This is a genomic window from Novosphingobium sp. Fuku2-ISO-50, assembly GCF_001519055.1.
Lineage (GTDB): Bacteria > Pseudomonadota > Alphaproteobacteria > Sphingomonadales > Sphingomonadaceae > Novosphingobium.
Window position 1 is genome coordinate 57,672 of sequence record NZ_KQ954299.1, and the last position, 43,246, is coordinate 100,917.

The 43,246-nt window shown below is 61.1% G+C and carries 40 protein-coding genes and 3 pseudogenes; 16 read left to right on the forward strand and 27 right to left on the reverse strand.

Translation table 11 applies throughout. The annotated features are described in order from the left end of the window. The first annotated feature begins 135 nt into the window (after positions 1-135). Genes AQZ50_RS16310 through AQZ50_RS16320 form a run of 3 tightly spaced genes read left to right on the forward strand, consistent with a single transcriptional unit; the run spans position 136 to position 3,953 of the window. Positions 136-729: an RNA polymerase sigma factor gene (locus AQZ50_RS16310; RefSeq protein WP_067747899.1), complete on the forward strand. Its 594-nt coding sequence runs from the start codon at positions 136-138 to the stop codon at positions 727-729. After that, the gene (locus tag AQZ50_RS16315) at positions 722-1,705 is read left to right on the forward strand and encodes a FecR family protein (RefSeq protein ID WP_067747832.1); all 984 of its coding nucleotides are present in this window, start codon (positions 722-724) and stop codon (positions 1,703-1,705) included. Before AQZ50_RS16310 ends, AQZ50_RS16315 begins: the two co-directional genes overlap by 8 nt. Next, positions 1,650-3,953, forward strand: a complete 2,304-nt coding sequence (locus tag AQZ50_RS16320; protein ID WP_197412532.1) for a TonB-dependent receptor — start codon at positions 1,650-1,652, stop codon at positions 3,951-3,953. Before AQZ50_RS16315 ends, AQZ50_RS16320 begins: the two co-directional genes overlap by 56 nt. A 3-nt stretch (positions 3,954-3,956) precedes the next feature. On the opposite strand, the gene AQZ50_RS16325 is transcribed toward AQZ50_RS16320, so the two are convergent. The 9 genes and pseudogenes from AQZ50_RS16325 to arsC form a co-directional block, all read right to left on the reverse strand. Beyond that, positions 3,957-6,020, reverse strand: a complete 2,064-nt coding sequence (locus AQZ50_RS16325; protein ID WP_067747836.1) for a protein-disulfide reductase DsbD family protein — start codon at positions 6,018-6,020, stop codon at positions 3,957-3,959. Continuing rightward, entirely contained in the window at positions 6,005-6,859 is an 855-nt protein-coding gene (locus AQZ50_RS16330) for an FAD:protein FMN transferase (RefSeq protein WP_067747837.1), read from the reverse strand. Before AQZ50_RS16330 ends, AQZ50_RS16325 begins: the two co-directional genes overlap by 16 nt. 67 nt (positions 6,860-6,926) lie before the next feature. Next, positions 6,927-8,345, reverse strand: coding sequence for a DUF3570 domain-containing protein (locus tag AQZ50_RS16335; RefSeq protein ID WP_067747839.1), 1,419 nt, complete (start codon positions 8,343-8,345; stop codon positions 6,927-6,929). Further along, positions 8,336-8,551, reverse strand: a complete 216-nt coding sequence (locus AQZ50_RS16340) for a DUF4266 domain-containing protein (RefSeq protein WP_067747840.1) — start codon at positions 8,549-8,551, stop codon at positions 8,336-8,338. Before AQZ50_RS16340 ends, AQZ50_RS16335 begins: the two co-directional genes overlap by 10 nt. Positions 8,552-8,581: 30 nt before the next feature. Next, the gene (locus tag AQZ50_RS16345; protein ID WP_067747843.1) at positions 8,582-9,103 is read right to left on the reverse strand and encodes a TlpA family protein disulfide reductase; all 522 of its coding nucleotides are present in this window, start codon (positions 9,101-9,103) and stop codon (positions 8,582-8,584) included. Positions 9,104-9,267: 164 nt separating this feature from the next. Beyond that, a pseudogene (locus tag AQZ50_RS21265) lies at positions 9,268-9,396 on the reverse strand (hypothetical protein); the annotation flags it as partial. Positions 9,397-9,413: 17 nt separating this feature from the next. Beyond that, positions 9,414-10,160, reverse strand: a complete 747-nt coding sequence (gene arsH, locus AQZ50_RS16350) for an arsenical resistance protein ArsH (protein WP_067747845.1) — start codon at positions 10,158-10,160, stop codon at positions 9,414-9,416. Then, positions 10,160-11,233, reverse strand: coding sequence for an ACR3 family arsenite efflux transporter (gene arsB / locus AQZ50_RS16355; RefSeq protein WP_067747846.1), 1,074 nt, complete (start codon positions 11,231-11,233; stop codon positions 10,160-10,162). The genes arsH and arsB overlap by 1 nt, the downstream gene beginning before the upstream one ends. 12 nt (positions 11,234-11,245) lie before the next feature. After that, on the reverse strand, positions 11,246-11,677 hold the full coding sequence (gene arsC, locus AQZ50_RS16360) for an arsenate reductase (glutaredoxin) (protein WP_067747848.1): 432 nt from the start codon (positions 11,675-11,677) through the stop codon (positions 11,246-11,248). Between arsC and AQZ50_RS21270 the strand changes: the two are divergent. After that, a pseudogene (locus AQZ50_RS21270) lies at positions 11,677-11,736 on the forward strand (pentapeptide repeat-containing protein); the annotation flags it as partial. The gene arsC and the pseudogene AQZ50_RS21270 sit on opposite strands and share 1 nt — an antisense overlap. A 69-nt stretch (positions 11,737-11,805) precedes the next feature. On the opposite strand, the pseudogene AQZ50_RS16365 reads toward AQZ50_RS21270, so the two are convergent. Together AQZ50_RS16365 and AQZ50_RS16370 are read right to left on the reverse strand one after the other, a co-directional pair. Further along, a pseudogene (locus AQZ50_RS16365) lies at positions 11,806-12,285 on the reverse strand (arsenate reductase ArsC); the annotation flags it as partial. Positions 12,286-12,296: 11 nt separating this feature from the next. Then, the gene (locus tag AQZ50_RS16370) at positions 12,297-12,647 is read right to left on the reverse strand and encodes an ArsR/SmtB family transcription factor (RefSeq protein ID WP_067747850.1); all 351 of its coding nucleotides are present in this window, start codon (positions 12,645-12,647) and stop codon (positions 12,297-12,299) included. A gap of 169 nt (positions 12,648-12,816) precedes the next feature. Between AQZ50_RS16370 and AQZ50_RS16375 the strand changes: the two genes are divergently transcribed. After that, complete coding sequence (locus tag AQZ50_RS16375) at positions 12,817-13,587, forward strand: DUF6118 family protein (protein WP_231730355.1); 771 nt, start codon at positions 12,817-12,819, stop codon at positions 13,585-13,587. Positions 13,588-13,779: 192 nt separating this feature from the next. Here the strand turns inward: AQZ50_RS16375 and AQZ50_RS16380 are convergent, their stop codons facing one another. Beyond that, a complete protein-coding gene (locus AQZ50_RS16380; protein WP_067747853.1) occupies positions 13,780-14,775 on the reverse strand; it encodes a toll/interleukin-1 receptor domain-containing protein in 996 nt (331 codons plus the stop codon). Positions 14,776-15,438: 663 nt separating this feature from the next. Here AQZ50_RS16380 and AQZ50_RS16385 point away from each other — a divergent pair. From AQZ50_RS16385 to AQZ50_RS16395, 3 genes are all read left to right on the forward strand, one after another. Beyond that, positions 15,439-16,632: a helix-turn-helix domain-containing protein gene (locus tag AQZ50_RS16385; RefSeq protein WP_067747855.1), complete on the forward strand. Its 1,194-nt coding sequence runs from the start codon at positions 15,439-15,441 to the stop codon at positions 16,630-16,632. Positions 16,633-16,714: 82 nt separating this feature from the next. Further along, a complete protein-coding gene (gene parA, locus AQZ50_RS16390; RefSeq protein WP_067747856.1) occupies positions 16,715-17,362 on the forward strand; it encodes a ParA family partition ATPase in 648 nt (215 codons plus the stop codon). A 4-nt stretch (positions 17,363-17,366) separates the two neighbouring features. Then, positions 17,367-17,657: a ribbon-helix-helix domain-containing protein gene (locus tag AQZ50_RS16395; protein ID WP_067747902.1), complete on the forward strand. Its 291-nt coding sequence runs from the start codon at positions 17,367-17,369 to the stop codon at positions 17,655-17,657. 131 nt (positions 17,658-17,788) lie between these two features. Here the strand turns inward: AQZ50_RS16395 and AQZ50_RS16400 are convergent, their stop codons facing one another. From AQZ50_RS16400 to AQZ50_RS16415, 4 genes are all read right to left on the reverse strand, one after another. Continuing rightward, complete coding sequence (locus AQZ50_RS16400; protein ID WP_067747858.1) at positions 17,789-19,504, reverse strand: UvrD-helicase domain-containing protein; 1,716 nt, start codon at positions 19,502-19,504, stop codon at positions 17,789-17,791. Continuing rightward, positions 19,501-21,627: an AAA family ATPase gene (locus tag AQZ50_RS16405; protein WP_082703734.1), complete on the reverse strand. Its 2,127-nt coding sequence runs from the start codon at positions 21,625-21,627 to the stop codon at positions 19,501-19,503. The genes AQZ50_RS16400 and AQZ50_RS16405 overlap by 4 nt, the downstream gene beginning before the upstream one ends. A gap of 121 nt (positions 21,628-21,748) precedes the next feature. After that, positions 21,749-24,382, reverse strand: coding sequence for an AAA family ATPase (locus AQZ50_RS16410; protein ID WP_067747860.1), 2,634 nt, complete (start codon positions 24,380-24,382; stop codon positions 21,749-21,751). Continuing rightward, positions 24,379-25,488, reverse strand: coding sequence for a metallophosphoesterase family protein (locus AQZ50_RS16415; protein WP_067747862.1), 1,110 nt, complete (start codon positions 25,486-25,488; stop codon positions 24,379-24,381). Before AQZ50_RS16415 ends, AQZ50_RS16410 begins: the two co-directional genes overlap by 4 nt. Positions 25,489-25,821: 333 nt before the next feature. Between AQZ50_RS16415 and AQZ50_RS16420 the strand changes: the two genes are divergently transcribed. Continuing rightward, on the forward strand, positions 25,822-30,039 hold the full coding sequence (locus AQZ50_RS16420; protein ID WP_082703735.1) for a strawberry notch family protein: 4,218 nt from the start codon (positions 25,822-25,824) through the stop codon (positions 30,037-30,039). A 26-nt stretch (positions 30,040-30,065) separates the two neighbouring features. Here the strand turns inward: AQZ50_RS16420 and AQZ50_RS16425 are convergent, their stop codons facing one another. Both AQZ50_RS16425 and AQZ50_RS16430 read right to left on the reverse strand, forming a co-directional pair. Continuing rightward, the gene (locus AQZ50_RS16425; protein ID WP_067747866.1) at positions 30,066-30,248 is read right to left on the reverse strand and encodes a hypothetical protein; all 183 of its coding nucleotides are present in this window, start codon (positions 30,246-30,248) and stop codon (positions 30,066-30,068) included. Continuing rightward, a complete protein-coding gene (locus AQZ50_RS16430; RefSeq protein WP_067747904.1) occupies positions 30,217-30,771 on the reverse strand; it encodes a hypothetical protein in 555 nt (184 codons plus the stop codon). The genes AQZ50_RS16425 and AQZ50_RS16430 overlap by 32 nt, the downstream gene beginning before the upstream one ends. A gap of 156 nt (positions 30,772-30,927) precedes the next feature. On the opposite strand from AQZ50_RS16430, the gene AQZ50_RS16435 reads away from it, so the two are divergent. The 4 genes from AQZ50_RS16435 (at position 30,928) to AQZ50_RS16450 (ending at position 34,804) form a co-directional block, all read left to right on the forward strand. Then, positions 30,928-32,952 carry a ParB/RepB/Spo0J family partition protein gene (locus AQZ50_RS16435; protein ID WP_067747868.1) on the forward strand — a complete coding sequence of 675 codons (2,025 nt, stop codon included), beginning with the start codon at positions 30,928-30,930 and terminating at the stop codon, positions 32,950-32,952. Between the two features lie 102 nt (positions 32,953-33,054). Then, the gene (locus AQZ50_RS16440; protein WP_067747870.1) at positions 33,055-33,957 is read left to right on the forward strand and encodes an ArdC family protein; all 903 of its coding nucleotides are present in this window, start codon (positions 33,055-33,057) and stop codon (positions 33,955-33,957) included. 8 nt (positions 33,958-33,965) lie between these two features. Continuing rightward, positions 33,966-34,385 carry a hypothetical protein gene (locus AQZ50_RS16445; protein ID WP_067747872.1) on the forward strand — a complete coding sequence of 140 codons (420 nt, stop codon included), beginning with the start codon at positions 33,966-33,968 and terminating at the stop codon, positions 34,383-34,385. Positions 34,386-34,408: 23 nt separating this feature from the next. Next, positions 34,409-34,804 (forward strand): hypothetical protein, encoded by a 396-nt coding sequence (locus tag AQZ50_RS16450; protein ID WP_067747874.1) that lies wholly within the window; start codon positions 34,409-34,411, stop codon positions 34,802-34,804. Positions 34,805-34,850: 46 nt separating this feature from the next. Here AQZ50_RS16450 and AQZ50_RS16455 read toward each other — a convergent pair whose 3' ends face one another. The 4 genes from AQZ50_RS16455 to AQZ50_RS16470 all read right to left on the reverse strand — a co-directional run bounded on the left by AQZ50_RS16455 (position 34,851) and on the right by AQZ50_RS16470 (position 38,243). After that, complete coding sequence (locus tag AQZ50_RS16455; RefSeq protein ID WP_067747876.1) at positions 34,851-36,281, reverse strand: hypothetical protein; 1,431 nt, start codon at positions 36,279-36,281, stop codon at positions 34,851-34,853. Further along, positions 36,281-37,363 (reverse strand): hypothetical protein, encoded by a 1,083-nt coding sequence (locus AQZ50_RS16460; RefSeq protein WP_156427408.1) that lies wholly within the window; start codon positions 37,361-37,363, stop codon positions 36,281-36,283. Before AQZ50_RS16460 ends, AQZ50_RS16455 begins: the two co-directional genes overlap by 1 nt. A 95-nt stretch (positions 37,364-37,458) precedes the next feature. Next, positions 37,459-37,920, reverse strand: coding sequence for a Ros/MucR family transcriptional regulator (locus AQZ50_RS16465; protein ID WP_067747880.1), 462 nt, complete (start codon positions 37,918-37,920; stop codon positions 37,459-37,461). A 71-nt stretch (positions 37,921-37,991) separates the two neighbouring features. Next, positions 37,992-38,243: a hypothetical protein gene (locus AQZ50_RS16470; protein ID WP_067747882.1), complete on the reverse strand. Its 252-nt coding sequence runs from the start codon at positions 38,241-38,243 to the stop codon at positions 37,992-37,994. Here AQZ50_RS16470 and AQZ50_RS16475 point away from each other — a divergent pair. Beyond that, the gene (locus AQZ50_RS16475; protein WP_067747906.1) at positions 38,224-38,520 is read left to right on the forward strand and encodes a hypothetical protein; all 297 of its coding nucleotides are present in this window, start codon (positions 38,224-38,226) and stop codon (positions 38,518-38,520) included. The genes AQZ50_RS16470 and AQZ50_RS16475 overlap by 20 nt on opposite strands. A gap of 351 nt (positions 38,521-38,871) precedes the next feature. Then, on the forward strand, positions 38,872-39,324 hold the full coding sequence (locus AQZ50_RS20575; protein ID WP_156427409.1) for a hypothetical protein: 453 nt from the start codon (positions 38,872-38,874) through the stop codon (positions 39,322-39,324). Here the strand turns inward: AQZ50_RS20575 and AQZ50_RS16490 are convergent. The 5 genes from AQZ50_RS16490 to AQZ50_RS20175 all read right to left on the reverse strand — a co-directional run bounded on the left by AQZ50_RS16490 (position 39,319) and on the right by AQZ50_RS20175 (position 42,021). Then, a complete protein-coding gene (locus tag AQZ50_RS16490; protein WP_067747887.1) occupies positions 39,319-39,870 on the reverse strand; it encodes a hypothetical protein in 552 nt (183 codons plus the stop codon). The two genes, AQZ50_RS20575 and AQZ50_RS16490, sit on opposite strands and share 6 nt — an antisense overlap. Positions 39,871-39,973: 103 nt before the next feature. Then, a complete protein-coding gene (locus AQZ50_RS20580; RefSeq protein ID WP_156427410.1) occupies positions 39,974-40,447 on the reverse strand; it encodes a hypothetical protein in 474 nt (157 codons plus the stop codon). A 26-nt stretch (positions 40,448-40,473) separates the two neighbouring features. Further along, complete coding sequence (locus tag AQZ50_RS16495) at positions 40,474-40,857, reverse strand: hypothetical protein (RefSeq protein WP_067747888.1); 384 nt, start codon at positions 40,855-40,857, stop codon at positions 40,474-40,476. Positions 40,858-40,910: 53 nt separating this feature from the next. After that, the gene (locus AQZ50_RS21275; RefSeq protein WP_082703736.1) at positions 40,911-41,324 is read right to left on the reverse strand and encodes a lysozyme inhibitor LprI family protein; all 414 of its coding nucleotides are present in this window, start codon (positions 41,322-41,324) and stop codon (positions 40,911-40,913) included. Positions 41,325-41,391: 67 nt separating this feature from the next. Next, positions 41,392-42,021: a response regulator gene (locus AQZ50_RS20175; RefSeq protein WP_082703737.1), complete on the reverse strand. Its 630-nt coding sequence runs from the start codon at positions 42,019-42,021 to the stop codon at positions 41,392-41,394. 574 nt (positions 42,022-42,595) lie between these two features. On the opposite strand from AQZ50_RS20175, the gene AQZ50_RS16500 reads away from it, so the two are divergent. Beyond that, positions 42,596-43,246, forward strand: a 651-nt coding sequence (locus AQZ50_RS16500; protein WP_197412533.1) for a TetR/AcrR family transcriptional regulator C-terminal domain-containing protein, incomplete at its 3' end; no start/stop codon positions are given.

The following is a 43,246-nucleotide window of genomic DNA, read 5'->3' on the forward strand; positions in this document are numbered from 1 at the left end:
GCGTGACGGCGAGCGGAGCCGATGACGCGATATGCCGAACCAAATGGAAAGCAGGATTTGCAGTGCGACTGCGCCGGGGGCATACCATCTCCATGCCACGGTCCTGCCAGTCCAGCCTTGCATCATGGTTTGCCGGTGCCTGATGCCGCCCGGACAGGCGGTCTGCGCGCCGTTCTGCATGACCAGCGCGGCGCAATCTTGCGTTTCCTTGCCGCGCGCTCGGGCAGTGCGGACCTTGCCCAGGACCTTTTTCAGGAATTGTGGTTGCGTCTGGACAATGCCGATCAGGGGCCGGTTGCCAATCCTGTCGCCTATCTGATGCGTGCGGCCAACAACCTCATGCTTGATTATCGCCGGGGCGAACTGCGTGCATGGGCCCGCGATGCGGCGTGGCTCGTTTCCGACAATCCAGCCATGCAGGCACCCGAATCGCTGGCAGACCCGGCCCCTGCCGCCGATGACATGATTGCTGCGCGGCAGGAAGCTGCCTTGATGCGGCGCGCGATCGCAACCCTGCCGCCCGGCGCCCGCCGGGCCCTGACGTTGCACCGCTTCGATGGATTGGCGCATGCCGAGGTGGCTGCGGTCATGGGCATCAGCCGCAGCGGAGTGGAAAAGCACATCGCCGTTGCCATGAAACACCTTCGTCGCGCCGTGATGGACTGGGGTGAAGCCTCGTCGACGGCGTCTGTCAGTCAGAGCGATATGCAAGAGCCCCGTCATGACTGACGACATTATCCTTGACGCCGCCGCGCAATGGCATGGGCAGGTGACCGCCAGCACGGTGGATTGGGATGCCTTCACCCTTTGGCTGGAGTCAGACCCACGGAATGCGCGCGCCTATGACGCGGTTGCACTGGCCGAAACGCTGCTCGACGATTGCGCGCCCGCACTCGCCGTCCCGCTGGCTGCGAATGACGACATGCCGGCAGGGGAAGCCTCCGCACCGGCAAGGTCGTGGTCACGACTGGCGACCGCAACGGGGCTTGCGGGACTGCTGACGCTGGCGGCAGCGCTGGTTCTGGCTTTGCTGCCCCATCGACCGGGCAGTCAAACCTGGCAGACCGGCGATCGGGCGCAATCGCTGGCCATGGCTGACGGCACGCGGATCGCACTCGCCCCCCGCAGCCTCCTCACGCGCGAGGGCGACCACCTCACGCTGACCGGCGATGCGGTCTTTGCCGTGCCACACCGACCGGACCGGACGCTGACGATCACCGCTGGCGAATTGACGGTCAGCGATATCGGCACGCATTTTGATCTGCGCAACGATGACGGCACGATCCGCCTGACGATCGACGAAGGGCAAGTGCGCGTCGCCGGTGCGCGGCTGGCGCGCGCGCTCACGCTCATGGGCGGGCAGGCGCTGGCATTTGATCCCCGCACTGCGCAAATCGTGGTTGGTCCCGCCCGCGCCGGAGCGACCGGCGACTGGCAGCGCGGGCAATTGTCCTATCGCGACACGCCATTGCCGCTGGTGGCGGCCGATATTGCACGATATGGGCGAGGGCCGCTTCGCGTCGATGATGCGATTGCGCAGCAGCACTTTTCGGGAACGCTTCGGCTTGGTACTGGTCACGACCCCGCACAGGACCTGGCGCGCCTCATGGCGCTTGACCTTGCCATGTCTGGCCATGGCGCTGTGCTGCGTGCCGCTCACCAAGGCCACGGCGCAGGAAGCACCGCAGGTCGTCCATCGGATTAACCTGCCTGCGCTGCCGATGGCGCGCACTATCGCGGTCATTGCGCAGACGTATGATGTGGCGATTGGTACGCCCGGCGATTGGCCTCCCGTCATTGCCGCGCCGGTGCATGGTCGGCTGACCGTCGGCGAGGCGCTGCGTGCAGCGCTCAGGCGTTCGGGCTGGCATGCCCGCGCCGTCGACGTTTCGACCTGGCGGATCGAGCCCGGAGCCGAAACGCCGCTACGCCGCATTCCTCCTGCAGCCCCGCCCGAAACCAGGGGCGCGGACCTTTCCGTAACCGGAACAAAACGCAGCCTGACTTTGCGCAACCTGCCGATGTCGGGCGAAGTCGTGACGCTGGGCGATCAAGCCGCGCTTCGTCCCCCGCTCGATGCCGCAACGCTGGCCGCGCGATTGCCCGGCCTGACGCTCGGCGGACCGGGCGCGGGCCAGAGCCGCCTGTTTCTGCAAGGTGTGGCCGACAGCGCTTTCAATGGTGCTGCGCCGGCTACGGTGGCCGTGGTCCTCGACAACGCCCGTGTGTCTTTTGCCGGGGCCGCGCCGGAAATACGCCTGGTCGATATCGATCGGGTCGAAGTGCTCGAAGGGCCGCAGGGCACGCTCTATGGGGCTGGCACACTCGGCGGGATCTATCGCATGGTCACCAATCGCCCCGACCTCGACCGTGCGAGCGGCGACTGGACGGTGTGGGGCGGCGGCACCAGCGGGGCAAGGGGCGGTCCCGACGGCGGCGGCAGCGCGGTCGTCAATGTGCCGGTCGTGCCAGGCATGGTGGCCTTGCGCGCGGTCGGTTATGACGATCATGTCGCCGGCTGGATCCGTTCCACCGGTCAGGATGCGACCAATTCGACCAACACTGCCGGAGGGCGGCTGGCGCTTGCAGCCGCTCCCGGCGGTCGCTGGCGGATCGAGGCCACGCTCATGACCCAGTCGATCCGCACCGCCGACAGCGGGTATGTCTATGCCCCAAACACCCTGACCCGCCCAGCGCAGGCGGCCGAACCGAGCGCGAGTTCGATCGATCATGCGGGCCTGACGGTGACCGGGCCGCTTGGTGCTGGCGAACTCGTCGTGACGACGAGCCGGACGATCCTCGATACCCGGCTGACGTTCGATGCGACACAGGGGGCAGGGGCTTTCGGCCTGTCCGATCCTGCGGCGTTCATGGAATGGACCCACGAAGCGCTATGGGACAACGAAGTGCGTACAACCGGCCATGCGGGAGCCTTGAGCTGGGTCGCCGGGGCTTCCTGGTTCCTCGTCGATTATGCGCGTCAGCACAGTCTGACCGGCAAGGGTGGTGAAACCGTCGGGCTTGATGTCCTGAACCGATCGACGAGCGAGCTTGCCGGATTTGCCGACGCATCGCTTACATTTGCACGGCATTGGCAGATCGACCTTGGCGCCCGGCTGTCGCGTGACAGGCTCGATGAAACGCTGGCGGTCCCGGGCAATACCACCAACACCACGGTTCAGCGCAGCACCCACGTCAGTCCGAGCATGGCCCTGTCATGGCATCCGCGCGCGGCAACGACCGCCTTTGCGCGCGTTGCGACTGCCTTTCGCCAGGGCGAGCTGGACCAGCAGGTTCCAGCGTCCGACGGCAACGACCCGACATCCCCCGGCGATCATCTGGCAACCGCAGAACTCGGCGTCCGACAAACGTTCGCGGGCAATGGGCTGCTGACGATCAGCGCGCATTACACGCAGTGGAACGACATGACGGCGGACACGCTGTTGTCGAACAACATCGTTGCCACGCGCGATGCCGGTTCGGCCCGGATTGTCGGCGCGCAAGGGCAAGTCCGCTTCGTGCCCGCGAAAGGCTGGCGCGTCGAGGGGGGATGGGAAACGGAAGCGGCCCATCTTGTGCGAAATCAGCTCGGCCATGCGCTTGAAGATACCCGCCTGCCCGTGGTGCCGGTCTATACCGTGCGGCTCGCCGCCCATCGCACCTTCGGCATCCTTGGCGGCACGGCGGAGCTTGGCGGTGATCTGCGCCAGATCGGCCCCGGTCGACTGAGCTTTGACTCCGACCTGGACCGGCGGATCGCGCCCCGGCTGGAAACCGGCGTATCGGGCGAAATCCGCTGGTCGCATGTGCTGGCCGCGATCCGCATCGACAATCTGCTCGACGCGCGCAGCGATACCTATGCCTATGGCAATCCGCTGCGTCTGACGACCAGTCAGCAATTCGTGCCAATGCGCCCGCGCGCGATCCTGCTGTCGCTCGGTTTCCGGCCCTGATCCTTATCGCTCGACCAGCGCGCGCACCATGTCTGGGGTCAGCACTTGCGGCAGGATCTGCGCCGACCCATGCGCCGGATACCAGACATAGAGCGGCACTCCCGCGCGGCCATGCTCGGTCAACAGGCGCGTGACTTCGGGGTCGGAGCGGGTCCAGTCCGCCTCCATCATGACCGCGCCGCGCCGCCGAAAGGCGTCGCGCACGGTTTGGGCATTGAGGCTCGTCGCCTCATTTACTTTGCAGGTCAGGCACCATGCCGCCGTTGCAAAGACGAGCACGGGGCGGTTCCCGGCCCGCAAGTCGGACAGCCGCGATGTGCTGTAGGGCACGATTTCCGCACTCGCCCGTGCCGTGGCGGGCGCCAATGCCAAGGCTCCGACACCGAACACCGCCAGCGCCAAAGCGGCAAGCACGCCCGGCATGGCGGGCCAGGTGGGCAGCATTTTCCGCTGGCGCGCGCCGGTCAGCCACAGGGCCAACCCCAGGACGACGACCCCGCCAAGCGCGGCGGTCATCGCGCCGACACCCGATTGTTGCCCGATCAGCCACGCGAGGCCGAGCGCGGTGGCAAACATCGGCACTGACAGCACATGACGCAACACCGTCATCCATGCCCCCGGGCGCGGCATGCGCCGCCGTGCCGGTTCCCAAAAGCCGATCACGAGGAACGGCAAGGCCAGCCCGAGCCCCAGCCCGGCAAAGATCGCCAGTCCCGCGATCGCGGGCAGGATCAGCGCCGCACCCAGCGCGCCGGCCATGAACGGACCCGAGCACGGGGTCGCCACAAACGCGGCGAGCGCGCCGGTTGCCACGCCGCCGACAAATCCCTCGCTGCCGAGCGTGGCAAAGCCGAGCGCGGGCAATTCGAACAGTCCGGCAAGATTGAAGGCAATCGCCGCCACGAGCAGGAGCAGCACCGCGACCACGCCCGGATTCTGCAACTGGAACGCCCAACCCACCGCTTCCCCACCGGCACGCAAGGCCAGCACGGCGGCACCCAGCGCGACCATCGTGCCGACCGCGCCGACCAGATACCCGAGCGCTTCGGTTCGCGCCTCGCGCTTGCCCGCGCCGGACCGCACCAGCGCCATCGCCTTGAGGCTGAGAATCGGAAACACACAAGGCATCAGGTTGAGCAGCAGGCCGCCCAGAATCGCCGCCGCGAGCGGTGCCAGCACCGGCGCGATCAGTCGGGCCATTCGCGCGGCCATGTCGCCCGGCACAACCGAAAAGGGATCTCCCGGTGATGCCGAGACCAGCCAGGCATGCGCCACGCCGGTATCGGGCCGCCGTTCGACCAGCATGACCTGATTGAAGGAGTCCGCGCGCGCTGTGCCAAGCGGGGCGCTGATCAGCACTTCGCCGTCTTGCGCCCGGTCAAGCCGGACCGGGCCGATCACCCCGCCATCGGGCGCAACCGGATAGAGCTCCAGCCGGTTTTCAGGCGCGGGCACAGGCAGGGCAAGCCCCATGGTCAGCGTCTGGCCGGACAGTTTGTAGCGCGCCTGCGCGTCAGACGCCTGTGGCAAGGCGCCTTGCGCAGCCATGATCAGCGATCGGGCCGAGGGATCGATCGCACCATCGCCCGCCACCAGCTTTTGCGACAGTGTCACGGTGTCGGGGACACAGGATTCCTGCGAACACACCAGCAGATCGATTGTCCCGCCAAGCGGCAAGGCCGTGCCGAGCGGAACATTGGCCGCAATCGCAAGGTCGGCGACAAGCACCGTGCGCCCTTCGTGGACGTTCATCGCAATCCCGCCGATCACCATGCGTTTGGGCACGGGGTGGCGCGGCGCGGATATCGTGACGCCCTCGGGCAGAGTCCAGGCAAAGCGCGGCGCATACCCGCTGTCCCCCGGGTTCTGCCAATAGATGTGCCAGCCGCGCGGCGGTTCGATCGCGATCGCCAGCGGCATGCTTTGCCCGGGCGCGGGGCGCAAAGATTGCGCAATCAGCGCCGCCTTTACGTCGGGCGGGGCGATCTGCGCCATCGCGGGCGATGCGGCGAAAAGGCCGATCAGGGCCAGAGCCAGATTGCGAAAAGCGCTCAGCGGATGACCCATGCGGTCACTCCTTCCTGTTCCAGAAAAGCCTCGCAGCCGGGGCCTTGCAACATGGCCAAGGTCGACAGGACCCCGGCCTCGACGCAAGTCGGCGCGGCGACGGTAACCGCGCGCGGGGCGTCGGCAATCGACATCCCGGTGCGCGGGTCGAGAATGTGCGAATAGCGGCGCCCGGCGCGCTCGACATAGCGCCGGGCATCGCCACTGGTGGTGATCGCTCCGCCATCGATTTCGAGCCAGGCGGCGGCAGACGTGTCGTCGACGGCTTCGATCAGCACGCGCCACCGTCCGCCATCCGCGCGCGGCCCCGTCACGCACAAGTCACCGCCAAAATTGATCAGCACCGGCACATCGGTTTCGGCCCGGGCGCGGGCCACGCCCATGTCGACGGCGTATTCCTTGGCAATTCCGCCAAAGTCGAGCTCCATCCCCGGCCGCAGGATCAGAACGCCATCGTGCCACTGCACTTTGCCCCATCCGACGAGCGGCAGAATATCCGCCACCTGAGCAGGATCGGGCACACGGTCGGACCCGTCGAAAGTCCATGCCCGGCGCAGGATGCCCGACGTGATGTCGAACAATCCGTCGCTGATCGCATGACAATGTGCCGCATAATCCATCAGCAAGCGGGTTTCGGCATCAAGCGTCATGCCCATGCCCGCCAGCGCATTGATCTGCCCGACGACGCTTTCGGGCAGATAGCGGCTGAATTTGCTCTCGATCCGCCGTGCCTCGGCCTCGACCGCAGCACCGATGCGCGCGGCAAGCGCTGCATCGGTGCAATCGACCTGAACCTCGCATGGCGAACCCATTGCCTTGAAACGGGTTGTCAGCACCATGATCGCAAATCCTGTCGGGCGCGCGGCCGGAACTTTGGGGGAACCGGCCGCACACGCTCGCTCAAAGCTACATGCGCAGCCTCAGCCCCGTCATCACGCTTATCGCATGAACCCCGGAAAACAGGTCGAGCCCCGACAACTGGCCCGGCGCGTTTGCGACGGTATGCGCGCCGGTCTGGCGGTAGCTTTCCCCTTCGACATAGAATTCGCCGGTCTTGAACACCCGCACGCCGATCTTGCCGCCGATCGTGTTGGCGTTGAACCGGGAAAGGCGGCTGTCGGAACTGGCATAAGCGGGCAGGGCATTGCCGTTGACCAGATAATAGGTGAAAAAGTTCGCCGCTGTCTGATGGTAATAGCGGTAGAGCGGCTTGATATACAGCGATCCGCCCAACGGAATTTGTTCCGAAACTTCGGCGGTCAGCGAATTGATGCCCCAGGTGTCATGATAGTACCGCACCGACACATCGGCGACCGTCGGGCCGAGCGCGAGCTTGTTGCCCCAATAGACGCTTTCGCGCGTGCGACTGCGCGGGCGGCTTTCGAACAGGTAGTCGAGCGGAGCGCCGCTGACCGGATCGACCACCGAAACTATGCGATAGGGATCGGCCTGATACCCCTTGCTGCCGCTGAGGTTGAAATTGACTTGCGTGATCCAGAACCGGGCCAGCGTCTGCGAAACACCGGCCAGCACGCCATACGTCGCCTTGGTGTCGTTGCCGCCGCCGATCTGGCTGTTCAGCTCCTGGAACGGGGAGGGCGTCCCGTTGTAGGGGCGCGAGATGTCCTCTTCCAGATTGACCGACAGCGACAGCGTCGTGTTCTTCTGATTGAGATCGCGCGCAATGCCGAAATTGGCGGTAAAGCTGGTGTAATCGCGCTCCACCGAGGCGCCGAGCCCGACATTGAGGCGGGTATCGGGATTGGCCAGCCAGGAAAGGCCGCCGTTGCCGGCAAAGCGATGATCGTGGAACGAGGCCAGCGGCAGTGTTCTGGCCGGCACCGTATAGCTCGATTTCGCATAAGCGGTGCCGGGGATTGTGGTGACAGTCCCCCCGCCCGAGGCGCCGGTGCTGGTCACTTGCGTGCTGGTCGTCTTTTCGCGGACGATCGAATTGAACGTCTGGTCCGAGGTCGAGGGCGTCGCGCCGTTGGGGGTTGCCCCGGTCAATGTATCGAAAGTGAAATTGCCGCTGATGATGCTGCCGTTGGCCAGATAGTTCTGGACGTTGAACACCGGCTCCACCGCCTGCACCCGGCTGCCCGATTCCTTGTAGAACAGGATCGAGGAGTCATAGACATACGTGTTTGGGCCGGGTGCCGGCTCTTTCATCAGGTCGTGCACGACGACTTGCGGTTCGTCTTCCCCGCTATCCTGGGCGAGCGCCGCGCTGGCGCCGAGCAGATTGGCGCTGAGCATGGAAAGGCCTGCCGCAATGCGGCCAAGCTTGCGGACGGGGCCTGCGCCGGTTTCGATCAGTTGCATCCGCAGCCTCCGCCGCTGGCGTTGCGACCGCCGGTCGCGCCTTCCTTGCTGAAATAGATATGGTCGTGATAGCCGCTGAGATTGCCTTCGGAATCGAGAGCCATCGCATTGCGTGCGAGAATATCGCGCTGCCACGGCTTGACCCCGACATGGGCGCAACCGCCCAGCAAGGTCAGACCGAGCGCAAGAATCACCTTGCGGATCATCGTTTTCGCCTTTCTGTGATGTTTACGGGATCAGCCGTGTTCGCCGACCAGGGCGGAAACGTGCTGGCTGTATTCGCCGGTCTTGTTGTCGAAATAGCCATGGTGGACAAAGCGCTGCCGACCGTCGCGACCGATCACGACGGACGTCGGCATTGTCGAAACCTGAAAGCGTGTGGCGATGGCTCCTTTGGGGTCATAGACCACCGGCAAGCCCGTACCGACCGCCTGCAGGAAATTGGCCGCCGCTTTGCGGTCACGGTCGAGATTGACCGTCACGATCACCAGATCCTTGCTGTCGTAACTCGCGCGCAGTTGGTTGAGATAGGCAAAGGACAGACGGCACGGGGCGCACCACGATGCCCAGAAATCGACATAGACCACTTTGCCGCGATACTTTGACAGGTCGAGCGTGCCATCCGGCTCGAGCGCCATCGCGCTGGTCGGCACGGCGACTGATGCGCCAACGCCGATGGACAGCGCCAGAACCGCCGCCGCAAAGGGACGCAGAACCCGGGCAAGGTGAAGGGAAGACGGAATAAAAGATGGTCGCATGGATTCCTCGCATTGGCGGTCCCACCTGAAGGACGCCGCCACACGCAGAGGGCCGCAGTCGGCCAATCAAATTTTTCGTTTGGGCAAGCGCCACCCGGATTGCGGGGGCAACCGGTTTGCCGATACCGATCTGCTTGTCCCCAAGGAAGATGGCGGTGATCGACCAGGGCTTCGATCGTACCGTTCATCAATTCGATCGCGAGCACGGGGCCAATGGACCGGGTGACAATGGCCCGCCAGACTGGCGCGGGGTGCAAGATGCACAGCGCACCGATGGTGCACCTGGTGCAGAAAAGATGCCGTCGTTCGTTTAGCTATTTGCCAGGCGCGTCCGTTCAACCGGCGTTGCGACCGGCTCGTCGCGGTCCTTGCGTTCGGAATAGCGGTCGACCAGTTGGTCGGCATGGGGGCGCAGCAGGATGGTGAAGCGCACCAGTTCTTCCATGACATCAACGATCCGATCGTAATAGCTCGACGGCTTCATCCGCCCTGCCTCGTCGAATTCCTCATAGGCCTTGGCGACGCTCGACTGGTTGGGGATGGTAAACATCCGCATCCACCGCCCCAGCAGGCGCAAGCTGTTGACGCTGTTGAAGGATTGCGACCCGGCGCTGACTTGCATCACCGCCAGAGTGCGGCCCTGTGTGGGGCGCAGGCCTTTCATGGCCAGCGGCAGATGATCGATCTGGGTTTTCATGATGCCGGTGATCTGGCCATGGCGTTCCGGGCTGCACCAGACCTGGCCTTCCGACCAGAGCGAATGCTCGCGCAGTTCCGCCACGGCGGGATGGTCGTCCCCTGCCACCTGATCGGGGAGCGGCAGATCGGCCGGATCGAAAATCCGGGTTTCGCAACCGAAAAACTGCAACAGGCGCGCACATTCCTCGACGACCAGCCGGGAATAGGACCGATCGCGCAGCGAACCATAGAGCAGCAGAATGCGCGGCGGCGGCTGATCACTGCCCAAACCCTCGGCGGGGCGGCGATGCGCATATTCTGTGCGCAGGGCGGGAAGGACGTCCGGGTCGGACAGGGGGCGCAGGCGTTCAAAGGTCATCAGCGCGCTCCTGCCGGAAAGGTATCGGAAAACCAGCGCCGCCCGAACCAGAAGGCGACGTTCACCAGCAGGATCAGCACCGGCACTTCGACCAAAGGCCCGATGACGGCGGCAAAGGCGACCGGCGAGGCGAGGCCGAAGGCGGCAATGGCCACCGCGATCGCCAGTTCGAAATTGTTGCCTGCGGCGGTGAAGGCCACTGCCGTCGTGCGAGGATAGTCAGCCGAGATCAGCTTGCCCATGAAGAAGCTGATCGTGAACTGGACGACGAAATAGATCGCCAGCGGAATGGCGATCCGCAGCGCGTCCATCGGCAAGCGGACAACATCGCCGCCCTTCAGGCTGAACATCGCCAGAATCGTGAACAGCAGCGCGACCAGCGTGATCGGCCCGATCTTTGGCAGGAAACGACCCTCATACCACGCGTTGCCCTTGGCCCTGACCAGCACCCGGCGGGTGATGAATCCGGCGGCAAAGGGAATGCCCAGATAGATCACCACCGCTTGGGCGATTGTCCAGAAGCTGACGTTGATCACGCTGCCCTGCAGGCCGAGCAGCGGTGGCAGAAAGGCGAGGAAGAACCAGGCATAGACGCTGAAGAACAGGATCTGGAACACGGAGTTGAACGCCACCAGCGCCGCGACATACTGATTGTCACCCTTGGCAAGCTGGTTCCACACCAGCACCATGGCGATGCAACGGGCAAGGCCGATAAGGATCAGCCCGGTCATATATTGCGGCGTATCGCGCAGGAATATCACCGCCAGCGCAAACATCAGCACTGGCCCGATGATCCAGTTCTGGATCAGCGAGATCGTGAGCACCTTTTTGTCGGCGAAAACCTTGGGCAAGTCCTCATAGCGCACGCGGGCCAGCGGCGGGTACATCATCAGGATCAGGCCGATGGCAATGGGCACATTGGTGGTGCCGACCGACAGGCTGTTCAACGCTGCCGGCAGCCCCTTGAACACTGTGCCAAGCAGCACACCGCCCGCCATGGCCAGAAAAATCCATAGCGTCAGGTAGCGATCGAGGAAGGAAAGCCGCGCGGGGCGGGCAGTCTGCTGGGTCATGGGTCCAGGGCCTTATTGGGCGATGCGGTTGCCGGCGGCGTCGATCACCTGTTCGCCATCTTCCTTGGCGAAGGCGGTCTGTTGCGCGGCAGGGATCAGATCGAGCACGGCTTCCGAGGGGCGGCACAGCTTGACGCCGAGCGGCGAGATCACCAGCGGCCGATTGATCAGGATGGGATGCGCCATCATCGCGTCGATCACCTGGGCGTCGGTCAATTCGGGGTTGCCAAGGCCAAGCTCGGCAAAAGGTGTGCCCTTTTCGCGCAGCAGAGCGCGAGGGGTCATGCCCGCCCGCGCGATCAGGCTTTCCAGCAAGGCGCGCGCGGGCGGGGTCTTGAGATATTCCACCACATGGGGCTCAATCCCGGCGTTGCGGATCATCGCCAGCGCATTGCGCGAGGTGCCGCATTCGGGGTTGTGATAGATGATGATGTCTGTGGTCATTGTGCAGTTTCTCCGGGTGCAGTTTCTCCGGGTGCAGTTTCTCCGGGTGCAGTTTCTCCGGGCCCAGTTTCTCCGGGCCCAGCTTCTCCGGGCCCAGCTTCTCCGGGTTGGGTCGCGCCTTCGATGTGGCCGATGTCCTGAAGCTTGCGTGCCATTGCCAGCTTGTCGAGGCTGGCCAGCGGCAGTTCCATGAACAGTTCGATCCGGCGGCGCAGATAACGGACCGCCTCGATGAAGGCTTGGCGTTGGCCCTCACCTTCAACCGCGGCAGGGTCCTTGATGCCCCAATGGGCCGTCATCGGATGGCCGATCCACACGGGGCAGGTCTCGCGCGCCGCATTGTCGCAGACGGTGAAGATGAAGTCGAACACGGGCGCGGTTGCGCCCGTGAATTCGTTCCAGCTCTTCGAACGCAGTCCCTCGGTCGAGAAGCCCAGCCCTGCGAGGGTCTCAAGTGCCACGGGATGCACATCGCCCTTGGGGTGGCTCCCCGCGCTATAGGCTTTGAAGCGGCCGGCACCGTAGTGGTTCATCAGCACCTCGCCGATGATCGAGCGCGCGGAATTGCCCGTACACAGGAACAGCACATTATAGATCTTGTCGGTCATGGGGGGACTCCTCAGGCGTTGGCATCGCAATGGAGCTGCGCAAGCAGGTCGGAGCACATTTCCGGCGCGCCATTGCAGCAATCCTGCATCAGGAAAGCCAGCAGGCGGCGCATGGCGACATAATCCGTGCGGTAATGGATGAGGCGGCTTTCCCGCTCCGACTGCACGAGGCCGGCCCGTTCGAGCGTCGCCAGATGATGCGACATGGTGGAAGGCGGCACGCCTGCTTTTTCAGCAATAGCCCCGGCTATCAGGCCGTCCGGCCCAGCCTGAACCAACATACGAAACACCGACAGCCGTGTTTCGTGGGCAAGAGCGCCCAGCGCATCCACCGCCCAGACCTGCGGGCTCACATCATTCATGCCACACCAACCTTTCGACTCATCTAAAAATATCGACCGATGTTCGCATGTCAATCGATGTTTCCAGTTTTGTCGAATTGAGCGGGGTCAACACGTCACCGCCGATATCGGCCCAAACGCGGCAAGCTCTGCTCGATCCCGGATATGCCCGGGCTCGATGCGATCGAAATTGCCCCTGAAGCGGCGGCGGCAATCTTTCGGGAGCGTATCGACGCCTCATTGCGCAGGGTCCAATGCGGCGGCGGAAGCCTTCGCGGGCCTCGCCGCAAGCGTGGCCGGGATAGAAACCCGCATGGAGCGGCGCATGGACATGCTGACCCGCGCCGTCGAGCATGTCGCCATCGAGAAGCAGAGCATCGAGATCCCCGACTATACGCCGACATTGGCCAAGATGAACGGCGTGCTGGCCGACATGACCAAGCGCATGAAGGCGGTCGAGGAGGCTCCGGCGTTGCAGATGACACCGGAGAATCTGGGAGGACGGATGCAGACGGCAGCGGCTCAGGCGCGGCGGGACGATCAGGCAACGATTCTTCAAGCCAAGCAAGCGCATTCCGATGCAGCCCATGCCTTGTGGGAGTTGCATGGAAGGGTTCTGACCATCCAGGAGCAGCGTCGTCGATTGATGGCGGTCGCGGGCGGCTGTGTGTTTGCCGGATGCCTGTTATGGTCCTTTCTACCCGGCGTTGTGGTCCGTGCTCTACCGACCGATTGGCATCTGCCTGAGCGCCTCGCTGCGCGCACCGTTGGCGCGGGGAGCGTGTGGGATGCGGGCAGTCAGATGATGCAGGCTGACAACCCCAGGGGTTGGCAGGCGATTGTCGATGCCGCCGAGATGCGGCGGCAGAACCGCGACACCATCAATGCATGCGAACAGGCCGCCGCGAAGGCCAAGGAGGCGGTGCGTTGCACGATCAGGATCGAGAAGCCGCAGTCTTGATCGGAGAGAACGTTCTACGGAGGCCCGCGAAGCTGACCGTCCGCTTCGGCGCTATGGGAAAGCGCGCTCCCGGACAGCTTCGCTCCGGCGTGCATTTCGGCATATGATTGCAATTGGATCTGTCATCGACGGCGCGCCCGACGGAGAGGTACGCCGTCGGGCGCGTTCTGGGGCCTTCCGATCCAAATTCAGTCAATTGCTATCAGTGGAGCTTTCCGGACTCATTTCCCCAACTTTTGCGCGGAAATCCATCCGGGACGAGACTGCGCGGTCGATGAACATGGGCAGTTCCATCATCAGCATATGGCCAGCCTTGCTTCGTCCCATCAACCGCTCACCAAATCGTCCTCGCGAGGTTTGCTCAGCCAATCGTATGAGACGATGGGCAATTTCCCTTGCCTCCTTTGGGCTGGCGCTTTTTAGCTCTCGATAAGATTCAATCAGCACCTCCGCCAGCCAAGGCATCGTATCCCTCACTAAACCAGCCAAAATCAGCAGGGAAAAATCACCATCGCGTGATTCGATCGTTCCATGCATGAGTTCGTCAATCATGCGAGGATCAAGATCGCGATACAGTCGACTTGGATATTTGAGGTCGCGATCTACAAAATCTGGATCAAGATCACGCATGCGCGACCCTAAACCTCTGACTTGTGACACCAATTCTTCGAGAATTTCACCCTGTGGCCGCATATGCTTACCAGCAGGAGCCTTTCCAGGTATATCATCAATTTTCTGTTGCAATTGAGACCACAATGCTGGGACAAGTTGATTAATTGTAGCTTCGGATGCCTTGGCCTCTGATACCGCGTTAATAGCTTTAATGACGTCCATGATGCCTTGCTGATCTACTTTAAGCGCCTGAAACTGAGACAAAGGACCGCTAAGATCACTCAATTCCAGACCAAAAAGTAAAGGGACTACCTTGGCATCGAGCATGGATTTTGAGAGCGCACCCGCCTCAAATAAAATCCACTCCGAACTGATATTTTCAGGCGTAATACACAGTATTCCGAAGTTAGAAGACTCTAGCTCCCCGGAGATGGCCTGCGCCCAACGTTCCCCCGCTGATATATCTTTTTCAGAAACCCACGGTTTTGCATATTGAAGAATGAGAGGAATCCATTCCTTGAGCGCGACCGCAAGCGCCTTGCTTCGTTCTCCGCTCCAACTGATAAAAACCTTCATATTCCCCCCCCGATTCACCGCGATGACGGTGAAAGGATTATTGGGAGACAGAAAGGTATATCGCAAGCCGCAAAGGGCTGCGCAGACTGGACGCAACTAACATCCAGTTCGACCGACATGGGAGGCTGCTCAAGCGCAAGCACGAAATGCAGCCATTCGTCTGGAATAGAATACCGACCTATCGCCAAGCGAGAGCGCCGAATGTCCCACCGTATCCCGAATCATGCCACCTGATCTTAGGAAAGATGTGGGAACATTCGTGGTGCTACCGGGGTAAATCCAAGTATTTATTCAATAAAATCAACCCTATGAAAGGGTTGACTGGTAGCGGAGGAGGGACTCGAACCCCCGACACGCGGATTATGATTTCTGATGTCAGACTGAAATCATTACATTTTTCTGTAAACCGCTACCCTAACCCCGCTTTTGCTATCAATCACTTACCCTTGGCCTGTAAACCGAATTTTCGGTCAATACTTGCCATTTCTTGGGCTTCACTCTGGTCGCCGATCAGCCGCTTTGCGTCAAGATTTTTCCTCCGCTCGCTGGTCGAGCCAGAACTTGTTCGCCGCATCCTTATGCGCGGCCGTGGTGGCGGCTACCCCCTTATTCAGCCCCCTTCCCTGAAGCAGTCATACGGCAAAATTGGCAAAGGAGGCTCCCATGAGCACTACCCTTGCCCATAGGGGGCTTCCCGCGGGCATGAGCAGGTTCGACCTGCTGCGCCTGTTCGAGCAGGTGGCGCGGCCCGGCTTTGGCCTGTCGTCCACGGCGGTGGCGCTAGTCCGGCACTATGTCCTCAAAACCATGGACGGCGATTATCTGTCTGGCCGGATCTGCGCTGTCTGGACCCAAGCCTACCGCTTTGCTGAGGCCTTGGGGCTAACGCCGCGCTCAATCAATTCAGCCGAGCGCGAGCTTGAGCAGGCTGGCTTTATTATCCGCAACGCCGGGATCAATGGCGAGCGCGCTGGCGACCGGCAGGACGGGATCGTGGTCTGGGCAGCGGGCATCAACCTGGCCCCGCTGGTCGAGCGTTTTGCCGAGATGAAGGCCAAGCTCGAAGCGCTGGAACTGCAAGCCCGCGCGATCCAGCAATGCCGCGCAGAGATCCGCCAGTTGGGCCAACGCATCCGCGACGCTGGTGACGATGATCTGCGCGAGCGGGCGGAGACCATCCTGCCTGATGGCCGCACGGCGCGGATCAACAGCATCGATCGCCTGATCGCCATCCGCGAGGCCTTGTCCGCCATGCTCGCCGCCATCGAATCTGGGCCAGAACACGAGCCCCGTGCACTGAAAACTTCCGACGCGCCGGAAGAAAACTGCTCACCCAATATACAGGACAAAAACTCATCACGAAGGCGTACCGCGCGACCCAGCGATCCACTGGAGCGCATCAGGCCCGAGACCGCGCTGCTTGTGGCCACCGAGAGCTATCGCGGCATCGTCGAGGCGCTGGGCGGGCCGACCTGGCCCAACCTCGTCGAAGCGTCGTGGCGCAGTTGTGGGCGGCTTGGGATTGCCCAGAGCACTTGGGGCCGGGCTTGCCAGCAATTCGGGCGGGAACGAGCGGCGCTCAGCGTGTTGCTGATCGACCGGAATGCCGAATTGCCGCCGGGCCATCGCTATCGGGTAGGCTCACCGGCGCGCTGTCTGGCGGGGATGGTGCGGCGGGCAGGCTCGGCAGGGGTAAATCTAACAGGACTGTTTCGAGCCACTGAGCGCAATGCCCAAGAGGCCCGGCCACAAGCCCCAGCGCCTGAGCAGTTGATCGAGCCGCAAGCTGGGCCTCTGGCCCATCTCACCGCGAGGCTTATGGCCAGCATGGAGCGGCGCATCGTACCAGATGGTTGAAGCTGTCCAGCATCTCACGCGTCCAAAGGTCCACATTCTCACAAGCTCACATCACCACATGTGAACGGGCAAGGAAATCACCATGACTATTATAGCCATCGTCAGTCAGAAGGGCGGCTCGGGTAAGACCACCCTGTCGGTCAATCTAGCCGCCGCTGCCGAAGCTAAGGGTGACATCGCGCTCATCATCGACACCGATCCGCAGGCTACTGCCAGCCAATGGGGCGCTTGGCGCGCGGACAAGGCGCCGGAAGTGATCGACAGCGCACCGCCGCGCATTCAGTCCAAAGTTGATGCGGCCAAGGTCCAAGGCGCGACCTTCATCGTGATCGACACGCCGCCCCATGCCGACAGTGCAGCCAGCAGGGCGGTTGAGGTAGCCGATTTAGTTCTGATCCCCTGCCGGCCCAGTGCCTTCGATCTCGCAGCGATCAAGACCACGGTCAGCCTCGTTCGCCTGTTCGACAAGCCTGCCTATGTCGTATTCACCGCTGGCCCAACACATGCGCCACGCATGTACGAGGAGGCGGTTGAACTGGTGCAGGGCTTCGGGATCGATCCTTGCCCGAACATCCTGCCCGACCGTGCCGTCTATCGCCATGCCAGTGCTGCGGGTGCCTCGGTCATCGAGTTTGATCCCGAGGGAAAGGCCACGACCGAAATCACCGCACTTCACAAGTGGACCATCTCACAGGTGAACATGTCCACAACCACACTTGAGGGAGTTTGAGCAGATGAGCCGATTTGCCAATCTTGCCGACAAGCCCAAAGTCAAACCCAAACCGGAACCCCAGTCTGCCGCGCCCAGTCATGAACAGGGCGTCGCCGCAACAGCATCTGTTAGCAATCCGTCTAGATCGAACAGTCGTGCCGGTCGCAAGGCGATCGCTGCCTACTTCTCACCCGAGATGTCGCTAGCCATGCATGTTTGCGCCCGCAAACACGGTCTCAGCCTTCAGGAACTGATGGCTGAGGCATTCGATGACGTCTTGCGCAAATATGGGCAAAGCCCGGTGGGCGAGTGATCTACAAGGATGAATAGCGCGATCCAGAACGTCTCCTTTTGGCCCCCAAAAGAAGGCCAGCCGCCGTTCAAGCCATCCACTGCACTCGATGTCAGCCAAATTTAGACAGTCCTCGGAAAATTCTCTTAAATTCAAAGATTAAGCTCGATAACTTTTTCTTGACCGAATAGATTGTTCACGGCTTGCAAAGCTACCGACGACATGGTTTGCGTCGCTAGAACAGCTAACCTTTTCTTTGGCCTAGAGATAGACACGTAGAATAGATTCCTTGCTCGATAATAGCCTTTCTCATTCTTCGCGGTGATAGCGCCTGTCGTCAGCAGCTCGAGTAGCTGGGGCCAGTTATAATGGTTCCACCCGCCACCAAGCACGACGATGACATTGTCGAACTCGGCGCCCTTGACGCTATGCTGCGTCGCGAACGGCGTTTGGCCTTCGATGAACTCCGCGAGTTGCACAAGTTCCTGATAAGGTGCCTCTCGAACGAGCCGATGTTCTAGGAGCGATCGAGGCAAGTCCGCCTCGTCTTTGGCCGCGGCAAGATCCTGCTCGCGCTTCGCAACTCGGTCCGGCAGCTGAGGGCGGCGTGTTTTCTTAAGAAGGTCGACGACGTCGCCTATGCTCCCGTTGCTTCGTGCGTCGGCCAACGCCGCCATGTTGGTCGCCCACGTTACCTTCTCCTCGTGTGATCTGAGTTCCGGCCGCGTCCCTAGAATCCTGAACATATCGCCAAAGCGCTTTTCGGTGAACGCGAGGCACATCGGCTCAACCGTCTCGACAAGGAAGGCGATGAGCGGATCCTCCTTCTTCGCGAAAGAGTCGTTGTAGCGATAAGCCTTGGCGATCGTCGGGTAGCCGCGCTCGGCGGCGATCGCGTTATGCGTCAGCATAAGGATCTTGGTCTTCTCCGACGACAGATCCCACCCGTCTTGTTTGAGCCGATCCAGCAGCTTTGCCATGAAGTCCCGGCTAACCTCGGGCGGTGTGTCGTTTTTGGATGCTGAACTGTTGGTCCGCTCGCCCGTGTAAGAGTTCGCGTGGAAGAAGCGCGCCTCGCCTACAGCGTCGGGATCTTTGACGGCTTGCTTTAGCGTGGGGCGCAACGCGTTCAGCACGTTGACTACGGCGGGTACCGACCGAAAGTTCGAGCCCTTGTCGATCGACTCCAGCGAAGGAAAGGCCGCAAGACCATAGTCGCTACGGTAGATCGTCTGCCAATGGTCTCCGAAGAGGCCGATCCTGGGACCGGTGCCCGTGGCAAGGAAATTCTCTGCCAGCGCCGCCATGAAATGCGGGTCCGTGTCCTGATATTCGTCGACGAAAATGACGGGGTATGTGGCGGCAAACAGCGCCCGGAATTTCGGCTTGCCCAGCAGTTGCGCCATGAATCGTGGGACGTCGTCGTGATGGAGGGTGATGCGCCTCTCGTCGATCCCGAAGAAGCCAAACTGATACTCCACGATCTGATCAGAGACCCCGCCTGCCTCCGCGATTTTGTCCTGCTTGTCTTCGAGTGCCGCGACCAGCGCCCGCAGATCCTTTTGGAACTTGGACATGAAACCCCAGCAGAACGCATGGATCGTCTGGACTAGGATTGCAGGATGCTGCTCGATCTCCTGCGCGATTTCCTCCCGCGCCACCTCAGTATAGGTAATGCAGGCGACTTTCTTGCCATCTCGCTGCAGCTCGCGGCCGCGCTCGTTGATGAGCTTCTTCAGTGCCTCGACCAGCGAATAGGTTTTACCGGCGCCGGCACCTGCTTCCAGCCGAAAGTTACGGCCTTCGTCCAGGCACGCGTCGACTCGTTGCTGCGCTTGTTTGGCAGCCTCGATCGCCGGGTTCGTCATAGATCGTACTGCTGCGCTGAGCTTTCAGGTGCAGCCAGACTATCGTCCAAGCTTGACCCGATCAGCGGAGCGCCTTCGCCGACCCCAGCACTCGCCTGTGGTAATTCCGGAGGCGGGGGCGGCTCAGATAGCCAGGTCAGACCCTGTCTGATGTATTTGGGAACCAACCATTCCGCTTCCTGGATAGCGAACCGCAGGGCCGTCTCCGATTTGCTGAGGCCTTGTGCCATCTCCCATGCGAACAGTCCGCGGTCACCTTCCTCAGGCAGGCTAAACCGCTCAGGATTGGCGAGGATCAAGGCATCCTCATAGCTACGTCCGCACCAGCTCGAGCCATCTTCCGGCACTTGGTAGGCGATTGAGCGATAGCGGGAGAGCTTGTCTTCCGCCGTCTTGGCGCCAAGCGCCTCGATGCTGATCTGCTGCCCCTTGGGGACCGAGAACCAGTTTCGGATCGCGGCGTTCGAGCTGTGCTCACCCTCGGCGCAAGGACATTTGACCGCGCGCGCCTTTTCCTTGGTCTTGTCGATCCGGACCGCATCGATGTCGGTGATGATCAGGCTCTTCAGTTCGAGGAAATCGAGGAGCGGGTAGAAAATATGAGCATAGGCACCACCGACCTCGATCGTGGTGATATATTGACGTGCCAGCTTCCTTTCGGGCGCGAGACCTTCATCCACGAGCCGAACGATGCGTGGCATCAGGAGGCGCTCGGTTGTTCCCTCGACCAGAATGGCCTTGTCCGCGAAATACAAATCGCATTGAGTCAGGGTCATGTACTGATGGAGGAACTCGCGATCCTCCTGCGGGATCGCGACGCTGCCTTTACGGAAATCCTTGACTTTCGTGCGGCGCGCTCCAGCTGCATCCTGGGGCGCAGTCAGAAAATAGCGAACAGCCTCGAACGAAGCGGCGTTCGCGACGTGCGGCGAGTGCGTCGAGATAACGAACTGAACCTGCCAAGCTGGCTCGCCTACATATTTGGCGGAGAGTGCCGCGACGGCAGCGTTCAGCTGTGCGATCAGCACCTCTTGCATCTGCGGATGCAGGTGGGCCTCAGGCTCTTCTATGAAAACTAGATGCGTGCCGGGCCGAATCGAGCGAGCGCGGTACGCCTTGTGGAAGGTCTCGAGCTGCAACAGCATGTAGATCAGGTTACGGGTGCCGAGACCGTTATAGCCCTCGGGTAGATGAACGCCGTCCTGACCAGTGTAAAAGATCTTAGTGTGATCCGAAAGGAGCGTTTCAACGTTGAGCGACGTTTCAGGCCTGAGCTCGGCATCGTTGAGACCCGGAAAGCCGAACGCGCTCAATGCCGGCAGCAGGTCCTTCACCATCGTGTCGAAGTCGTTCTGGATCGTCTGTTCGATCTGGCTGACCGAGGTCTTCAGGGCCGCTGCAAGGGCCTGGTCGGTTTCCGCGGCCGTCATCGAGCTGGCGGTCTGGAAGAGCGTACCCAGGAGCCGTCCGATAACGGCGGTGTCACTCGGCTTGCTGCTGTCGAGCGTTCGTTGCGCACGCACAAAGCCACACTGCAAGAGCGCGGACAGCGCCCCGGTCCCATCGAGAATGCGGACATTGGCCGGGTCCGTGGGGTCGATCGCCGTCACACTGGTGCGATACGCACGAGGCAAGGTGTCACGCAGCTGGCGGTAAAAATGCGCGATGCCGTCACTGCCGTCCTCTGCCTCAGTTCCCTGAACCTCGAACAAGGCCGCGAGCGAGGCTAACGATGCGGCATATTCGATCCGCGCTATGGCGGTCGAACAATCGGGATCAAGGTCGATCACGAAGGGTGCAAGGGGGCCGAGCTCGCCGGTGTCGGGATCATATTTGACCGTAAGCGTGACCGCGATCGCCGGGAGCAGAGCGAGAACTTCCTCCGGGTTGCCGCCAGCTTCACGCTTCGCCTTCGCTTCGAGAAACTTACCGCGCGTACCGGCCGAGAAATCTTCAAACCTGAACTTGGGGCCATGCTCGCCGGCGAGGCGATCAAAGATCTCCGTGAGCGACGTTTTGCCGCTGTTGTTCCGGCCGACTATGACGGTCGCTGTCGGTTCGAGCAGCAGCTCGACGTCTTCCAAGAGCCGGAATCCCTGTACTTGGATCTTTTCGATGAGCATGGATTCAATCTCGACTTCGCATGTTGATCTGACTTAAACAGGCTTGCGGCGCGCGGATTGCACTTAGCTGTCGCTCCGACATTGCCGATAAAAAGCGGTCCCGCTCGGCGGCGGGTATTGCCTAAGCGACGGCACGGAGGAGTATCCTGTTTCCGGGCACGTGGCGGAAGGCGCGATCACGGCAAGTAAGCAAGATGATCTGCATCCGCGTTGATGCCTCTGTTAGGATCTCGATCATCGTATCGAGGCGGCCATCGTCGGAATAAACCAGCGGATCGTCCAGGATGAGCGACACGGGTTTCCCTTGCTCAAGTAGCAGGTCAGCAAAGGCAATGCGGGTGAGGACGGCGAGTTGCTCCTGCGTGCCGCGGGAGAGGTTAGCGCAGCTTTCGTCAACGCCAGTCCGGCTGACGCTCGCGAGCGATAGATCCTCGGCGAAGGTAAGGTCGCAGTCCGGCAGCAGTTGTGAGATATACCGCTTCGCGCGCTTCGCAACCGGGCCGACGAACTTCGCGGCGGTCTCGTTTCTCGCGCTTTCCAGCGTGTCGCGGAGCAGCTTCAGCGTGTCTGCTTCCTCCGTTACCCGCTGAAGTGCGGCATTCGCCGCTTCAACTTCCTCTTGCGCCGCTGAGGCGCGATCGGCCAGGCCGAGCCCGCCTTCGCTCTCGATCGTCCCCTCGAACCGGGCGATCTCAGTTTCCAGTCTGGTCCGTGTTTCAGCGGCTACCCTGACGCGCGCGTCGATGACTTCGATCTTGCGATTGATCGCGCCGACATCATGCGCCGATGCGTTTCGCTCGGCCTCCTCTAGGCGGACGGCCACTTGGGCTGCCATCTCTCTTGCTCGGTCTAGATCCGCATCAAGAGTCGCCCATTCCGGGCGAGCCTCAATCTCCTTGAGGAGGGCAACTGCGTTGGCGAGGTCACTCACAGCGCCCGCTTCGGCCTGTGCAAGCGGTGCATCAGCTTCTTCGGCACGTCGCAGCGCTGCGATCGTACTGTCCTGTGCCCCCTCAGCCCGCGCTAGCCTCTTGTCGGCCGCCTCAACGGCGACGGCAAGTGCGCTCAGATCGGGGAGCGCCACTTCCGCCTCGGTTTTTTCGGGCTCGAGCTTTACGATAAACAGCTTCAGCGAATCAGCACCGGCTGCGATCTGCAGCGTATCGTCGGCGGGTGTGGCCGCCTCGATCCGTGCAGCAAGCGTACGTAGTTCGGCGGCGGCATCGCGAGCCGCCTCGTTGCGAGATCGAGCAGCCGCAAGGTCGGCGACTTGGAGCTCGTCGAGCGCGGCCTTCTGTTTGTGAATAGCCGCAGTAAGGGTCTCTTCGACACTGGCCGCCGCAGCCGGCGGGCTAACGGTCAACGTTGCCCCTCCGATCACGATGCGAGCGGCACGGGTAATGATGCGCTCGCCAGCGGGCATCGGCTCACCATCAATCATCACCCCCTTGATGGCACCAGATAGCGTCAAGCGGGTAGCACCTGCGTCCAAGACGGCTTGCGCCTGATTCACCGAACGATCGTTCGCCTCAAGCGCTTCGATCGTCTTGGCCGAAATGGCGGTTGCGGCGCGCGTCTTTGCCTCGGCATGCAACTGCTCGAGCTTAAGCAACTCATTATGACGACGGCGGGCGGCGGCGATCGCGGACTGGCGACGGCTGACGCGGACAGCTTCTTCACCCGCTAAAAGCGCTGCTCGGGCGTCTTGACGCTCATTGCGTGCCGCCTCAAGGTCCTCGCGTGCCGTAGTGACCTTGGCCTTGCCGATCGCGAGAGCGTCCCGGAGTTCGGCACGCTTAGCGCGGGCTGTCTCCACTGCGGTCGTCGCGTTATCGCGCGAGATCGCCGCCGCGCCGTGGCGAGATTTCAGATCCTCCAAACCCTTCAGCTTCGCAACGGCTGCCTCCCGCTCGGCCCTTCGCGTAGAAAGGATCTGCGCTGCCGCCCTAGCGATATCGAGAGAGTCGACCAGTTCCTTGCGATCCTGCGCATCGGTCTCGTCCGCGATTTCCCGCTGGATGATCTTGAGCCGCCCGCGCGCTGCATCAAGGTCGGAGAAACTTTTCTCCAATGCGGCGAGACGTTCATTTGCCTCGCGTGCAGCATCTGCCGCAGCGTCAGCCCGATCCCGCGCGTCATTCTGCCGCCCGCGCTTCTGGCCGGTGGGAGACCAGTACAGCTCATATTGCGCGTCAATCCGTTGACGTACGCGCCGATACGCCTCTCCACCCATGATCGAACCGACTTCAGCTTCGAGGGTAGAAGCGATCGTGTCACGAACGATCTGTCCGGGCCCCGAAACGGCGAGTGCCTCAGTCTGTGCGACCCACAGCAGCCCCAACGCCCCATATGTCGAAACATCGCCCCCGCGACTGGTATCACGGACCGAACCGAACAGGGTATTAAGCCGTGCCTCCGCGTCGTCGCCTTGGGCCCGGCCCTGGGGACCTGAAATCTCAAGAGAGGGGCCCCTGAGGAAGCGCTTCGTGAGCGACCAAGGAGCTCCGTCGACGTCGAACGTCACCTTGATCTCGGGACCCACCGCCTCGCCGTAGGGCGCAAAGGACTGGGCAAGCTGATTTCGCGTGTTATGGCGAACAAAGAAGGCGGCGCGCAGCGCCTCGAGCAACGTCGATTTGCCGGTTTCGTTCGGCTCGATGACGATGTTCAATCCGTCCGTGAGATTCTCGATCGCGAAGGGCGTCCTGAATTTTCGAAAGCCGTCGAGCGCGATCTGCCGGATGACGAGGCTCATGCTTGCTCCTCTCGGCTGTACTCGACGAATAGTCGTTCGAGCGCCCGCTTTGCCACGGAACAGTCCTGTCCTGCTGCCTCGATCTTCGCATTGAGCTTAGCCGCGGCAGTACCGAGCATCCCTTCGACGGCGAGCGCTGCGAGGTCTTCCTCGCGAGGGCGACCGACAAGATCTTCCGCCCGCACAGTTAGGTGCCGCAATCGGTGACCAATGTCGTTTTCGAGCCGGCCGAGCATCGCGACCCGGTCGCTGAGGCTGGTGATGCCGGCCAAGTTCAGTTGCAGAAGCGTGTTCGGGGCGTCGATGCCGGTCAGGAGTTGCTCGCATTCGGCATCGAAAGAGTTTTTGTCATTGACCATCCAATCGCGAGTGAGCCACTGGAAGCGACCCGTCCGAATTGGTACCACTGTCGGAGCAAGGTCGGGCTGAAGATCGACGACGAGGGCTTGACCCGGGTCATCGCGCTGAAAGCGGTCCGTTTCCGGCGTTCCGGAATACCACGTCCGGGCGTCGACCTTCAGGGTGCCGTGCCAGTCGCCAAGTGCAAGATAGTCGAGCTTCGATAGCTTTGTGCGATCGGGGGCGATCTGGTTTTTGGTCTCTCCGCGCGACCCAAAGTCCCGGATCGAGCCGTGTGCGACGCCGATGCGCAGTCGCGCACCTGGGGTCTCCATCACATCGAAGAGAGCTGTCGGATCCTCGAGGTTGTGCCGGTGGATGAGCGGAGCAGGGAGCAGCCAGACGCCCTCCTCGACCTCCCGCGGTTCGGGTTCCGAGACAATGACAATCTTTTCACCGGCCCGTTGCCGGACGCGATCCCAGAGGCCGCCGTTGCGCGCAAAGTCGTGGTTTCCTGGAAGTAGCCACCAACGACAGGCATACCTGTCCATGCGTGAGATCGCCTGCACAATCGTGCGATCTTCCGGACCCTCGGTATCGAAGATGTCGCCGGCGACTATAACATGCTGCGCGCCATGCTCGGCGGCCGCCCGGCCAAGCGCGTCGACCGCGTCGAAGCGCGCCTCCGTCAGCGCCCCGCGAACATCGGGATCGAAGCGGCCATAGGGCTTGCCAAGTTGCCAGTCGGCGGAGTGTATGAACTTCATTTCGTCATCTTAACCATAATTGTGCCGGTTCAAAGCAGCGCATGCAAAATGATCCGCAATCCCTGCTTGTTCAACCGCAATTTCAGAATATTGAACGTCCTTTGGCCGCCGAGTTGCCTTCTCTGGTGCATGAAGCCATTGCTGCCAGTTATCCTGCTATGACTGAGAACCGTCCGTCTAATCGGCTGATTAGCCTTGGTGGGCTACACTAAACGAACGTCGGCTTACAAGAATGGCATTTAGTGTCTCGAGCAATGGCTCTTGGGGCGTTAGACGTCAAAGTGAGAGCGGGAGGAAAGGCTTTCGAGTTCCCCGAACCCGAAAGGATCTTCCATGTATCGCAGCCCAGAGCAGCCCGCAGCATATGTAGGCCAACTTATCGAAGCCTCGCTCTGTTTAGCGCCCCATCTGGATACTTGCCAAAACTTTACCCGCAAGATGCTAAATTCGGCGATGCAGGCAGTGACCGGCTACACCTCGGCCTCAGGAGCATGGTCCCAGCGCGACAGCTTCCAGATGCTTGAAATAGCCGTTGTCCAATGGCTGATCGAGCAATCGATTCCGTCCTCTGTCCAGCAGACACTCGCCTTTCTCTATGATCTCGAAGCCCGCCTGCCAACCCAAACGGTCCGCAGCGAGGAGCAGATCGAGCATCAACACTTTTCGACGCCGCTTGGGCTGGCCTGGTTGGCGGCACATCTTGCCGACATCCAGCCAGACGACCTCGTGCTCGAACCCAGTGCAGGCACCGGAATGCTGGCGATCTGGGCCAGACATGCCACCAGCCTCCAACTCAACGAGATCGATCCTATTCGCCAAGAGATACTGCGCCACCAAATCCCCACCGGGCAGGTGACCGGCTTTGATGCTGCGCGCATTGGCGCCCATCTAACGCAGCGCCCCAGCGTCGCGCTGATGAACCCGCCCTTTGCCCGCAACGCCGCTGGCCTCGAAGATCCCACCACGGCTGCCCGCCATTTGGCGGCAGCGTTGGGCGCTCTGAAGCCCGATGGCCGTTTGGTCGCCATCATGCCGGATGGTTTCCAGCCCAATGGCCGCCGCGCAGAACTGTTCCAGCGCGCACTACAGGGCGCGAGCGTGACCTTCCATGCGCGACTTGAAGGAGCATTCGCCAAACAAAGTACTTCGATTCCAGTTCGCCTGCTGGTGATCGACAAATGTGCTGGTGCAATCAACACTACCGTCATCAACCGATCGACCCTCGCAGACCTGATTCCCTTCCTGTCCAAGGTTCCTGCACGCCGTCGCGTCTCGGCCGAGTTGCCGCTTGTGGTCGCGCCTCCGGCGCAGCATTCCAAATCCACCTCGCCCCTGCTTGGCGGATTTCGGTCAGCCACCTCGAGACTGGCCACTGCGATGGCCCGCAGCGATGCCAACGGCGCCATTCCTCTGGCCTACACTGTCCGCGACACCATCGCCGATGCCGAGCAGGCCATCGGCGTCTATGTCGCCTATCGGCCGCAACGCCTGGTCTTTGACGACGCGGCGGATCACCCGACTCAACTGGTGGAATCGGCGGCTATGGCCTCAGTCGCGCTCCCGGCGCCCAGCTATGTCCCCCAGCTTCCCGCCAAGGTGATCCGTGATCGCGTGCTGAGCCGCGCCCAGCTTGAAACGCTGGTCCATGCGCTCGATGCGACCTCATCCGATCTTACTGGCCGCTATCGGGTGCCGGAACGCGGGCTTGAACTGGTGCCAGATGCCGACGGTGCCAGCTACCGGCGTGGCTTCTTCCTTGGTGATGGCACCGGGGCGGGCAAAGGCCGCCAACTCGCCTCGATCCTGATGGATCAATGGCTGCGAGGCAGCCGCCGCCATCTCTGGATCAGCGAAAGCAACGCCTTGATCGAGGATGCCCGCCGCGACTGGCAGGCGCTGGGCGGCATCGCCCTCGACATCCAGCCTCTCTCCAAGATCAAACCCGAGGTTAAGATCCGGCAAGCTGATGGCATTCTCTTCGCCTCCTATTCCACGCTGCGCAGCGGAACCGGCGAGAAGACCCGCCTCCAGCAATTACTGGAGTGGCTCACCTCGGATTTCGACGGCGTGATCCTATTCGACGAGGCGCACGCCATGGGCGGCGTCGCTGGCGGTGAAGGACGATTCGGCGTAACCAAAGGCTCGCAGCAAGGGATCGCTGGCGTCGAATTGCAGAACCGTCTGCCGCGCGCCCGGGTGATCTATGCCTCGGCCACTGGGGCCTCGGACGTGAACAATCTTGCCTATGCTGTCCGGCTTGGCCTGTGGGGTGAAGGGACCGCCTTCCCGGATCGTACCTCCTTCATTGCCCGTATCCGCGAGGGCGGCATCGCCGCGATGGAACTGGTCGCGCGCGAATTGAAGGCGATGGGCGTCTACACGGCGCGTGCGCTTTCCTACGCTGGCGTCGAGTACGACATCCTCGAACACGCGCTGACCCCGCGCCAAATCGCGGATTTCGATGCTTATGCCGATGCTTGGGCAATCATCCACCGCAACCTTGAGGCCGCGCTGGGCGCATCGGGCGTCACCGATCCGCTCGAGGGCAAGACCCTCAATGGCCAGGCGTTGTCGGCGGCCCGCTCACGCTTTGAAAGTTCGAAGCAGCGCTTCTTCGGCCAACTCCTGCTGTCGATGAAGCTGCCCTCGCTGCTCCCCGCCATCGAGGAGGCACTGGCCACCGAGCACAGCGTCGTCATTCAACTGGTTTCGACCGCCGAGGCCTTGCTCGATCGGCGCTTGGCCGATCTCTCGGCTGAGGACCGCGCCGAGATCCAACTTGATCTTTCGCCCCGCGAGATCGTGGCGGATTATCTCGACAATGCCTTCCCGACCCGTGCCATGGAAAGCTACTGGGACGAGGACGGCAATGAACGCTCGCGCCCGATGATCGATGAGGCGGGCAATCCGGTGCATTCGCAGGAGGCCTTGCGGATCAAGGCTGAGACACTGGAATTGCTCGGCGCGCTGCCGCCGATCGTCCCCGCGCTCGATGCCATCATTTCGCGCTTCGGCACAGATGCGGTGGCCGAGATCACCGGCCGCATGCGCCGCCTGGTAACCTTGCCCGACGGCAGTCAGCGGCTTGAATCGCGCACCGCCAACCAGTCGCTGGCCGATGCCAATGCCTTCATGGGCGGGGCCAAGCGGATCCTCGTATTCTCGGATGCTGGCGGCACTGGACGCTCCTACCACGCCAGCCTCGACGTCAAGAACCAGCAGCGTCGCATGCACTTTCTGCTAGAGCCGGGTTGGCGCGCGGACCGCGCCATCCAGGGGCTTGGCCGCACCAACCGCACCCATCAGGCATCGGCGCCGGTGTTTCGTCCCGTCACCACCGATTGCCGCGGCGAGCGGCGTTTCATCTCGACCATTGCCCGCCGCCTCGATGCGCTTGGCGCGCTGACGCGCGGCCAGCGGCAGACGGGTGGGCAGAACCTGTTCGATCCTGCCGACAATCTCGAGAGCGATTACGCCCGCGAGGCGCTGACGCGCTGGTATCACTTGCTGCATCAAGGCAAGCTCACCAGCACCACCTTTGCCGATTTCTGCGAGCGTACCGGCCTCCAGCTTGAGCAGGAAGGCTGCCTAACCGACAACCTTCCGCCCATCCAGCGCTGGCTCAACCGCATTCTGGCGCTACCCATCGCGCTCCAGAACGCGGTCTTCGATGAATTCTTGGGGTTGGTCGAAGCGCGCATCGATGCTGCGCGCAAGGCGGGCACTTTCGATGCCGGCGTCGAGACGCTGGTGGCCGACAAGTTGACCATCATCGAGGAGCGGATCTTGCGCGAGGATGCCAATGGCGCATCGACGCAGCTTCTGACCCTTGAAGCCCAGTGGGCGCCCAAGTTCACCCCGCTCGCCGAGATCGTGAAACGCGTTGGCCCCAAAAATCGACTACTGCGCAATGGCCGCTCTTCGCGCGTGGCGCTGTTGATGCCCGACCGCACGCGCCTGATGGATGATGGCACGCCGGTCGCCAGCTTCACGCTGCATCGCCCCGGCGGGCGAAGCTGGCTCACCGCCGACGAACTTGCCGAGAGCCATTGGGACGATTGTGACCGCGAGGCTTTCGAGCAGGCCTGGCAGGTCGAGGCCGATGATCTGGCCACCAAGCCCTATACCGAGCGCTTCTACCTTGCGACGGGCCGTCTGCTGCCGATCTGGAACCTACTGGGGGATGAGGCGCAGGTTCGCCGCCTCGTTATCCAGGATGGCCGATCCTTGCTGGGGCGCATTGTGCCCGCCGAAGCGGTCAACATGCTGCTCGACAAGCTGGGCATTGGCGATCGCATCGCGCTCTCGCCCGAGCAATTGGTCGATGCGGCGCTGGGCGGCAAGGTCGTACCCATCGATGCCTTGTCCGGCACCAGCCTCAAGCGCTCCCGCGTGAATGGCGAGCAGCGGCTTGAGGTCATCGGCTTTGATCCGCGCGCTCTGCCTTCCTGGAAGGCCAAGGGCTGTTTCACCGAGATCATCGCCTATCAGACCCGGCTGTTCATGCCGGTGAATAGCGCTCGGGAAATCGTGGAGACGTTGGCGGCTTAGTAGGTATCAAAACGGTCGGTGGCTGGTCACCACTGGCCGCCCGCCTTGGCAATCTCATCAAGTAGGGCTTGCTTAGATAGCGTGCGCCGCTTGCCCTCATTGCGGGGAACATCGACGGCGCCCACGACAAGACGGCGCTCGGCTATGCGCTTGCCAAGCGTGGAGAGACTGATGGCCTCACGCGTCGTCTTCAAGGTCTTGAACGCCATAGGTCTGCGCCGTTTCTTCGCGAATTCGTCGATCCATATAATGGAGATCAAGGCCTTCAGAAAGAGTGAATAACGCTTTGGCCTGTCCGAGCATGTCCCGGGCCGCGCCAGAAGCGTATTGGCCCATTCGGTCGGCAATCAGATCCTCAACGGAAATCACGGCCACTGTGCCGTGAGCTTCAACTTCGATCATCTGGAGAAGGCTTGTATCGGCATAGCCATCAAGCAATCGGCTGCCGACGACCTCGAAGCCCAATTTGAGATCGGGATGAATCCAGCCCCGCGTGGAAACGCCCGGACCACTGGGCCTTATGAAGCCATGTTTCATCATGATGGTCTCGAGCGCGGTCTGTTGCGTAGAGACCAGATCAAAGTCACCAGTGTTCACCGCGCCTTGGGTATAGAGTTCGACCGCACCTCCGCCGACAAGGATCGGCGGCTTCAGATCCAATTCGTCCATAGCCGAACTGATCTCGGCCAGCTTTTCAAGCGCTGCTTCAAATTGTGGTCGCCACTGAGTCATGATTGGTTGCTTCAAGCATCTGGCGCCTCCTGTCGATGGAAATGTCGCGTCAATCTTGGATTGGAGAAAAGGGGAAAGCCATGGGGGCGAGGCCCCCTGGAGGCGAAAGTGTCTCCATGATCCGGGCCTCTCGACCCAAGCGCGGGAGACCCTATCATGCAGTCCACCACCCTGACGCACGCCAAGCTGCGCCTTTCCGAGAGCAACGTCCGCAAGGCCAATGGCGATGCGGGCCTTGAGGCACTGGCCGCCAGCATCGCCGAACACGGCCTGTTGCAGCCGCTGATCGTCAGCCCATCGGCAGGCAAAAAGACCCTCTACGATGTTCACGCCGGTGGCCGCCGCTGGCGCGCGATCGGTCTGCTGATCGAACGCGGCGTGCTGCAGAAGGATTACGCGATCGATGTGCGCCTCGGCGAGAACGAGGACGCCGCCGCGCGCGAGATCAGCCTTGCGGAAAACCTGATCCGCGAAGCCATGACGCCAGCGGACGAGGCGCGAGCCTATCGCGACATCGTCGATGGCGGCGCCGATGCCGAAGCCGTGGCGCGTCGCTTTGGCGTCACGGTCCGCCATGTTCAGGGCCGCCTGCGTCTCGCTGATCTGGCCGAGCCGATCTTCGCGGCGCTCACCGCTGGCGAAATCACGCTGGATGTCGCCATGGCCTATGGCTCGACGGGCGACCGCGAGCGACAGGCGGCGGCGTGGGAGCGCCTGTCGACGAGCTGGCAGGCCGACAATCCGCAGGCGATCCGCCGTGCGATCGCAGAGGAAAGCCTCTCGTCCGATCACCCCATCGCCCGCTTTCTGGGCGAGGCCGAATATGTCGGCTGCGGTGGCCGGATTGAGCGCGATCTTTTCGCCGCCGAGGGCGAAGGCCGCTGGCTCGATGGCGATCTTGCTATTGACCTTGCCGCCAAGAAGCTGGCGCATGAGGCTGAAGTGGCCGAGCTCGGCTCCAAGCTCGCCTGGGTGAAGCCCACGCTGGCGACCCACGTCACCTATGACGAGACCAAGGATCTCCACGCCTATTGGCCGCGCCGCGCCGAGCCCAGCGCCGAAGCACAGGCCCGCATGGACGAAATCTCTGACCGGATGACCGAGATCACCGAGATCCTCGACGCGCCCGATGAAGGCGATGATGTCGAGGCGCTGGAAGCGGAATACAACGCGCTCGATGCTGAACATGATCGGCTCGGCGACACCGACCTGCTGATCCCCGAAGAGGATAAGCCCAACGTCGGCACCTTCCTCGTTCTGGGCAAGGATGGTCAGCCGCGCCTACTGGAAACCTATTACACCTCAGCCAAGCCCGCGCGGCGTCCATCTGCATCGGGTGAGCCCTTGGGCGGGGACGAGATCGAGGGCGACGAACCCGCGCCTTCGGCCAGCCTCCCACGCTCGCTCGAAGAGCAGATGGCCAAGGATCGCCGCGACGTTCTGGCGCTCCACATCGCTCATGATCCGGCGCTGGCGCTCGATCTGGCGATTTTTAGCTTGGCCCGCGACCATGCAGGGCATTTTGGCTATTCGGACACCGGCTGCACCATCCGCATCACAGACCGCAATGAACCTTCGGGCCTGACCGGCATTCCGGCCAGCGCGGCGGTGACCGAACGCGAACAGCAGCGCGCAAGCCTGCCCAATGACTGGGCCAGCGAGGAGGACAGCTTCGCGTCCTTCCTCGCCTTCCGGTCGCTGGACGATGGCGTGAAGGCGGGCTGGCTCGCCTATGCCGTCAGTCAGAGCCTCAAGGCGAGCCTTGCCAGCGGCACTCACGCCTGCACCTTCCAGAGCCGCCTTGGCGCCGAGATCGGCATCGACATCGCCCAGCATTGGCGACCGGGTGCGGAAAACTTCTTCGACCGGATCAAGAAAGCGCAAACCTTAAGCATTCTGGGCGATTTCGATCCCGAGATCGCCTTGCGCTATGCGGCGGCGAAGAAGACCGAGCTGGCGACGGCTGCCGCGCGCCTCTGTTTGGGCGACACGATCATCGAGCCGGAGATCAAAGCCAAGGCGCTCGCCTGGGTGCCCGATGTGATGCGCTTTGGTGGCGTTGCGGGCGATCCGGTCGAAGGCGGTATCGCGCCTGACTCTGAGCTTGATGCGCCTGAGGATCTGCCCCTCGACGCCGCCAATCAGAACGATGCCGATGGCCCGCTCAGTCAAGCGGCCTGACCCTCAATCTCGAACAGCCACCGGACCGATCCTCCTTCCGCGCCAGAGCGGGAGGAGGATGCAAACGCGCGAGCAAGGCTCGGATCAGGAGGAGATCATCCCATGAAGCCCCGTCACGACATCTATGCCACCGTCACCGCCCAGCTTGTCGCCGCGATTGAATCCGGCGCGGGCGAATGGCGGATGCCCTGGCACCATTCCGGTGCGCCGGTCATGCGCCCGACCAGCGTGGCTGGTCGGCGCTATTCCGGCATCAATCGCCTTGTCCTCTGGGCCACCGCCGATGCCTGCGGCTATGCCTCGGGCATCTGGGCGACCTATCAGCAATGGCGCGCCCATGGCGGCCAGGTACGCAAGGGTGAGATCGGCACCCATGTCATCCTCTGGAAGAAGGTCGAGCGCGGTGATGGCGCCGTGGAGGTGGGCGGTGATGGCGACAGCCGCGCCCGCTTCTTCGCGCGCAGCTTCGTCGTCTTCAACCGCGATCAGGTGGACGGCGCCGAAGAAGCCGCAGAGAAGGAAGTCGCGCCCATCAGCACCTCGGTCGCCGATGCGTTGGCTTTCCTCGAAGGGCTCGGCGTCCCGGTCGAATATGGTCTGCACGACGCCTATTATCGCCCCGACATCGACAAGGTCTTCATGCCCGAGCGCACGGCTTTCGACCATGACCTCGACCTTGTGTCCACACTCGCACATGAGGTCACCCACGCGAGTGGACATGTGGACAGGTTAGCTCGTGAGACGCTGCGCGACTATCACAAGGAACGCAGCATTCGCGCGCGCGAGGAGCTGGTCGCTGAACTCGGCGCCAGCTACCTGATGGCCGATCTGGGCCTCGCCTACACGCCGCGGCCCGACCACGCCGCCTACCTTGCAAGTTGGCTGGGGGCGTTGCGCCACGACCCCAAGGCGATCTTCAACGCTGCCGCGCAAGCGCAGGCGGCTGCCGACTGGATCCACGCGGCGCACAAGGCGGCGGTGACGCCATTGCCTCTGGCAGCATGAGGCGCGGCATGGCCGTCGTCCCATTCTGGCCTGAAGGCGCACAGGCCGCCTGCCACGCCATGTATGGCATCCCGCCCGCTGACTGGCTTCCCGCCTATCTCGATCTGGTGGCAGCGGTCCGCAGCGGAATCCGGCAAGACATGCGCTCCTTCGATCCCATACACCGCTGGCGCAGAACTGAGCATCGCGTGCTACTGCGCAACCCCTATGCCGACATCGGCCTGACCTGCCTCGGCGGGCAAGCCGCCGTCTGGATCTGTGAGCGGATCGACCGTGACTATCGCATCCGCTGCGAATGGAGCGATGTCTCTGGCCCGGCCCGTCACTGGCTCGCCAGCATCGCGCCGACTTTCGCGGCCACCGCCTGCCGCCTCGACTTTGCCCCTATCTATCAGCCTGTTGATCAGCCTTGGCTCGAAGCCGCTTGATCGCGCGTTTTCAGGAGATTCCTATGACCCGATTGCCCACCTTTGCCGAATGGCACGAAGGCAGCCTTTGCCGCACCACCGCCAACTGGCCGTTCCACTGGGTTGCCGAGATCACGGCAATTGATCCAGTGTCCGGCAGCTACACCTGCATCGGCACGGTCAGGCAGGCCGGAGCCCGCCGTTATGACGAGGCGCTGGCCAATCTGCGCCTCATGGCGCGTGCGCCTGCGATGCTCCGGATCTTGCAAGCCGTCTCTCGGGTGCTCGACATGAGCGACCCCGACCATGAGGCTTTCGTCGATAGCGCTCCGGCTTGCCTTGATGCTCTGCTTCAGCAGCAAGAAGCCCTGCGGGCGTTGCTGGAGTGTTTCAAGGCGAAGCGCCTTAATTCCACCGTGCGCTTAACGGCAGATCCCTGACTCAGCGGGGGGCGAGCATCGGCTTCCACCGCAAATTCACTAACGCCTAGCCCATCTTCGGCGGGGCCTGGCACAGAGGTCGGTACTCGTAGTTGGGCGAGGTGTAGTCGATGTACTGGTCTGCCGCGCCGGTGATCCGCAGCAGTAGGCGCTGGAACACCCCTCTCAACAGCTTCATGTCGCGGATCGCCGCCACCTCCTGCCCCAGAGGGATGGGCGTGCCGTGCGCGGCCTTGTTCCGTCGGCGCCAAGCTGCATCCTCGTCTTCGCCCAGTTCGAGCTTCAGGGCAGCCATGACGTCCTTCAGCCGCTGACGCTGATTAATGTCATTAAAGGTATGCAGGTTGCCCTGGAGGGCCTGTTTCGCCTCAACGGAGACGTCGGCGTCCGCAATGATGCCGCTGAGCGCCCCCTTAAGCTTCTTCCATTCGTCTGGTGTAGCCCAGCCTTCACGCACCTTTCCAGGGTTGGCTTTGGTGTAGGCGCTCTGCAGGCCCTCGATGGTCGCGCCAAAGTGCGCGGGCGCCATGTGCGGGGTAGCGACGCAGGCATGCCAGAAGGCCCAGTGCAGGTTTGCAAGGTCAAGGACGTCGAACGCTGTCACAAACGCCTGGATCGCTCTTGTCAGCTGCGGGGCACCTAGCTCGTTCAGAAAGCGGTCGCCGAGCGGCGCGAGCTGGAGTGTTTCAATGTCGAAGGCATGGCCGCGAAGGCTGTAGGCGCTTCGCGCTAATGTGGACACCACGTTCCATTCGGCGTCGTAGTGGCTTGTTCCGAGATCGACCAAGTAAACGCCCATCGCGAATGAGAGGCCCGTGCGGACCTTCTTTCGGAACTCGTCATCGGGGGCGCCGTCATACACGATGCACCCCGGCTTGATCGCGCCGGGCCGGTCCTCTCTGTCGAGGGCGCAAACGTAAAAGGTTGCGCCATCAACAGTCACCTTGGCGGAGTTCCACGAGGTGTTGAACCAGTCGGTATCTTTCGCGATGGTGATACCGTCGTTGAGCGAAATTCTCCGAGTTGTGATGGTTCTGGTGACAACTTCGGAGGCCGCGGGCCAGGTGTATGGGCTTTTGGGCAGGTTTTCGAGCCAGTCGATGGCGTATGCCGCGGGCGCCCCGGAAGGGTTGTTGGTCTTGGCGATATGAATCTGGGTCAATTCCTTGAGGGGCTGCTCAGTCACGCCCTTGGTCTGGCGGTACTTGCTGTAGGGAACCATCCCGAAGAATTCCCCTTCGAGGCCGCCTACGCTGCGGAGTAGCGCCCGCTCAGTAGTCATGCGAACCGTGCCTGGCGGCTGATCGACTGCCGCCGACGTCGCATTGGGGGCGGCCTCAGTCTCCAAAATGAGGCGCAGCTTATCGTCCCGTCGGATTGAAAAACTACTGATCGGCTGATGGAGGGGGCCCGGATCGGTGATCTCGAAGAGACCCTTGTTCAAGATGCGGAGGCATTCCTCCGTCAGGTCGCTCATCAGCTCGCACTCTCTCGGAAAATCTCAGGTCGGATGAATTCTCCATTGAACGTCAGGAAGCGCACGTGTCCGGTGGCGATAGCCGCTGCAACCTTCTCCGGGTCCCGCGAGCTGTCCACCGTGATGGCTCTAGCCTCGACGTAGTTGCGGACCGCGAACAACAAGACCTCCCCAAAGGCCTCGGGGTCGAAGTCCTTGAGCTTTAGCGGTGGCCGCCGGCAGGCGATCATCGCGAATGTTTTGTCGTAGATGAGGGTTGAGAAGACCGGACGATCAATCAGATCGCGGTTGGCCAAGGCGAACATCGCCCCGATCTCCCGCAGTTGTAGCTCCGAGATGGGCCCGTCGATGACGTCCAGGCGATCCGACCAGGCGCTTTCGCCGGCTGTTGAGTCGTTCAACGTGGCGACGATGCCGACTCTCCCGACCCGAACGACCATCGTTTGGTCGTAGCTGAAGTCTAGATAGTCCCAAGCGTCGTGTGTGATTTCACTGGTGATCTCATAAATCCGCAGCGAGCCGATCACGCCTGGCAACAAGCTGGCCTTGGTGTACGGCGAACGAACGATGGCATGGAGATGGTGCATATCACCCCAGTCATAGGCGTCACCGATCACTTCAGGCCCAATCCGAGGGTCTTTGTGCAGCCTGACGGAACGGTCCTTAAGGTGGACCTTGAAGAACAGCAGGGCCAACCAAGTGAAGAGCAATCGAAGTGCTGGCTCATCTAGGCGTTGCGCCACCGCTTGGTAGTCACCGTCCAGCAGCTGGGAGATCGGCGTCTCGACCGTATCGCCGAGGAGGCTGTTGCAGTTCACGCAACAGGGGACCCGGTAGCCCCGGTAATGGCGACGTTCGCCGGTGGGCAAGGTGATCTGTTTGTCGAACAGGCCAAACCGTCTGAGGACCCATCGGGGGATGATGTGCTCGTCATTGAACGGCTTGTCCCTCGGCGAGACGCCACAAACGAAGCAGGCGTCGCCCAGTACGATCTCATCCACGAACTGCTTACAGCTCATCAGGAGGATGTGGCCGTCGTGGCTGACCAACGTCATGTCACGCTGTTCAGGGGTATCGCTCACGCTAGATCTTCTCCGACCCACAGTTCCGACCAAGCCGAAAGCTAATCCCAAAATTTCGTCATGCTATCGGTTCGGAATATCTTCCCGAAGCGCCCTTAAACGGGCGCTGCCTGCTTCTTGCGTCGCGCCGCCTTGGTCTTCGGCGCTGGCGCAACCTCGACTACCACCTTCGGCTTCCGGCCGAGACCGATCTTCACCGCCAGTTCCTTGCGCTTCGCAGCATAATCGGGCGCGACCATGGGATAGTCGGCGGCTAGGTTCCAGCGGGTGCGATACTCAGCAGGGCTCAGGCCGTGATCGGTGGAGATGTGCCGCTTGAGCATCTTCATTTTTGCGCCGCATTCGAGACAGGTGATGGCATCGGCCTTGACCGATAAGCGCACCGAGACAGCAGGCTCACGCTTCTCCTCTACCTGCGCAGGTGCCTGGCCCAAGCCCGCAAGCGAGGCATAGACCGACTGGATCATTACAGGCAGTTGGTCAGCGGCGACGGCGTTGTGGCTGACATGGGCAGAAACAATATCGGCAGCCAGCGTCAGCAGCGTTTCATCGGCCATGGAAATAACGTCCTCATCCATTCGGTGACGACATCTGCATAGCGCAATATTTTGCAGTCACGAGGGGGTAATCAGGCAATACCCCCAACAAATCCCTTCGTTTCACCTCGATGAGGCATTGAAAGGCGCATCGCGCCTTTGCAGCCGCGTTGCTTGCAGCGGGCGCGTGCCTGCACTTCCGACAGCCACAGGTGTCCGAAATCGCCCAGAGCCAGCAACTGTGCCGGCGTCACGAAGCGCACCTTGCCGCAGGCGCGGCAGGTGAGTTCGAGCCGCGTATCGGCATCGAGATCACGCAACTGGATGGCGTCGAGCCAACTCACCAGTTGTCCTCCGCTTCGGGTATCAGCTATTGTTGGGATCAATGCCGCCAAGGCGGTCATTGCCATTGAGGTGATCGGTGATTGGAGCGCTTATGATGAGCCAGTGCTGGAAATCCTCATCCGGATGCTGGCACCCGTATTCAAGAAGGTGGATGCCAGCGCCGATTTCCCGATGGAGCCTTTGTCAGCGGCGGCCGAAGAGAAGTTCACGACATGGCTCGCCGAGATACTGGTCACCAACGCCAACGCACCAGGTAGAGCGGCTCAACTTCAATAAGCACATCCGTGCGGCGCCAGAGCATTTCCTCATGGGCCTCAGCGCGTCGACGCAGCGAATTGCGCTGGTCAACATAATCAGCGAGTACGTGTGCCCAGACTCAGAAGGCATGGCTCACGACTCCCGCCACCTTGTCTATTTCGAAATTCGGCCCGCTCCGGGACCGAATACCACGAGCTCAGAAGTCGCCTTTGCGCACTGATGAGTTATCGTGTGGCCGAGCGACTTATCGGTGATCTTTTTCCGTTCGCTGTAGGGCGCGCCTCGAGCACAACCCGGCGCCAGCTCTTGCGCAGAGCATCGCGTCTCGCATCTGATTTAGGCCGATGTGGCCCGCCCAATCGTGATGCAGTGACATCCATCGATCTGGGTATCGATACGACATTCGTTCGAAGCAACGCCGCCGATGGCCCGCGCCATCATGAGGTGTTGATCGGCGTTGGTATCAACAACAGAGGCCGGACTGTGAAGGTTGGTGCTGTGATTTCGGCGTCGGGCAAACCCCATGAGTTGATCAAGAGAACTCTCCACGAACTCGGGCAAACCGCTGCCACCAAGATCACAACGTTCACCGATGGTGACAAGATGCTGCGGGGATATTTGAAAAAGGCCAGTATTGCAGAAGACCCCATTCTCGACTGGCAGCATTTGTCCCGTTGGGTCCAAATCGCCAAAACGACCGCCAAAGGGCTTGGGTGGCTTACAAATGCCGAGCGCCGTGCGCGTCCTCTGATCGCGAAGACCTTGGACCGCCTGAACTGGAAGCTCTGGTGTCAGGACGCAAGGGTGGGGAAAAGCCTATAGATGCAGCGGTGGCTGGGGCATTTTAAGTGGCTTTGAAACCGGATTATTTACAAGATTCCCATTCCTGTAACGTCCCTCATAATTCACCCAACCTATAAGCAAATCAGTGTATTTGTAGAATTTATCTTGATCCATCAGTAGCTTAATATCGACATGCTTGGCCTCTATATCGGTGAGATCGCACAAGATGGAAGGCGATTTGGCAATCTGCTCCAACGCACCAATGGCCAAATTTCCAGTGTTATCGTCCCAAAACGTGTGGTGAGCATACTGATTTCGGATTTTGAGGCAAAACCGCACAGCAGTAATCGCTCTATCAAAATCTGCTTGGAGCCCAAGTGCTTGATAGGCAGGCCTACCGAGTGCCACACCTTCATTGATCCGCCGCGTCTCGCCGCGAGTTCCAAACATTGCCTTGAGTGCAGCATCAAAGTTGCCAGTAGCGACTTGGACGCAGTGCAGGAGGTCAAGCTCAAGATCGGCATAGCCAGTCAGCAAGCGACCGATGATGGCACCTTCGTTATGGAATTTTGTCAGGCCGCTCATGACGCAATTTATAGCACACTACCAATCGATGCCAAATTTGCGCAGCAAAAAATCCGGCCCGCACAGTGGCCAAGCTGCTGATAAGGTCAACCCTGCTCCTCATTTATCTGATTGAAATAATTGAAATCGCTTTTATTTCTTGCCCTTCAACCTCTGCGACCGCGTCGCAAAGAGCACTTGTCAATTTCCCAGCCGACCAATTGAGAAAACATGTGCCACGACTAACACTGATCGGCCGACCACCTCCCATGAGGTAAATCCGCTCAACCTCTAACGCTTGAGTGCGTTCAGCACCAAAGCCCTGTTTGCCTTCAATTGTTCCAGCGAACCCTAAAATGCGACCATCTCTGCCTGACTTATCAGCGAATTGAATCAGAACAGTCCCCCGGTCGCTTCGAGCGATGACAACGGCATTGCAACCAAATTGGCTAAACCCAGTATCCCCTACCTCAACTCCAGATCGCTTGTCACATTTTCCGTTTGCCACAATAGGGCCGTCATAATTTCTAGCCGTGGCGCTTTCGACGGGGCACAAATTTGCAGCCAGAAATGCGATCGAGAGAGCAAAAATTCTCATACATACTCCTCTAGTAGCATTATTGGCTATCTCAGCCTCGGCTTGGCATCGGAACGACCGGGGCCGGGCAAATCATGCCGGACATCTTTTGTCTGGGTGCATTCTCCGCAAGTCCAGGTTTCCCATTGTCCATTCATTGCTTGGCGTGTCATGCGCATTGCTCTAGCGCCGCAGTAAGGACACGGGTCCCCCGGCACTGGCCCGCCTTCAAGTTCCTTAATTTGCTGCTCACGCTCTACGATAACGCTCTTGGCATCAGCAAGCGCGATACGAGCGTCAGCTAAGGCATCATAGATTTCCGCCATCTGTACTCGGACGGCCGCGATGTCATAGTCTTTCTGTATACCTCGCAATGCCTTGGCCAAAGTCATCGCGTTCGAGAGCGCGGTCAGGGCAGATGCAAAGTCCATGTCATTCTCCCTGTGTTAGCAATTTGCCTTTCCTGGCGGCGGCACTTTCGGCCTTAGTTGTCCCAAGCATGCTCAAGATCTGAGCGCCGCGTTATCGTCTCTCGGACGAGACAACGCAGCCTTGCTTGTCCTGCGCCACTTCCGCCGGTCAATAGCCAAAGGTTGCACCTTGCGTCTTTGTATTTCAGCCAAGCCTGTTGCGCGGCAAGAGCCTTCGCTCTCCCAACGGGAGTTTCGGAAGTCAGCGACGCCTTCTGCACGCCTTTAAGGGCCGCAGTTTGCCGGATGTTTTCTTCGGTCAGGCAATGGTCCCGTTCGACCTCGTCACGAGCATCGTGATCACACTGCTTAAATCTGGATGTGCCGGCATTCTCGGGGGAAAACGGCGACCCAGTCGTATCTTGGGCGGAAGCGGTCGTGCACGGAGCCAACGCTGCAAACAGAAACCCAATCAAAAAAAGACGCATCGATAGCTCCCAATCCTGAGCCTTGCCGGTTCAATCCATCTCACTACCGAGTGATGTTCTGGAAATTTTATAGCGGCATGTTGGCTCCTGCGCGGCTTGACTGATCTAGCACGAGGGGGCCCATCAAACCACCGCCTGCAGATAGCCAACCGGGAATTAAGCCCACACAGCGTCCAGCACGCTCAACAGCGCGCAATGCGCTCGACCCAGCGTCTCCACGCTGCACGACCCTGCAAGCGCAAATTTCAACCCAACGATGATCAGTCGTGTCACACGGCCGTTCCGCAACCCGTGAAGCACCGTCGCACACCGTCACACACAGCCCATGACCGTGCAATAAACCGTGCGAATCAGATCGCGCTTTCCCGAAGGGATAAGTATTTGTTTTTGTTTGGAAAATGGTAGCGGAGGAGGGACTCGAACCCCCGACACGCGGATTATGATTTCTGGTATGTGTCTCGTTGATCAAACTGATACCGTTCATGCCGGTCATTGAAAGGTCAGAGACAAGCAGGCCCACCTCCTCGCCCGCGTCGAGCAGGGCAAGCGCCGATTTGCCGCAATCGGCCTGCACCACGTGGTAGCCGAAATCGGTGAGCCGAGCCGCAAGCATGGCCAGGACCAGTTCATCGTCATCCACCAGCAGGATACTTGACCGCTTTGACCTTGCAGTCTCCACGTTCTTGTCGGGCAGCATCCTTGTCGGGCAGCATCCTTGTCGGGCAGCGTCGTGTTCGCGGCCGCCTCAACGGCGACGGGCAGCCAGAACGTCACCGTGCTTCCTTGTCCGGGTTCACTTGCGACATTCAGCGCCCCGCCTGACTGTTCGGCAAAGCCGCCCCCCCACGGGCATCGCATCACGGCCATTGGTCACCAAATTAATCAGCACTGTTTCGAACTGGCCCCGGTCAGCCAGCACCTGTGGCAGTTTCGGCGTCAGGCAAGCGTCTGCCCTATTCATTCGAGTAAATAAGATTATTGCAGGCCCAATCATCCGGGCGTGGTCAATTCCGTTGCGCTGCGCCCGCCCGGTATCACATAGGGGCGGCCGGGTGACGTTCGAGGTTGAATTTCAGTTCTTTTTTGAATTGCCTTGAGGGCATGCACGCGCCAGCCACGGGACAATTGTGACGGTTTTCGAAGGGTTGGTCAGGCTCTGTCGCAGCCAGGTCAGCGAACGCAGGCCATTGTGGGTTGCCGGCGAGTGCAGTAGGGCTATTATTTGATTGAATGAACTTTGTTGCCGCATGTTGAGTGAGAGGCGTCTGAATATGGTCGGGAAGGCCCTGTCGAAAAAGCGGGCGGTCAGAGCCGATGCCACCGCGCGGGATCAGTTGCTCGAGGCCGTCGGGGCGCTCATGGCTGAGCGGGAATCGATTGACTTCTCACTCAGCGATGTTGCCAAAAAATCGGGCCTCAATGCCGGATTGGTCAGATATTATTTTGGAAACAAGGCCGGGATGATGATGGCCTATGTGCAGGAGGTTGTGGGCAGTGCCGTTACCCAGGTTGAACAACTTGCCAATATGCCGGTTGGAGCGAAGGAAAAGCTCCGCATACATATATATGGAGCAGTAAGTAATTATTACAAACATCCATATATAAATATATTATTACAATATATGATGAAAGAGTCCAACGGCGAATACAAAAATACCATAATGAATGATATTATAAAGCGATTGGTTTTTGCAGAACAGAAAATATTGGAAGATGGTCAGGCTGAGGGCGTATTCAAAGTTGTTGACCCATTATTATTTTATTTTTATATATTTGGGGCCTGCGAGGCGATATTCCGCAGCCGAGATACGGTAAAATATTTTCTGGATGCCGATGATGTCAACGAAGATATCAAGCAAAAATATACCAAGCAGCTATGCGACTTGGTGATGAATGGACTAGGCTGTGTTGACAAAAGAGGG

Excerpts from the sequence above, each read along its gene's own strand:
- AQZ50_RS16455 (WP_067747876.1), bottom strand. The coding sequence starts at position 36,281 with ATGAGCGACCTGACGGAGGAATGCCTCCGCATCTTGAACAAGGGTCTC.
- AQZ50_RS16450 (WP_067747874.1), top strand. The coding sequence starts at position 34,409 with ATGACCCGATTGCCCACCTTTGCCGAATGGCACGAAGGCAGCCTTTGC.
- AQZ50_RS16475 (WP_067747906.1), top strand. The coding sequence starts at position 38,224 with ATGGCGTCGAGCCAACTCACCAGTTGTCCTCCGCTTCGGGTATCAGCT.
- parA (WP_067747856.1), top strand. The coding sequence starts at position 16,715 with ATGACTATTATAGCCATCGTCAGTCAGAAGGGCGGCTCGGGTAAGACC.
- arsH (WP_067747845.1), bottom strand. The coding sequence starts at position 10,160 with ATGACCTTTGAACGCCTGCGCCCCCTGTCCGACCCGGACGTCCTTCCC.
- AQZ50_RS16420 (WP_082703735.1), top strand. The coding sequence starts at position 25,822 with ATGTATCGCAGCCCAGAGCAGCCCGCAGCATATGTAGGCCAACTTATC.
- AQZ50_RS16395 (WP_067747902.1), top strand. The coding sequence starts at position 17,367 with ATGAGCCGATTTGCCAATCTTGCCGACAAGCCCAAAGTCAAACCCAAA.
- AQZ50_RS21275 (WP_082703736.1), bottom strand. The coding sequence starts at position 41,324 with ATGCGTCTTTTTTTGATTGGGTTTCTGTTTGCAGCGTTGGCTCCGTGC.
- AQZ50_RS16405 (WP_082703734.1), bottom strand. The coding sequence starts at position 21,627 with ATGCTCATCGAAAAGATCCAAGTACAGGGATTCCGGCTCTTGGAAGAC.
- AQZ50_RS16345 (WP_067747843.1), bottom strand. The coding sequence starts at position 9,103 with ATGCGACCATCTTTTATTCCGTCTTCCCTTCACCTTGCCCGGGTTCTG.
- AQZ50_RS20175 (WP_082703737.1), bottom strand. The coding sequence starts at position 42,021 with ATGCTGCCCGACAAGAACGTGGAGACTGCAAGGTCAAAGCGGTCAAGT.
- AQZ50_RS16425 (WP_067747866.1), bottom strand. The coding sequence starts at position 30,248 with ATGGCGTTCAAGACCTTGAAGACGACGCGTGAGGCCATCAGTCTCTCC.
- AQZ50_RS16330 (WP_067747837.1), bottom strand. The coding sequence starts at position 6,859 with ATGGTGCTGACAACCCGTTTCAAGGCAATGGGTTCGCCATGCGAGGTT.
- AQZ50_RS16440 (WP_067747870.1), top strand. The coding sequence starts at position 33,055 with ATGAAGCCCCGTCACGACATCTATGCCACCGTCACCGCCCAGCTTGTC.
- AQZ50_RS16490 (WP_067747887.1), bottom strand. The coding sequence starts at position 39,870 with ATGAGCGGCCTGACAAAATTCCATAACGAAGGTGCCATCATCGGTCGC.
- AQZ50_RS16380 (WP_067747853.1), bottom strand. The coding sequence starts at position 14,775 with ATGAAGGTTTTTATCAGTTGGAGCGGAGAACGAAGCAAGGCGCTTGCG.
- AQZ50_RS16385 (WP_067747855.1), top strand. The coding sequence starts at position 15,439 with ATGAGCACTACCCTTGCCCATAGGGGGCTTCCCGCGGGCATGAGCAGG.
- AQZ50_RS20580 (WP_156427410.1), bottom strand. The coding sequence starts at position 40,447 with ATGAGAATTTTTGCTCTCTCGATCGCATTTCTGGCTGCAAATTTGTGC.
- AQZ50_RS16430 (WP_067747904.1), bottom strand. The coding sequence starts at position 30,771 with ATGACTCAGTGGCGACCACAATTTGAAGCAGCGCTTGAAAAGCTGGCC.
- AQZ50_RS16415 (WP_067747862.1), bottom strand. The coding sequence starts at position 25,488 with ATGAAGTTCATACACTCCGCCGACTGGCAACTTGGCAAGCCCTATGGC.
- AQZ50_RS16370 (WP_067747850.1), bottom strand. The coding sequence starts at position 12,647 with ATGAATGATGTGAGCCCGCAGGTCTGGGCGGTGGATGCGCTGGGCGCT.
- arsC (WP_067747848.1), bottom strand. The coding sequence starts at position 11,677 with ATGACCACAGACATCATCATCTATCACAACCCCGAATGCGGCACCTCG.
- AQZ50_RS16315 (WP_067747832.1), top strand. The coding sequence starts at position 722 with ATGACTGACGACATTATCCTTGACGCCGCCGCGCAATGGCATGGGCAG.
- AQZ50_RS16495 (WP_067747888.1), bottom strand. The coding sequence starts at position 40,857 with ATGGACTTTGCATCTGCCCTGACCGCGCTCTCGAACGCGATGACTTTG.
- AQZ50_RS16325 (WP_067747836.1), bottom strand. The coding sequence starts at position 6,020 with ATGGGTCATCCGCTGAGCGCTTTTCGCAATCTGGCTCTGGCCCTGATC.
- AQZ50_RS16435 (WP_067747868.1), top strand. The coding sequence starts at position 30,928 with ATGCAGTCCACCACCCTGACGCACGCCAAGCTGCGCCTTTCCGAGAGC.
- AQZ50_RS16340 (WP_067747840.1), bottom strand. The coding sequence starts at position 8,551 with ATGATCCGCAAGGTGATTCTTGCGCTCGGTCTGACCTTGCTGGGCGGT.
- AQZ50_RS16400 (WP_067747858.1), bottom strand. The coding sequence starts at position 19,504 with ATGACGAACCCGGCGATCGAGGCTGCCAAACAAGCGCAGCAACGAGTC.
- AQZ50_RS16335 (WP_067747839.1), bottom strand. The coding sequence starts at position 8,345 with ATGCAACTGATCGAAACCGGCGCAGGCCCCGTCCGCAAGCTTGGCCGC.
- AQZ50_RS16410 (WP_067747860.1), bottom strand. The coding sequence starts at position 24,382 with ATGAGCCTCGTCATCCGGCAGATCGCGCTCGACGGCTTTCGAAAATTC.
- AQZ50_RS16465 (WP_067747880.1), bottom strand. The coding sequence starts at position 37,920 with ATGGCCGATGAAACGCTGCTGACGCTGGCTGCCGATATTGTTTCTGCC.
- arsB (WP_067747846.1), bottom strand. The coding sequence starts at position 11,233 with ATGACCCAGCAGACTGCCCGCCCCGCGCGGCTTTCCTTCCTCGATCGC.
- AQZ50_RS16445 (WP_067747872.1), top strand. The coding sequence starts at position 33,966 with ATGGCCGTCGTCCCATTCTGGCCTGAAGGCGCACAGGCCGCCTGCCAC.